Genomic DNA, 46,892 nt, shown 5'->3' on the forward strand with positions numbered 1-46,892 from the left:
ATGTGGGTCCGGTGGTCGGATCACCCGGTCAGCAGCAGAATCAAGCGGAGTTCGCGGTTCGCGTCGTCGAATCACGTGTTCCATCCTGCCTCACGGGCAAGTCGACCTCGACGGCTGCATGCGGCCTCGAACGCTCGATCAGCGGCAACGTCCGCAATTGGCGCTCGAGATGCCACTGCAGGTGTGCCGCGACCAGTCCGCTGGCTTGCGTCCGCAGCGTCGCGGGCGCCGAATCGGTACCCTCCCACTCCCCTCGGAGCAGGGCTTCCATCAAGTCGAGCACTCCGGGCGACGGCGTCGCAGCACCCGCCGGGCGGCAATAGGTACACACGGCTCCGCCTGCGGCGACATGAAAGGCCCGGTGCGGTCCAGGAGCACTGCAGCGGGCGCACTCTTCGAGGGCAGGCGCCCAACCCGCATAGCCCATGGCTCTCAACAAGAACGCGTCGAGCACGAACTCGACCGGTCGTGCCTGCTCGGCAATCGCACGCAGCGCTCCCACCGTCAATCGCTGAAGCTGCGGGGCCGGCGCGCGTTCCTCGCCGGCCAACCGCTCGGCAGTTTCGAGTACGGCGCAGGCCGTGGTGTACCGGCTGTAGTCGTCGACGATGTCGGTGGCGAATGCGTCGACCGTCTGCACCTGAGTGATGATGTCGAGATTCTTGCCCGGAAGTAGTTGCACGTCGATGTGAGCAAACGGTTCGAGTCTGGCACCGAATTTGGAGGTGGTTCGGCGGACACCTTTGGCCACGGCACGTACCAACCCGAACTGACGGGTGAGCAACGTGACGATGTGGTCGGCTTCGCCCAGTTTGTGCAGGCGCAGCACCACTGCCGTGTCTCGATACAACCTCACTCGACCAGTGTCCCACGTTGTACCGACGACCGATCCCGATGCCGCGCCCGATGACAAGTCGGAAACACGGCAGGTCCGTCCGGATAGACTGGCGCGATGCCGAGCGACGCAATTGCGCAACCTGTCACTGCAGAGTTGACCGGTCGCGAAGCGCGGTGGGAGCGACACAACTCCGAGCGTCAGAAACGGATACTCACCTCGGCGGTCGAACTGATCGAAGAGCGTGCGGCAGGTGCCGAGGTGTCCGTCCAGCAGATCGCCGATCGTGCCGGCCTCGCCAAGTCGGTGGTGTACCGCCAATTCAGCGGCCGAGACGACCTCGATCGACGAGTCCGAGCGTTTGTGCTCGGACAATTTGCGGCGGCCCTGGACGCGTCGATGAGCATTTCGGTAGGCACTCTCGACCAGATCCTGACCCGAACCATCAGCGCCGTCGCCGAGTGGATCACCGAGCATCCGCGGATTCACGAGTTCATGGGTACCGGCCCCACCGACTACGACGACGAGAGCATCGACGCGATCAGCAGTCTGAAGGCCACAATCGCCGACTCCGCCCGCACCACTATCACCGAAGTCGGTCGATCCGTGGGGATCGACTCCTCACCCTTCGATTCACTACCGTTCGCAGTGGTGACAATGGTCGAGGGCACGCTCACCCACTGGGTCCGAAGCACCGATCCGAAGCCGAGCCGCGAAGAGATCGTCGCCGACCTCGCGAAATACACCTGGTACATGTTCGACGGCGTTGCCCGCTCGAGCGGACTACAGATCGATCCCCATGTCGAATTGTCCACGCTCATAGCCGAGCTGGTGTCCTCCGACGGAGGAACTTCGCGGCCGGACTAGATCCGGGTCTTGTCGGAACGCTTCGGCTCGCCGCGGTAGCGGGCGTAGTCGCCGTCGATGCGCAGCTTTCGCCACGCACGCTTCGACACCGGATTCATCAATCCGAGTTCGTCTGCCAGGGCTCGCATTTCGCCGAAGTAGTTACCCAGGATGCGGCGTGAATGCGGGCTCCCCCAGAAGGCGCTCTTCATCACCTCGTCCGGGATTCCGAATTCTTCGGCGAATTCCTTTGGCGGTGACATGATTTCACCCGCAAGCCAACGCATCGCGCCGGGGAAGGCGACCGATGTGATGGCTCGACTCGTACGACTGAGTCTGGGGACGTGATTGCGCAGGAACTCGTGAGCAAACGAGATGTGTCTCGCTTCTTCGGCGATGTGAATCTCCATGGTGCGGAGCATCGCCGGCGGCGTGTCCTTACCCTCACGGATGAGATCCTTCTGGAAGTGGTCGATCGGTTCTTCACCAGCCAGAATGCCGATGAAGAAGATGACCGGGAACTTTGCTCCCAGCACTCCGATGATCGGCGACAGCCGCCGGAACATCGGACGCATACCCGGCACGTCGATATCCATGCGATTGACGAGTTCCTGGAACATCTGGATGTGATTGCACTCTTCGGTCATCTCGTGCAGGCAGTACCGGAACTCAGGCGACTGGTTGGGTAGCGCCATGATATATTGCAGCATTCCCCGGATCAAGATGCTCTCGAAGGCCGAACCCACCTTGGTCACGTTCGCCTGACGCCACATTCCCATGGCGATTCGACGCTCCAACGACTGATCCTGGTACCACTGCGTCGCCCCGAGGGGGTCCGACACGGACGAGAGCACCCATCTCGGATCATGCGGATCGATCGCGAACTCTGGTGAATCCCAGTCGATGTCGAGATAGGGATCGAAACTGCGGGCAACTGAGCCCTCGGACAAAGTCTGCAGTACCTGGTGGTACGGCTTTTCCACTTCGATCGACGCTGACCGAGCCATCGGTGTCTCCTCACGGCCAGTCCGTCGATTGCAGTCGACGGACTTGAATGAGGTCAAACATAATGGGACACCGCGTCCCACGCAACCCCCTCGGGGGCCTATTTCAGGCCCGACGCAGCGGGATGATCTCGCGAACCTTCTCGTCCCGGAGATACAGTCCCGCCCACATGACGATTCCGGTGTAGACGGCAAACAGGGTCGTGCTCAGCAGAGGCTGTTCAGCTCGAAGGTTGGTCAACACCGCTCCCCCCAGGTAACCGGTGAGCAGAATCGCGCCGAGTATCGACGTTCGCGGAATCACGTACAGCGCAAGGCAGATCAGTTGCACCACCCCAGCCGTCAATGCCAGCGAGTCCGGCAACCCAAGTTCAGCCGACGCATCCTTGACTGTCTGAAGGTTGAGAATGTGGATAATGCCGTCGAAGAGCATGAAAACGACGAACAGCCCACTCAGGACGTATCCGAGCTTGCGAGCCGTGGCCGAAGGTGTCGTCGTCGTGGCGCTACCGGAAACAGTTTCGTTGTGGACGGGCTGGGTGGTCATCGGAATCTCCTGGGGCGAAGGCGAGCGGCCGGTTGCCACTTCGCTTGCAATTACGACTCCCGAGCGATCGAAAACTCATCGCGCCGGCCGTTACAACGCACCCGGCGTTCAGGACGATTCACCTCACGTGGTCTGATGGACGGTGACACGGGGTGCCGAAAAAGTCGGCTGAGATCAGACCCGATGAACCTGACCAGTTAGCACTGGCGGAGGGATGTCGACATGACCGAACAGCAATTTCAGCGCGCACTCAGCCTGGACGAGCAGATCGTTCTGATCACCGGTGGCGCCCGCGGGCTCGGCGCCGCACTGAGCCGAGCATTCTCCCGCTCGGGGGCCCGGGTGATCGTGAACTACAACAAGAGCCGTGACGCCGCTGAGACCCTGGTCACCGAACTGGGTGAGGATCGTGCCTTCGCAGTCCAGGCGGACGTGACGGACCGCAGTTCCGTCGACCAGTTGTTCTCCGCTGCACGCGAGCGATTCGACGCACCGATATCGACCGTGGTCGACAATGCACTCGTCGACTTCTCGTTCAACGGCGACGCCCGGCCGAACGCGGACACGATCACCTGGGCCGACTTCGACTCTCAACTACGCGGAGCCGTAGCCGGAACACTCAATACCACCCAGGCAGCCCTCCCCGGCATGCGCGAACTCGGCTTCGGCCGAATCATCACTGTCGGAACCAATCTGGTCCAGAATCCGGTAGTTCCGTACCACGACTACACCGCTGCCAAGGCCGCACTGTTGGCACTGACACGGACACTGTCCGCCGACCTCGGTCCGGACGGGATCACAGTCAACATGGTCTCGGGCGGCTTGCTCCGCACCACCGATGCGAGCGCCGCAACACCGGAAGCCGTCTTCGACATGATCGCGGCAAGCACTCCCCTGCGCCGAGTCACCACGCCGGACGAATTTGCCGACGCTGCACTCTTTTTCGCCTCACCATGGTCACGGGCCGTGACCGGTCAGAACCTGGTTGTCGACGGCGGACTCGTCAAGAACTGATGGGCGCACAGCTGCGGATAGGTGCGTTCCTGCTCGGGTGCGGACATCACAGTGCGGCATGGCGTCATCGCGACTCACCGGTCGAAAGTCTCGGCGACATCACGTATTACGAGTCGCTCGCCCAGATCGCCGAACGCGGCAAGCTGGACGCCGTCTTCTTCGCTGACGGTCACAGTGTTCGCGAACCCGAGTCGGGTGCGTCGTGGTTTCTCGAGCCGATCACCGCATTGACTGCCATGGCACGAGCGACAGCGGACATCGGCCTGGTGACCACCATTTCCACCACTTTCTACACGCCATTCCACGCGGCACGACTGTTGGCCTCGCTCGACCACATCAGCGGCGGACGGGCCGGCTGGAACGTCGTGACCTCGATGTTCGACCAGGAGGCGCGCAACCACGGACTCGAGGCGATGCCCGATCACGCCTCCCGATATGAACGAGCCGACGAATTTGTCGAAGTGGCCCTCGCATTGTGGGATTCGTGGTCGGAAGACGCGCTGATCCTCGACCGGGCGGGACGTTTTGCCGACGCAGGCAAGATTTCTCGCATCGATCACGACGGCAAGCATTTTCGTGTCGACGGCCCGTTGACGGTTCCTCGATCCCCGCAGGGCAGACCGGTTTTGTTTCAGGCCGGGGCGTCCGAGCAGGGTCGCGATCTGGCGGCGCGTCGCGCCGAGGCAATCTATTCGGTTGCCTACGACTTACCCAGCGCACAGGCCTACTACGCGGACGTGAAATCGAGAATCGAGCGAGCCGGCCGGGATCCGAGTTCGGTCGCCGTGATGCCGGGACTGGTCACCTACGTCGGCAGCACCGTCGCCGAGGCCAGGGCGAAGAAGGCCGAACTCGATCTCCTGCTGCCCACCGAACAGTCGATACGCCAACTCTCGTTGTTCACCGGACAGGATTGCGAGAACTGGGATCTCGACGGGCCCGTGCCCCCGTTGCCTCCACTCGAAGCGTTCACCGGGCCGCAGGGCCGCTACGCCACTATTTTGCGGATCGTCGAGAAGGACGCACCGACTGTGCGGGAACTCCTCGGGACGCTCGCTGCGGGTGGTGGTCACGCAACGATGATCGGAACACCGGAGTCGATTGCCGACGAGATGGGATCCTGGTTGAACGGCCGCGGTGCCGACGGTTTCAATCTGATGCCGCCGACCTATCCGCAGGGCCTGGAAGATTTTGTCGATCACGTGATTCCAGTGCTGCAGGCGCGTGGGTTGTTCCGTCGCGAATACGAGGGAGCGACTCTGCGAGAAAACCTCACCTAGTCCGGCAGTAGCGGCACCGACAGATCCGGATCGCGTCCCAGGAGCACTCCCCTCGTGAGGGCCGCGGAGCCGAACTTCTTCCGGACACTGTCCATTGCCGAGTCGAGGGCGGCAGTGTCCGGACCCGCGAATCCTGGACCGTCGAAGGGCAATTCGAGTTGTTCGGCGCCGTCCCGATCCAGGTTGGAGACAGCGACACCGATCAACGTGATGCCCTTGTCCGCGATCATCGGTATCGCTTCGTCCAGCAGCACCATCGAGACGCTCAGCAATTCCGCTGTGTCGGCGGTGGACCGGCGCAGCGTGTGAGATCGAGTTGCCCGCGTGAAATCCGCGAAGCGGAGCCGGAGCGTGACCGTGCGCCCCGTCCGCTGCGCCGAACGCATGCGTCGACTGACACGGTCGACAAGGGACATCAACGACGCATCGAGTTCTGCGCGGGGATGGGATCCGCGACCCAGCGCATGCTGAGCACCCATCGAACTGCGGCCACGATAGGCGCGGACGGGGCGCGGATCTCGATTGTGTGAGAGTGCGTAGAGATGGCGACCGGCGCCGCCCCCGAGAATCGAGACGATCGAGGATTCGTCGTGCCGAGCGATGTCACCCACCGTCACGATGTCGAAGTTTCGCAGCTTCTGGGCCGTGATCTTGCCGACGCCCCACAGCTTCTCGACTGGCAAGGGATGCAGGAACTCGGTCTCGCCCTCCGGCGGCACTCGCAGCAATCCGTCGGGTTTCGCGAATGCACTGGCGACCTTGGCCAGGAACTTGGTGCGTGCGATTCCGACCGTGATCGGTAGTCCGACCTGCTCGGCCACATCGCGTCTGAGGTTGGCTCCGATCTGCAGCGGGTTTCCCACGATCTTGGCGAGCCCGCCGACCTCGAGAAAGGCCTCGTCTATGGAGATTCCTTCGACCAGCGGCGACGTGTCGTGAAAGACGTCGAACACGTCTTTGCTCGCCTGCGAGTACGCCGACATTCGCGGAGGGACAACTATCGCCTGAGGACACAGTGATCGAGCCTGACCACCGCTCATGGCTGTGCGAACCCCGAACGCCTTGGCCTCGTAGCTTGCCGCCAAAACCACCCCACCGCCGACGATGACCGGCCTGCCGGCCAGAGTCGGGTCGTCGCGTTGCTCGACTGATGCGTAGAACGAATCGAGGTCCGCATGCAGGATCGTTGCGTCACCCGTGGGCCGACTACCGCCAGAACAGTTCCCGCCAGAACGAGTATCGCCGGGGTGCTCACCTGGCGTTTCTTGGTCCAGCGGTTCATATGACACGAACATATGTTCCCATGCCCCACCGACACTGCGTAAGGTTCGGAAATAGATTCCATGGAATTAATCACGAATCGGGCGTACGGTGAGAAAATGATTCCACGGAATGCATATCGGTTCGGAGTCTGCTCGTGACCAGATCAGCCCTGAGCAGGCACTTCGACAACCTCATCCGCTTCGAAACCGAACTGTGGACGGCCGTCGACCAGCGACTCCGAATCGAGCACGACCTGCCACTGAGTCGATTCGAGCCGATGCAGATCATCGACAGGCTCGGCTCCTGCCGGGTCTTCGACATCGCCGAGGCCCTCGCGATCACCGTCGGTGGCACGAGCAAGCTGGTGGATCGAATCGAAGCGGCTGGGCACTGCCGTCGAAAATCCAATCCCACCGACAAACGATCCTCACTCATCGAGTTGACACCCGAGGGCAATGAGCTGTTGCGGCGGGCGAAGGCAACGTTCGACGACGAATTGGAGCGCCGTCTCGGTTCCGTGCTGACGCCCGACGCTCTCGATCGGTTCGGCGCCACACTGGCCACGCTGCGTGAAGCCAACCGAAGCCTGACACCGACCACGAAGGAAAAAGCATGACCGACACAATGCGCGCAATCGTGCTCGACGCCCCCGGCCCGCCAGAAGCATTGACTATCAAAGTGATTCCGATACCCGTGCCGATTGCGGGCTGGGTACTGGTCCGGGTGAAGGCTTTCGGCCTCAATCGATCCGAACTTCACACCCGCCTCGGCCTCGCCGAAGGCGTGACATTCCCGAGGGTGCTGGGCATCGAGGCCGTCGGCGAAGTGGTGAACTGCCCCGGCGGGGAGCTCACCGAAGGCCGCCAAGTCGCCGCCATGATGGGTGGGATGGGGAGGACGTTCGACGGCGGTTATGCCGAGTACACGTGCGTTCCCGTCAGTCAGGTCGTTCCCTTCTCGAGCGAACTGGACTGGTCGACAGTGGGAGCTGTTCCCGAGATGCTGCAGACGTCCTACGGCTCGCTGACGGTAGGACTGGACGCGAAATCCGGTCAATCCCTGTTGATCCGGGGAGGAACCTCCTCGGTCGGCATGGCAACCGCAGTCCTGGCGAAGCAGTGGGGACTCACTGTCCTTGCGACCACCCGCGATGCGAACAAAGCGTCGTCGTTGACCGCGATCGGGGTTGACCACGTTATCGTCGACGACGGTGCTGTGGCCGGCCAGGTTCGAGACATCCTCCCGGGCGGTGTTGATCTGGCCCTCGAATTGGTCGGAACACCAACACTTCCCGACACGTTGCGCGCGACCCGCGTTCACGGCACCGTGTGTTTCACGGGAATGCTGTCCAACGAGTGGACAGTCAAAGACTTTTATCCGATCGACTACATTCCACGCGGAGTGCGATTGACCTCGTACGGTGGGGACGCGTCCGACCTGCCTGCCGACGTACTGCAAGACTTCCTCTCCGCTGTGGCGTCAGGCGAGGCGGTGGTACCGATCGACGAGGTGTTCGCGTTCGAGGACATCGCGCGAGCACATGCCAAGATGGAAGCCGGTACGGCACGTGGCAAATTGGTAGTTGTGCTCTGACCTGGCTTCTCACACCACGAATCGATAACCCATTCCTGCCTCGGTGATCAGATGCTTGGGGTTCGCCGGGTCATCCTCGAGCTTCCGACGAAGTTGAGCCAGGTAGACACGTAGATAGTGGGTCTCGGTGTCGTACGCCGGTCCCCACACTTCCCGAAGCAACTCCTTCTGCCCGACCAGCTTTCCGCGGTTGCGCACAAGCATCTCGAGCATGCCCCACTCGGTCGGAGTCAGGTGCACCTGTTCACCGCGCCGACTCACTGTTTTCGCAGCCAAGTCCACCGTGAAGGACGCGGTCTCGACCGACGGTTCCGAAGTGTCCGCCGCGGAGGTTCCCCGCCTCGCCGCAGCGCGCACGCGGGCCAGAAACTCGTCCATCCCGAAGGGCTTGGTGACGTAGTCGTCCGCACCGGCGTCGAGAGCCTCGACCTTGTCCGCGGAATCCGTGCGCGCCGACAGCACGATGACCGGCGCCGTGCACCAGCCACGCAGGCCGGCAAGCACTTCGGTGCCGTCCATGTCGGGCAGTCCGAGATCGAGTACCACGACGTCCGGTGGACGCTCGGCAGCAGCCCGCAAGGCACCGGCGCCCGTCGACGCGGTCACCACCTCGTACCCGCGCACCGAAAGATTGATACGCAGAGCTCGCAGAATCTGCGGTTCGTCGTCCACTACCAGGATTCGACTCATGATCCATTCCCATTCGTACCGGCCGCAGCCAACTCCACGATCATCGTCAATCCCCCACCAGGTGTGTCTGTGGCGCTGACTGTTCCGCCCATCGCATCGACAAATCCGCGCACCACGGAAAGTCCGAGGCCCACTCCGCCGGTGTTGTCGCGATCTCCCATCCGTTGGAACGGCTGGAACATCGTTTCGGCCTCACCTCGCGGAACACCTGGGCCCGTATCGGCAACACTGATCACCACACGATCACCGAGTTGCGCCGCCCCGACGCGCACCGGGGTTTCTCCCCCGTAGCGCAGAGCGTTGTCGACGATGTTCGCAATCACCCGCTCTAGCAGACCTTGATCTGCTTGCACTGCAACGGTACCCACGTCGACGACTACACTTCGAGCCCGCGAATCCGAGCGTCCACCGATGCCGAGGCCCAGCAACGCGCGGTGAACCACCTCGTCCAGATACACCGGCCGCAGCGTGGGTTTCACCACCCCGGCGGCAAGTCGGGACGAGTCGAGCAAGTTCCCGACCAGCGCCGTCAACTGATCCGCCGACTCCTCGATGGTTGCCAACAATTCAGCGGTGTCTTCGGGCGAGAACTCGATGTCGTCGCTGCGCAGACTCGACACCGCCGCCTTCACTCCGGCGAGAGGCGTTCGCAGGTCATGGCTTACCGCTGACAGCAGGGCTCGACGCAGTTGATCAGCCTCGGTGAGCGCGGCAGCCTTGCTCGCCTCGACTGTCAGTTTCTCCTGGCGGATCATCCCAACTGCTTGGTGAGCCACCACCGTCAGCACTCGTCGATCCCGCGCACTCAGGTCGGGCCCAGCCAACAACAGCGCGTATTCCCCGTCGTTGACCTCACAGACCGTATCCGCTTCGTCGTCCGTGGTCGGCGGCTGCGTACCCACGGCGGCGATGACTCCGTCGTCGTGATGAATGACGGAAACCCCTCGCTGGCGATAGATTTCGAGTGCCTTCGCCAGAAGTGTCGACAGATCCGCTCCGCGGAGAACTGATCCCGCGAACAGTGTGAGCAGTTCGGCTTCCTCGGATGCGCGCTTCGCCTCGCGGGCGCGCTTTGCTGCGGCGTCGACCAGAACGGCAACTGCCACAGCCACGATCAACAGCACGACAGTGGTGATGAAGTTGTCAGGTTCGGCGATGGTGAAGCTGTACCGCGGATCGGTGAAGAAGTAATTGAGCAGCAGTCCCGAGATCAGGGCCGACAATATCGCCGGGCCGACGCCGCCGAGGAGGGCGACCAGAACGACCACGACGAAGAACAGCGCGTTCTCGCCGTTGACCCCGGAGATTCGGTCGACGAGACCCATGATCGCGGCCGCGAGCGAAGGCACGACGATCGCCGCAATCCACGACAGGACCCGGCGCTCCGAGCGCCCCAGCACCGAAATGCGTCGTCGCGCCGTCGCTTCCTCGTGCGTGACCATGTGAACGTCGATACCACCGGACTGCTGAACCACCGCAGCGCCGATCCCCTCGTCGAGGATGCGAGCCAGGCGGGAACGCCGCGACGTTCCCAGCACCAACTGTGTGGCGTTCTCCTCACGCGCGAACTCGAGGAGCGTCGACGGTACGTCGTCACCGACAACGGTGTGAAGCGTGGCGCCGACTCCGACAGCCAACGCGCGCACCTTGCCCATCTCTGGGGCCGAGACGCCGGTGAGTCCGTCACCGCGTACGACGTGGACCACCATCAGCTCGGCGCTCGACTTCGACGCGATTCGAGATGCGCGTCGTACCAGGGTTTCCGACTCCGGTCCCCCGGTCACGGCAACGACGACACGCTCGCGCGCTTCCCAGGTATCGGTGATCTTGTTCTCGGCCCGGTATTTCGCCAGTGCGGCGTCCACCTGATCGGCCACCCACAGCAGAGCCAGTTCGCGTAGCGCCGTGAGGTTTCCGCGTCTGAAGTAATTGCCCAAGGCCGCATCGACCCGTTCCGGTGAATACACGTTTCCATGAGAAAGTCTGCGGCGCAGCGCCTCCGGGGTGATGTCGACCAGCTCGACCTGCGCCGCACTACGCACTACCGCGTCCGGAACCGTCTCCTGCTGAACCACGCCGGTGATGTGCGCGACAACGTCGTTGAGGCTTTCGAGGTGTTGCACGTTGACCGTGGACAGAACGTCGATCCCGGCTTCGAGCAGTTCCTGTACGTCCTGCCAGCGCTTGTGATTCTTGCTCCCTGGCGTGTTGGTATGTGCCAACTCGTCCACCAGGACAAGGGCCGGACGCCGAGCCAACACGGCCTCGACGTCCAGTTCCGGCATCCGTGTTCCGCGATAATCCACCAGCTTGGGCGGCACTATTTCGAGGTCTCCGATCTGCGCCGCGGTGCGGGCGCGGCCGTGTGTCTCCACGACGGCCGCGACCACGTCACAGCCACGATCTCGACGCCGATGAGCCTCACCGAGCATCGCGAAGGTCTTTCCGACGCCAGGCGCAGCGCCGAGGTAGATACGCAATTCACCACGTTTGCGTGCCCTACCGAAAGATTGACCGACCTTCTCCGAAGAACTCACGTGACAATCATCCACCAGTCGTCGGTGCAGCACACGTAGGTGCCGTCAATCCGAGTGCCAGGTTCAATTCCAGTACGTTGACTCGCTCGGCTCCGAGAAATCCGAGTTGCCGACCGTCGGTGTGCTCGGCCACCAAGTCCCGCACCTGGTCTTCCGAGATGCCGTTGTTGGCCGCCACCCTCGCGACCTGCAGTTCGGCGTACGCCGGACTGATGTGGGGATCGATACCCGAGCCCGAACCGGTGACTGCGTCGACGGGAACCGATGCCGGGTCGACACCCTCACGTGCCGCGATGGCTGCCCGGCGCTCGATGACGAATCCGGCCAGAATCTCGCTGCTCGGCCCCTGGTTGGACGGCAGTGCCGCAGCGGGATCACCGGTGGCAAACGGATCCTCGTCCGAAACGGATCCGACAACACGATTGTGGAAGAACGGGTCCTGCTGCCCTTCGGCGACCTGCGGATCGACACCCACCCAGGCACTGCCGACCACGCAACCGGCGGCATCGGTGACCGGTGAGCCTTCGGCAGATCCGGAGCTGATCCGGCTGACACCCCACACCGCGGCGGGATAGACCACACCGAGAACGACGGTGAGCGCGAGCAATACGAGCAAACCCGCCCACACCTGTTTGGCAAAACCGATAGTGAAACGCATGTCAGGTCACCCAATTCCAGGAATCAAACGTACGACGAGATCGATCAACCAGATACCGACGAACGGTGTGATCACACCGCCGAGACCGTAGACGAGCAAGTTACGTCCGAGCAACTGCGATGCCGTCGACGGTCGGTATCGAACACCCTTGAGTGCCAACGGAATCAAACCGATGATCACCAAGGCGTTGAAGATCACGGCCGAGACGATCGCCGATTCGGGGGTGGCGAGACGCATGATGTTCAACGCGTCCAGCTGCGGGTAGATGCCGCTGAACAAGGCCGGCAGGATTGCGAAATACTTCGCCAGGTCGTTCGCCAACGAGAATGTGGTCAACGCGCCGCGGGTGATCAGCAATTGCTTGCCGATTTCCACCACCTCGATCAGCTTGGTGGGATCGGAGTCGAGATCGACCATGTTCCCGGCCTCTTTGGCTGCCGAGGTTCCCGTGTTCATCGCGACCCCGACATCGGCCTGGGCAAGGGCGGGAGCATCATTGGTCCCGTCACCGGTCATCGCGACGAGACGTCCGCCTTCCTGTTCCTTCCGGATCAGGGCCAGTTTGTCTTCCGGGGTGGCCTCCGCCATGAAGTCGTCGACGCCCGCCTCGTCGGCAATCGCCTTCGCGGTCAACGGATTGTCGCCGGTGATCATGATCGTGCGAATACCCATCGCCCGGAGTTCGGCGAACCTGTCAGCCATTCCCGGCTTGACGACGTCGGACAACGCGATCACGCCGAGGATCGAGGTACTCTCACCATGCTTGACGGCAACTACCAGCGGCGTTCCGCCCGCTTGGGCGATGTCGTTCACGGTGTCGGTCACCGCGCTCTCCGCGTGTCCACCGCCACTGACGACCCAGTTCATCACCGCATCTGCTGCACCCTTTCGGATTTGGCGTCCGGAGTGGTCGAGTCCGCTCATCCGGGTTTGTGCCGTGAACGGAACGAACTCGGCGCGTTCTTCGTCCAACGTCGGCTCGGCAGCGAGACCGAAATCCGCTGCGCACAGCTCGACGATGCTCCGTCCCTCGGGAGTTCCGTCGGCCAGGCTCGACAAGCGAGCTGCCGCAGCAAGATCGTCGGCGGATACACCGGGCGCCGGATGGAGTGCGGTGGCCCGGCGGTTACCGAAAGTGATGGTTCCGGTCTTGTCCATCAACAGGGTGTCGATGTCGCCCGCAGCTTCCACCGCGCGCCCCGACATCGCGAGAACGTTGCGCTGGACGAGGCGGTCCATGCCCGCGATACCGATCGCCGAGAGCAGCGCTCCGATGGTCGTCGGGATCAGGCAGACGAGAAGTGCGATCAGCTTGATCGGATCCTGCTCGTGCCCCGCGTACAAGCCCATCGGGCCGATGGCTACGACGGCGAGGAGGAAGATGACGGTCAACGACGCGAGCAGGATGTTGAGCGCAATCTCGTTGGGTGTCTTCTGACGTGAAGCACCCTCGACGAGCGCGATCATCCGGTCCACGAACGAACTGCCCGGTGCTGCGGTGATTTCCACGACGATGCGGTCCGAGAGAACCGTCGTACCACCGGTGACGGCGCACCGGTCACCACCGGATTCACGGACCACCGGCGCGGATTCACCGGTGATCGCCGATTCGTCTACGGAGGCAATACCTTCGACCACGTCGCCGTCGCCGGGGATGACCTCGCCGGCAACCACTATCACCCGATCGCCGACCACCAGTTCGGTGCCGGAAACCGATTCGATCGCACCGCTCATCGTGATCCGATGTGCTGTGGTGTCCTGCTTCACCTTTCGCAGGCTCGCCGCCTGCGCCTTGCCGCGCCCTTCGGCCACGGATTCGGCGAGGTTCGCGAAGATCACCGTGAACCAGAGCCACAGGGTGATCACCCAGGAGAACACCGAGGGATCGGCGATCGCCATGACAGTGGTGATGACGGAACCGACGAACACCACGAACATGACCGGGTTGCGGGCGAGGTGGCGTGGGTCGAGTTTGCGCACGGCCCCCGGCAACGCGGTGATCATCTGCCGCGGGTTGAAAACGCCTGCGTGTACTTGACGGGACTGCCCTGGATCAGCCTTGTCGGCGGCGTCTTGCGCTACCACGGGTTTCTCACTGATACGCACGGTCATTGAAGAGCCTCCGCTAGCGGGCCCAGCGCGAGGGCCGGGAAGAATGTAAGTGCAGCAACAAGAACGACGGTGCCGGTCAACAAACCGGTGAACATCGGTCCGGACGTCGGGAGGGTGCCGGCCGTCGGCGCCACCTTCTTCTGCGAGGCAAGAGCACCGGCCAAAGCGAGAACGAAGATGATCGGCAGGAATCGGCCGAGAAGCATGCAGATTCCGAGAGACGACTGGAACCAGTCGCTGGTGACCGTCAGACCGCCGAAGGCGCTGCCGTTGTTGTTGGAGGCGGAGGCGAAGGCGTAAAGCACCTCACTGAACCCGTGGATCGATCCCGGCGTGCCCGGATCTCCCCCATTGCCTTGATAACCGGTGGTCGAACCGAGGATGACGGTGATGGCGGTACCGATCAAGACCAGCGCGGGCATGACCAGAATCGACAGCGCCGCAAGGGTGATCTCGCGTCGACCCAACTTCTTGCCGAGATATTCGGGCGTGCGACCGACCAGCAGTCCGCCGACGAACACTGCGATCAATGCCAGCACAAGAATCCCGTAGAGGCCGGTTCCGACTCCACCTGGCGCAATTTCGCCGAGCAACATGTTGAGCAGGACCGCGCCGCCGCCGAGGGGTGACATGCTGTCGTGGGCCGAGTTCACCGCGCCCGTCGACGTTCCCGTGGTCGCCACCGCGAACAACGCCGATCCGGGGATTCCGAAGCGAACTTCCTTGCCCTCCATCATCGAACCAGCTGCTGTGGCGGCAACACCGCGTGCGCCGGATTCGGCAGCGAGCGTGACTGCGAGCAGCCCGCTCCACAGGATTCCCATCACTGCCAGCAGGGTGAGGCCTTGCCTACGATCCCCGACGAGAGTTCCGAACGTTCGGGTGAGGCAGACCGGAATCAACAGGATCGCCAGGATCTCGACGACATTGCTCAACGGGGTGGGGTTCTCGAACGGGTGCGCCGAGTTGGCAGCCAAGATCCCGCCACCGTTGGTGCCGAGTTCCTTGATCGCTTCCTGGGACGCGACGGGGGCCAGTGCATTGGTCACCGCATTGCCGTCGAGGCCGGTGGAGGCGAAACCGCTGTGGAACGACTGGATCACTCCCTGGCTCAACAGGATCAGGGCGATCACGAAGGAGAACGGGAGGAGGATGCGCAGAGAACCACGCGTCAGATCGACCCAGAAGTTGCCGATCTCGCCGCCCCTGGCCACCCGAATGAAGCCGCGAACCAATGCGATGGCCACCGCCATGCCGACCGCTGCCGAGACGAAGTTCTGCACCGCCAGACCGACGGGCTGAACGAAGTTGCTCATCGTCGTTTCCGGCGTGTACGACTGCCAGTTGGTGTTCGCCACAAACGAAATCGCGGTGTTGAACGCTACGGCAGGACTGACCCCGGACAGACCGTCACTCAGCGGCAGTACTCCCTGAATCCGTTGCAGGAAGTACAGGAACAATGCGCTGGCCAGCGAGAATCCGAGAACGCTTGCGGCGTAGCCGTACCACGTCTGCTCGGCCCTGGAGTCGATCCGACCGACGCGGTAGATCACACTCTCGACCCGAAGATCTCGCGTCGACGAGTAAACACGCGCCATGTAGTCGCCCACCGGAACGTAGGCGATTGCCAGAACGACGAGGACAAAAGCGATCTGCAGGCCGGCTGCAAGAGCGGGCGACATCAGAACCTCTCAGGATCTACGAGTGCAACGAGCAGGTAAATGACCAATGCCGCGGCGACGGCGATCAGAACCACGCTGACCACACCGGCAACCGTCATTTGGGAGCGCTCGCCTGTAGGGCGCGCAGTACCAGCGCGCACACGAGAAAACCGCCGAGAATCAGAGCAACGTAGGCCAGATCGGCCATGAGCTTCCCTCTTCGAAATCTTTTGCCGTGCTGCTGTGCATCGCAGCCATGACGCGCGGTCGCCCTCGACCGGATGCGCTCTCTCAGCTTCGACCTCCGGAAAGGCCGATTCCGCGTCTCTGACGATCCGCTTACGCACTGACCTGGCGTCTTGACGCGATCTTGACGCGAAACCGAAGTTCACTAATACTGAAACAAGTTACTGTTCGTTCGAACGAACAGTTTTGCGAAGGGAACCTGATGACTTCTCGAACCGACCACGATCTCGCCCCCGGTCTTGTCGACCAGGTTGCGAGTCTGGCCTCGGGCGCCACCTCGTCCGTCGCGGCCACGGAGGCAACGCTGAGCCGGATCGAGGCCACTCAGCCTCACCTCAATGCGTTCAAGATCGTGCGGCGCGAGAAGGCACTCGAGGAAGCTGCCGAGGCCGACAGGCGTCTCGCACTCGGCGAGCGCCTACCTCTTCTCGGCGTGCCGATCGCAGTGAAGGACGACGTCGACATCACCGGCGAACCCACCGCCTTCGGTTGCCCTGGCGATTTCCCGGCCAAGACCGAGGACTCGGAGATCGTTCGACGCCTCCGCGACGCCGGCGCAGTGATCGTGGGCAAGACCAACAGCCCGGAATTGGGCCAGTGGCCCCTTACGAGCGGTTCAGCCTTCGGTTACACGCGCAATCCGTGGTCGCGTCACCACACTCCAGGCGGATCGTCGGGCGGCACCGCCGCGGCCGTCGCCGCCGGATTGGTCAGCGCCGGAATCGGTTCCGACGGTGCCGGTTCCATCCGAATCCCTGCGGCCTGGACCAACCTCGTCGGAATCAAACCGCAGCGCGGGCGCATCTCCACCTGGCCCGACGCCGAAGCGTTCTACGGCCTGACGGTCAACGGCCCGCTCGCTCGCACCGTCGCCGACGCGGCACTGCTGCTCGACGTCGCTGCCGGCAACCATGACGGCGACCTCCACAAGCCGACACCGGTCACCGTCAGCGACGCGGTGGGACGCGACCCCGGAAAACTGAAAATCGCGCTTTCCCTTCGCAATCCGTTCACCGCCACTCCCGTGAAGCTGGACCCGGAAGTGCGCCTGGCCGTGCATTCGATCGCCGACACGCTGCGGGAACTCGGACACCACGTCGTCGTCGACGATCCCGCATACGGCCTGATCTTCGGCCTGAACTTTCTGCCCCGCTCACTCGTCGGGGTCCACGACTGGCTCGGACGCGTTCCCGACCCGACACTCGTCGATGCCAGAACACGTGGAAATGCCCAGAACGGCAAGCTACTTCGCGGCGCACCTCTGCGCGCGGCCCGCGCAGCCGAGCCGCGGATGCGAAAGCGGATCGGAGCGATCTTCGACACCTACGACGTCGTCCTGGCACCCACGACGGCAACTCCACCGATCATGGCGACCGCGATCGACGGCATCGGTGGCTGGGACACCGACAAGGTCATGACCGGCGCCTGCCCCTACGCGTGGCCGTGGAATGTCCTCGGCTGGCCCTCGGTCAACGTGCCGGCCGGATTCAGCAAGGCCGGCCTGCCCATCGGTGCGCAGTTGATGGGCAACGAGAACACCGAACCTCTGTTGGTCTCCCTCGCTTCGCAGTTGGAATCGGCCCTGCGTTGGGATCAGGTCCGACCCGAGCCGTGGTGGTGACCCGATGAGTAACCGGGACGTTCGCGAGCGAATACTCGACGCCGTTCTGCACGTCGTCGGTACCGACGGCATCCCAGGTGTGAGCAACCGGCGCATCGCCGCGCAGGCCGGCGTCTCACTCGGATCGATCACGTATCACTTCGCCAGCCAGTCGGACATGCTGCGGGCCGCGCTGTCTCGTTTCGTGACCGACGAGACGACGCGCCTGCGCGCCTTGGCCGAGGAGTACCGCGACAAAGGTCTGAGCGTCGAGGACGCCGCGGCAATAGCCGAAAAGGTGACGCGAGATCTTTCGTTCTCGGCCGAGCGGATCGCGCCGTTCGAGATGTACATCGCCGCCGGGCGCGACCACGAACTCCACGAAGTCGCCGTCGAATGCTTCGCCGCCTACGACGATTTGACCGTCACGATTCTGACGGCACTCGGTGTACCTGATCCGGAGTCGATTGCATCGACGCTCGTCGCCGTCATCACCGGCCTCCAACTCCGACGCCTGGCCACCGGCGTCGACGAGCAGGACATCGGCGCGGCGATCCTCAGGGTCCTCCGGCCCTAGAAGCCCAGCCGGCCGAGCTGCTTCGGGTCGCGCTGCCAGTCCTTGGCGACCTTGACGTGCAGCTCCAGGAAGATCCGCACACCGAGCAGCTTCTCGATCTGCAGGCGCGCACTGGTACCGACTTCCCGCAGACGCGCTCCGCCCTTACCGATGACGATGCCCTTCTGACTGGGCCGCTCGACGTAGAGCAGTGCATGCACGTCGAGCATCTCGCCCTGCTTCTCGGTGCGTCCCTCGCGCGGGATGACCTCCTCGATCACCACAGCCAGGGAGTGCGGCAATTCTTCGCCGAGCCCCTCGAGCGCAGCCTCACGGATCAGTTCGGCCATGAGCACCTCTTCGGGCTCGTCCGTCAGTTCCCCGTCCGGGTAGAAGGCCGGGCCCTCGTCCATCAGACCGGCGAGGACGTCGACCAGGATCTCGACCTGTTCACCCGACTTCGCGGACACCGGAACGACCTCGGATTCGGGACCGAGCAGGGTGGACAGCGCGAGCAACTGCTTTCCGACGGCGTCGCGGCTGACCTTGTCGATCTTGGTCACGATGCCGACCAGCTTGGTCTTGGGCGCCATCTGACGGACCTGCTGCACGATCCAGCGGTCTCCGGGCCCGATGGCCTCGTCGGCCGGGATGCACAGGCAGATGACGTCGACCTCGGAGTACGTGTCGCGAACCAGGTCATTGAGGCGCTGCCCGAGCAAAGTGCGGGGCTTGTGCAGTCCAGGGGTGTCCACCAGGATCAGCTGCGCATGCTCGCGGTGAACGATGCCGCGAATCGTGTGGCGCGTCGTCTGCGGGCGCGAGGACGTGATCGCGATCTTGCTGCCGACCAACGCGTTGGTCAGCGTGGACTTGCCCGTATTGGGTCGACCCACGAAACACACGAAGCCTGACCGGAATTCGTTCTTGCTCATAACTGCTCCTCGCTGAACTCTCGCTCAGTCATCGGTGTCTTCTGTCTCTTCGTCTTCCGACGGCGGGATGCGCTGCACGAACACCGTGCTGATGCGTACCCGGCCTCGGCCCGTATTGGTTCCCTCGCCGCGCAGGATCAAACCGTCGTACTCCACTTCGGAACCGGGAAGTGGCACTCGGCCGAGTACGTATCCGATCAGCCCGCCGACGGTCTCCACCTCGTCGAGTTCGAGTTCGAGATCGAACAATTCACCGAGGTCTTCGATGGGAAGTCTCGCGGATACGCGGAACATTCCGTCACCGAGATCCTCGATGGGCGGCGTCTCGTCCTCGTCGTACTCGTCGGCGATCTCACCGACGATCTCTTCGATGACGTCCTCGATCGTGACGAGCCCGGCGATTCCGCCGTACTCGTCGACGAGTATCGCCATGTGGTTGCGGTCGCGCTGCATCTCGGCCAGCAAGCTGTCGAGCGGCTTCGAGTCGGGAACGAAGACGGCGGGCCGCATGACGTCGCAGACGTTGACGTTCCGGCCGCCGTCGGGCAGGTGGTAGGTCTGCTTGACCAGATCCTTGAGGTAGACGACACCGAGCACGTCGTCGACGTTCTCCCCGATGACCGGCAGGCGCGAGTGACCACTGCGGACGGCCAACGACGTTGCCTGCCCGGCATTCTTGTCGTTCTCGATCCACACCATGTCGGTGCGGGGCACCATCACCTCGCGCGCCGACGTGTCTCCGAGTTCGAAGACGGACTGGATCATTCGGCGTTCTTCGTCGGCCACGACGCCGCGTTCCTGCGCCATGTCCACGAGTTCACGCAACTCGATTTCCGACGCGAACGGGCCGTTGCGGAAGCCCTTACCCGGGGTCAATGCGTTACCCACGAGGATCAGGACGCGACTGATCGGCCCGAGCAGAACCCCGATCCACAGCAGTGGCAGCGACGCGGCCATCGCGATGGAGTACGCATGTTGGCGCCCAAGCGTTCTCGGTCCGACGCCGATGACCACGTACGAGACGAGAACCATGATCACCGCGGTGACGGTCAGTGCCCAGCCCAGCGAGAGGACGTCGATCAGGCCGCCCACGAGTACGACGGTGGCCGTGATCTCGCACAAAATGCGAAGCAGGACCATCAGATTCACGTATCGCGGACGATCGGTCAGGATGCGTTGCACTCGCGCGGCGCCGGCTCGCTCTTCCTTTGCCATCTCGTCGATCCGCGCCGACGAAATGGTGTTGAGCGCCGAGTCGACGGCCGCGAACACACCACCGACCGGGACAAGAGCAATCGCCAGAACAAAGAGCGCTATGGCGCTACTCACTACAGAACCCCCGGATAACTGTTATCGGTCCACTCCGTCGACGAAACCGGTCTTACCGAGCAGCTTCTGGTCGCGTTCGGCCAGTGCTGCTTCGCGGTCGATACGGCGAAGGTCTTCGTACCACTCTTCGAGGAGGCTGTTCTGCAAGCCGAACATCTCCTTCTCCTCTTCCGGCTCCGCATGGTCGTAGCCGAGAAGGTGCAACACACCGTGGACGGTCAGGAGGGCAAGTTCGTGAGCCAGTGAATGCCCGGCCTTGTCAGCCTGATCCGCGGCAAAAGACGGACACAGCACGATGTCGCCGAGCATCGACGGCCCCGGCTCGGGGGAATCGGGACGGCCACCCGGCTCGAGTTCGTCCATCGGGAACGACATGACGTCGGTCGGACCCGGCAGGTCCATCCAGCGAACGTGCAGATCCGCCATCGTCGCGGAGTCGACGAGAACCATCGACAGCTCGGCCGCCGGATGGACATCCATCCGAGCGATCACGAAACGGGCAACGCTGATCAACTCCGGTTCGGAGATGTCCATGCCCGATTCGTTCGAGACCTCGATGCTCATGTGCGACGCTCTTTCCTGGGAAAAGTAGGGGTTGATGCGTCGCTCAGCCTACCGTCGCGGTGAATGAGCATGTGCAGCGCGGCGCTGCGCCCGGTTTCCGACCGCCAACTCGCCGGACCGATCCGATTCGTGACGCTCGTAAGCGTCGACGATGTGAGAGACCAGCCGATGACGTACGACGTCGCTGCTGTCGAGAGTGGCGAAATGAATATCGTCGATCCCGGTGAGGATTTCGGATGCCGCGCGCAGACCCGAACGGGCCCCGCCCGGCAGATCGACCTGGGTCACGTCTCCGGTGACCACGATTTTGGAACCGAACCCGAGGCGGGTCAGGAACATCTTCATCTGCTCGGCCGTGGTGTTCTGCGCTTCGTCCAAGATGATGAAGGCGTCGTTGAGCGTCCGGCCACGCATGTAGGCGAGCGGAGCGACCTCGATGACTCCGGCCTGCATCAACTTCGGAATCGCCTCGGGATCCATCATGTCGTGCAATGCGTCGTGCAGCGGGCGGAGATACGGATCGATCTTCTCGTGCAGCGTGCCGGGCAGAAAGCCCAGTCGCTCCCCGGCCTCGACTGCCGGCCTGGTCAAGATGATCCGAGAGACCTGCTTGGCCTGCAACGCCTGAACGGCCTTGGCCATGGCGAGGTAGGTCTTGCCGGTACCGGCCGGGCCGACTCCGAACACGATGGTGTTCTCGTCGATGGCGTCGACGTAGCGTTTCTGGTTGAGGGTCTTCGGCCGAATCGTCTTGCCCCGACGCGAAAGAATGTCGAGGGAGAGCACCTCGGCCGGAGACTCGCCGACCTCGTTGGTGAGCATGCCGATGGTTCGTCGAACAGCGTCCGGGGCAATGGGCTGCCCTCGACCGGCCAGCGACGCCAATTCACTGAACACACGTTCTGCCAGCGCCACGTCTGCAGCCGTCCCCGACAAGGAGATGGTTCCGCCACGTACATGAATGTCGGCACGAAGCTCACGTTCGATCGCGGTGAGATTCTCGTCCGTCGCCCCAAGGATTTGACGCACGGTCTCCGGCGCCAGATCCATACTCGAACGGACGGTGCGCTCTGCGGGCAGAGCGCGCTCGGTGATGGTGGTTACACGGTTCCCGTCGAGTTCACTGTGTTCACTCACGTGGTGAATATGGCCTGCTTTCTGGTCCGATCAGCCCACTCGACTCGTGAGCCTCGATACTTCGAAGTCTAGCGCCAGAGTCGGACACGGCCCACTTGTTAATCGTCCCGGCCTAATCCTCGCGGCGACCGGACGGCAGCGATTCGCGGATCCATTCCGACGCTTCGGCGACGATCTCGGAGCTTCTGTCCGGACTGATACCCGCGATGACCAGGCACACGGCGGCAAAGGATTCGCCCGAGTCCGTGATCAGCCCACTGTTGGCCTGATCGAACAAAGTGATCGTGATCGCCTCGGTCATCGCTACCAGAGTCTCCGCCGGCAGGTATTTCGAGAAGGTTCCGTCACGCTGACCGCGCTCGACGACGCTGATACTCACGGCTCGCGCGGGCTCCATCAGATCGAGAATCCGCTGCTCCCCCAACTCTTTGCGAGCAAAGCTGAGCAGCATCCGGAAGCGATCACCGACCGGCCATGACAGCAATGCCAGTACGGCAGTCGCCAGATCCGGGCGCTCGGGCGGCTCGCCGGCTTGGCTCAGCGCAGCTACGAGATCGGTCGACGCCTCGTCCACGATGCCGTTGATCAGCGCCTCTCGGCTGTCGAAATGCGCGTACACGGTTCGCCTGACCACACCGGCGGCCTTTGCGACATCGTCCATGCTCGCATCCGGATCAGCAGCGAACGCCGTGATCGCCGCCTCGATGATGCGATTGCGATTGGCCGCGGCCTGACTACGACGCTGCCGTCCGCCCGATTCGGCAGTTCCCGAAACGACTGTGCCCGAATGCGTCAACGCGCGTTCCACCTCTTTCGACTGCCCAACTGTGATCTAGGTCAATCATAGTTGCACATCGGTGTGCAAGTTATTAATTTACACATCAGTGTGCAAATAGATCGAGGAGTGTCTTCGATCATCAGGAACGGAGTCGCGTCATGACGACACTCATGAGCAAACCTGTCTCGGAGATGGACCAGCCGTACTCACGGCGGTGGGCCGCGCTCGGGGTGTTGTGCCTGAGTCTGCTGATCGTCGTGATGGCGAATACCGCGCTGATCGTCGCGGCGCCGGACATGACCAGAGACCTCGGCCTCACCAGCACGCAACTTCAATGGGTCATCGACGGCTACACCGTCCCCTACGCCGCATTGATGCTGCTGTTCGGCGTGATCGGTGACAAGTACAGCCGCCGCGGCGCACTTCTTGCCGGACTCGCCGTGTTCGCCGGCGGCGCCGTCTTCGGCAGCATCGCGGACACCACCAACGCCGTCATCGCGGCACGAATGATCATGGGCGTCGGCGCCGCGATCATCATGCCCGCGACGCTTTCGCTTCTGGTCGCTACCTTTCCCAAAGCGGAGCGATCACGCGCCATCGCGGCGTGGGCGGCGACATCGGGTCTCGCGATTGCACTCGGTCCGCTGTTGGCCGGATGGATTCTCGACAGTCATTCCTGGAGCATCACTTTCCTGATCAACGTCCCGATCGCCGCAGTCGCTGCCGTCGCCGCCGTAATTCTGGTGCCGCCGAGCAAGGCCGAGCACCTGGGCCGGATCGACTGGATCGGCGGCGCACTCTCGGTGGTCACCATTGGCTCGCTCGTGTACTCGATCATCAACGGATTCCACTTCGGGTGGACCGGCGGACCCATCGGTGCCGCCGTACTCGCTGCGATCGGCCTCGTCTCGTTCGTCGTCTGGGAACTGCGTCACCCGCAGCCACTGCTCGACGTCCGTAAGCTCGGCCAGCGCATGGTCGGCGGCGCGACGCTCGCCGTACTTCTGCTGTTCCTGGCCGCCTTCGGCGCCATCTACTTCATCTCACAGCAGTTCCAGTTCATCCTCGGCTACGGCGCACTCGAAACCGGTGTTCGTCTGCTGCCCTTGGCAATTGCCGTTTCGATCGGCGCCGTTGTCAGTGGGCGGATCACTCCGCTGATCGGCGTCCGGGCATCCATCGTCGGCGGCATGGTGGTCGCCGCGATCGGCGTTCTGATTCTCACGCAGGTCGACGGCGATTCGGGCTACTGGATGTTCGCAGTCCCACTGATCCTGCTCGGCCTGGGCATCGGTCTCAGCGAACCGCCGGCCACCGACGCCATCATGGACAACTTCTCCGAGGACGATCTCGGTGCTGCGGGTGGCCTCAACGACACCGCCATCGAACTCGGCGGCTCGCTGGGTATCGCGATCCTCGGCTCGATCCTCGCTGCGAGCTACAAGTATTCGATTGCCGGATTCATCGGTGGAATGCAGGTTCCGCAGTTGACGGGCGAACTTGCACAACAGGCCGCGTACGCGATGGAGGTGTCGGGCGAATCCGTCGGCGGCGCTTCGTTGGTCGCCGAAGAGATGGCAGGCAACCCGTTGGCTGCAGCTCAGGCAGGGCCGTTGCTCGACGCCGCAGGCAGTGCCTACGCCGACGCGATTTCGGCGGCCAGTTGGGCGGGCGGTCTTGCACTGTTCGTTGGGGCAGTTGTCGTGGCGTTCATCCTGCCGGGCAAGAAGGCCCCTGTGGAAGTCGACCCCGCGTCAGTCTGACGTGCTCGGAGCCAGCGGGTCTTCGGCGAGAACCAACTCGCGGGAGACCCGCCACGACTCGGTCGAGGGTGAGAGAAATGCGTCGTGTCCTTCGCCCTCGATCACACGCAGTGCCACAGGATCACCAGCCGCTTCCGCGGCTTTCGCGTACCGGGAGCTCACCTTGGCCGGCACCTGCAGATCCTCCGCACCCGTGACGCACACAACGGGGACGCCGATCGGCAATCGATGCTGCGGCGACGCACTGCGATACAGATCCGGGTCCGCGTCGAACGGAACGCCGAACAGATCCTCGATGAAGCTGATCCGTCGTCCACGCTCTCCTGCCGACGCCAGATCGAGTGCGGCCGCCTGTGCGATGACCCGTTCAGGCCGGGTGAACGTGTCCTTCTCCCCCGCCAGCCACACTGCAAGATGTCCTCCGGCCGAATGCCCGAGCAAGCGAATCTGATTCAGATCCAATTCGGCCGAGGACTTCCCGGCAACCAGTCCGGGGATTTCGTCGTACGCCGTTTTCACGTCGGCGGACATCTCCGGCCAACCACCGCCCGCCCCGAGACGGCGGTATTCGATGTTCCACACCGCGACGCCGTGCCGCGCGAGTTCGACGGCAAATGCGGTGCCCAGAGTCAATCCGTACTGCCCGCTCCAGAAGCCGCCGTGGATCTGCATGACGACCGTGATCGGGCCGTCAGCGACTCCGTCGGGAACGTAGAGATGCCCGAACTGCTGCTCGTGTCGGCCGTACGGAATCTTGAATCGAGGCACCGAGGAAATCTATCTCAGGCGAGGGCGCTGCCTGCGGCCCAGTCTGCCCAGGAAAGGGTCCAGTCGCCGTTCTGCCACACCTCCAGCGGAGCGCCGCCGGTGTTCTTGATCTCGACGACATCTCCCGGCTGCGAGAAATCGAAGAACCATTTGGCATTGGCCGCACTGAGATTGAGGCAACCGTGCGAGGTGTCGGTGTTTCCCTGCGCCCAGACGGTGCTCTCCAACTCGTGAAGATAGATACCGTCGGTGCTGATGCGGGTGGCCCAGTTGATGGATTCCTTGTAGCCGAGGCGCGAGTTGATCGGCAGACCGTAGGTCGACGAATCCATGATGACGGGATTTGCCTTGTCCATCACGGTGTACGTGCCGGGCTGGGTCCAGAACGAGAGCGTCGTGCCGCCGATCGTCTCGGTGCCGCCCATTCCCATCGAGGTCGGCATTTCCTTGATCACCTGACCGTTTTCGTAGACGGTCACCATCTTGGTGTTGTCGTCGGCGACCGAGACGTGGGAGTCGCCGATCTTGAAGGACACGGTGTCGTCCTGCTGGCCGTACAGGCCGTTGCCGAGCTGCTTGCCGTAGATGTTCGCGTTCACCGAGACCGTCGTGCCTGGTGCGTAGTAGTTCTGCGGTCGCCAGTGAACGTTCTGACCGTCGACCCAGTACCACGATCCCTGTACGGGCGGATTGGTTGTGACCAGCAGAGACTTCTCGGCCGCGGCCTTGTCACCGATCAACTCGTCGAAATGAACGGCGACGACGGTGCCGACACCGTACGTGCCACCGTCCGATATCGAGGCGCCACCGGTGGTGTTGATGTACGCCCGGGTCTGGTTACTCGGCGCGACGGTGGTCAGCGTCGTGTTCTTGGTCGTGGCAACACCATTCGCGTCGACGGCGTCGACGACCAGCTTGTAGGTCTTGCCGTATCCGAGTGGTTCGCTCGGTTTCCAGGACGTCTTGTCCGGCGTGGTGATACCGGCGACTTCCTTACCCTCGGGGTTGGTCAGCGCGACGGTCGTCAATGTTCCCTTCGCGACCTGGACCTCGATGGGGTCGAGTGGACTCACCGGAGTTCCGCCGTCCGCCGGGGTGACGGTGACGAGAGCCTCGCTGGTCGGGGTAGTGGTGACGGCGCTGCTGGAGGAACCCGTGTTGTCTCCGGTGGAGACCGTGCACCCCGCGACGAGCATCAACGCCGCCGCGGCACACACCGCTCCAACGATTCGCATATGCGCACGTGACAACATCTGGCCTCCTGAAATCCCCGAACCAACTCACGCCGAAGGCGACCCCCGACGTCCTTACGATAGTGCGCAAATCTGACACTTCGCTGAGCGCCGGATCCGATTCAGCTCGGGATCACAACAAGATCAGTGCAGTGGCCGTGGTCCCCAGCGATCGGTCAGCACTCCGATCGCGCCCAGAGCAACAGCCCCGGCGGTCGACGTGCGCAGGACCGTCGGGCCGAGAAGCACCGGAGTGGCCCCGGCCTCCGACAACGCGCTGATCTCCGAATCGTCCAGCCCACCTTCGGGACCGACAACCAGAAATACCTCGTCCGCGCTCGCCAGCGGCAAACCGGCCAACGGCGTCGTCGCCGATTCGTGAAGCACCGCAACCACAGCGCCACGGGCAACGGCGTCACGAACCAACGCGATCACCGCCGGCGTCTTGTGCAGTTCCGCAATTTCCGGGACGAACGCGCGTCTGGACTGCTTTGCCGCAGACACTGCCGCACTTCGCCAGCGTGCGACGCCCTTGGCGAGCTTGGGGCCCTCCCACTTGGCGACACAACGCAAGGACTGCCACGGGATCACCGCGTCGATCCCCGCCTCGGTCGCCAGTTCGACGGCCAACTCGGAACGCTCGGCCTTGGGAAGTGCCTGAACGAGGGTCACCAACGGCTTGGGCTGCTCGAGAACCTGAACGTCACTGACCAACAGTTCCAGGCGGTCCTTGCCGACGCTCGTCACCTCGGCGTCGGCCACCCGGCCTCGGCCGTCGGCCAACACCAATCGCTCACCGACGCCGATCCGGCGGACAGTGGCCGCGTGGCGACCCTCCTGTCCGTCCAGAACTGCGATTTCACCGACGCCGGGAACCGGGTCGAGAAAGAAGACCGTTGCGGCCACCGTCAGCGGCCGCTGAATGCTTCGCGAAGACGCGAGAACAATCCACCGCTGTTCTGCGAGGCCGTCGAGACAACCTCGGCCTCGTCACGATCGCGGAGCAGCTTGAATTCCTTGAGCAGCTTGGACTGCTTGTGATCGAGACGGCTCGGGATGACCACCTCGAGGTGAGCGTGCACGTCGCCGCGCACTCCCGACCGCAGTTTCGGCATGCCATGACCGCGAAGAACAGCAACGTGTCCGGGCTGGGTGCCTGGCTCGATGGTGATTTCCTTGGGGCCGTCGATGATGGTGTCGACGGTGACAGTCGTACCGAGCGCTGCGTCGACCATCGGAACGCGGATCGTGCAGTGCAGGTCTTCACCGTCTCGAACGAAGACATCGTGCTGCTGCTCGACGATCTCGACGTAGAGGTCGCCGGGGTGTCCGCCGCCCGGGCCCACTTCACCCTGCGCGGTCAAACGGATGCGCATGCCACCGGCGACGCCCGCGGGAACCTTCACGGTGATGTCACGCTTGGCCCGAACTCGGCCGTCGCCGCCACACTTGTGGCAGGGATCCGGGATGGTCTCACCGGCACCGCGGCACGTCGGGCAGGGACGCGAGGTCATGACCTGACCGAGGAACGAGCGCTGGATGGATTGAACTTCGCCGGCACCGTTGCAGGTCTCACAGCGGACAGGCTTGGAGTCGCCGTTGGTTCCGGCTCCGGTGCAGCTGTCGCACAGAATGGCCGTCTCGACGGTCACGTGCTTGCTGACTCCCGTCGCACATTCTGCGAGGGTCAGCTTGGTGCGAAGCAACGAGTCGGCTCCGGGCTGAACGCGACCGCGCGGCCCACGACCTGCGCCGCCACCGCCGCCGAAGAATGCTTCGAAGACGTCGCCGAGGCCGCCGCCACCGAATCCGCCGCCGAAGCCACCACCGCCGCCACCACCGGACTCGAGCGGGTCTCCGCCGAGATCGACGATGCGACGCTTCTCCGGGTCGGTCAGGACCTCGTAGGCTGTCGAGATCTCCTTGAACTTGGCCTGCGCCGCCTCGTCAGGGTTGACGTCCGGGTGCAGTTCGCGTGCCAGCTTGCGGTAAGCGCGCTTGAGCTCCTGGTCTGTCGCGTTCTTGTCGACGCCGAGCAATCCGTAGTAATCCCGTGCCACGTTGAGTCTCTCGTCCTTCTCTTACTTCTAGGTTTTCCTCAGTCCTCGCGAAGAGGCGTGCCGACGAATGTCGACGTCCTTCATCGCTCGGAGAGAACTTCGCCGATGTATCTGGCAACGGCGGCAACCGATGCAATTGTTCCCGGATAGTCCATCCGAGTGGGTCCGAGCACACCGACACCACCGAAAACGGTACCGGCCGCGCCGTAGCCAGTCGAAATCACAGAGGTTCCGCGCATCTGTTCGACCTGCGTCTCTTCACCGATCTGAACGGTGACCGTGCCGGAGTTCTGCGTCGCAGCGAGCAGTTTGAGGACCACTACCTGCTCTTCCAGTGCTTCGAGCACTGCGCGCAGCGAACCGGGGAAGCCGGCCAGACCGGAGAAATCGGCGGCGTTGCGCGTGAGATTCGAGGTTCCGCCCAGAACGAGACGATCTTCCGGATGTTCGACCAGGGTCTCGACCAGAACCGTTGCCGAGCGGATCACGGCGTCGCGAAGGTCGGCCGGAGACTCGTCAGCCAGTTCCGCCACGGCAATCGACGCGGCGGCCAGGCGCTTGCCTTCCAGTGCTCCGCCGAGAAGCGTGCGCAACCGGGAAAGGTCTTCGTCTTCGAGGACGTCTCCGAGTTCGACGATTCGCTGATCGACGCGGCCGGAATCGGTGATGAGAACGAGAAGCAGGCGCGCCGGCGTCAACGCGACCACCTCGAGGTGGCGAACCGACGACGCGGACAGCGACGGGTACTGGACAACCGCGACCTGACGGGTCAGTTGCGCGAGCAGCCGCACACCACGACGCAGAACGTCGTCGAGATCGACACCCGACTCCAAGAACTCGAGGATCGCTCGACGCTCGGGCCCGGACATGGGCTTGACGTCGGCGATGCGATCGACGAATTCGCGGTATCCCTTGTCGGTGGGGACGCGGCCGGAACTGGTGTGCGGTTGGGCGATGTAGCCCTCGGCCTCGAGGAATGCCATGTCGTTGCGCACAGTGGCGCTCGACACTCCGAGGTTGTGACGCTCGACCAGTGCCTTGGATCCCACCGGGTCCTGGGTGGAGACGTAATCGGCCACGATTGCACGTAAGACCTCGAAACGCCTGTCGTCGGTACTCGACATCGTTGCCACCTCCGTTTCCTGAAAAGAACGAACACCGACATTTACACATCGGTTTCCACTGGCAGTCTAATCGCCCGAGCGCCAGAGACGGCTGTTGCCCTTACTGTGGAGTGAGATCGGCGAAAGGTCGATCGCACAACCATGGACAAGGCGGCACATGATCTTCAAAGGCGTGATGGACGGCAAACCGTATCCCGATCACGGACTGTCTCTACGCGACTGGTCGAAGTTCCCTCCACGTCAGGTTCGACTCGACGAGATCGTGACCACCACGAAGGTCCTCGAACTCGATCGCCTGCTGTCGGAGGACTCGACCTTCTACGGCGATCTGTTCCCGCACGCAGTGCAGTGGCGCGGCACTCTCTACCTCGAGGACGGTCTGCACCGAGCGGTTCGTTCGGCCCTGCGAAACCGCGTCGTGCTGCACGCGCGTGTCTTCGACTTCGACGCGATGCCCGGTGTCATCGAGGGAGTCCGCTGACGCTCAGGCGATAGTCACGAGCAACGCAGGTGTCGTTTGCCCCGGCCAGGTTCCGGTGAGCGTCTCCGAGTCCGAGACTCGATCTGCGTCGATCACTCTCGCCACAGACAGTTCCAGATCTCCCGCGCTGATGATCGTGTCGGTGCCGACTGTCGAGCAGGTCACCGATTCGACTGCCGGTACGGAAGCGCGGGCCGTACCGCTGCCAACTACGTGAGCTGTCACGGGGATGCGATCGGCGGTGTCCGCGAAGACCAGTTCGACTCCGGCCCCACCGGTCAGAATCGCGGTCGCCACCGCGCTGACGTAGACCGGATCACAGCATGCGTCGTACACCCACCGCTCGCCCAGCACCGAATGATCCATGGTTGCGATCAGTGCGGCGTCCGCCCCGGCCAGCGGAGCACCTCGATAAGTGAGCGGGACCTGAAGAATTCGACCGTCGGCAGAGCGCATCAGGTGCGTCTCGATTCCGACCTCGCCGTCCGGGTCGTCGAAACGATAGGCGTCGACGCGTTCGAGCGTCGAACAGTCGACCGACCCGAGCCACGGCTGCTTGGGCACCCACGCTCGGAGCAGGTCGTTCTTGGACGGATTCAGCTGCGCACGATGAATGATGGCCACCACGGCCACATTACGCGGCGAAGGATGGTTGCGCGTCAGGTCAGGATCGTGCGAATCACCGCATCAGCGAGCAGGCGACCACGGTCGGTGAGAACCACGTGATCGTTCTCGATCACGGCCAACCCGTCGACTACCACCTGTTCGGCCGAAAGACGTTCGGATGCAGACAGTTCCGATAACGGAAGTCCCGTACGCAACCGCGCGGTCAACATGACGCGCTCCATGTGTTCGTCCTCGGCGGTCAGTTCTTCGCTGCCGCCGACGGGAAGTTCACCGAGCGCCAACTGTTCCGCGTACCGCGCCGGGTGCTTGACGTTCCACCACCGCACTCCGCCGACGTGACTGTGCGCGCCCGGACCGGCACCCCACCAGTCACCACCGTCCCAGTAGCCGAGGTTGTGACGACACCGGGTGTCACCGGAGTCCGCGGTTTCCGCCTTTGCCCAGTTGGAGACCTCGTACCACCGCAAGCCTGCCTCGGACAGGCGTGAATCGATTCGTTCGTACCGCGAGGCCAGCACATCGTCGTCCGGCGCGGGCAGCTCGCCGCGCCTGACCTTGCGAGCCATGGCGGTGCCGTCCTCGACGATCAACGCGTAGGCCGAGACGTGATCGACATCGGCGGAGAGAACCGCATCGAGAGAGGCGTCCAGATCTTGATCGCGCTCCCCTGGCGTTCCATAGATCAAATCCAAGTTCACGTGCGAAAAACCAGCTGCGCGAGCCTCTTTCGCGGCAGCGACGGCGCGACCGGGAGTGTGGGTGCGGTCGAGGATCTTCAGAACGTGCTGGGCGGCCGACTGCATGCCGAGGGAAATCCGGGTGAATCCCGCACTGCGGAGAGCACCGAAGAACTCCGGCGACGTCGATTCGGGGTTCGATTCCGTGGTCACTTCGGCGCCGGACGCCAAGCCGAAGCTGCTCCGCACCGCCGACAGCACGTCGGACAATCCGTCGCCACCGAGCAGCGACGGCGTTCCACCGCCCACGAACACCGTCTCCGCCGCCGGGGCGCCCGTCATCTCGGCCGCGAGATCGAGTTCGCGCCGCAGACCCTCCAGCCACGACTGCGGCGACGCCGAGGTTCCGAGCTCACCGGCCGTGTAGGTGTTGAAATCGCAGTACCCACACCTGGTGGCACAGAACGGGACGTGGATGTAGATCCCGAACGGCCGTTTCCCGACACCCTCGAGCGATCGCGCGGGCAAGGCGAAGGGCGTCGCCTCGCTCTGTCGAGTGGGAGTCGTGCTGGTGGCATTCACACCTCCAGTGTCCCAGCATCCGGAACGCACACCTATTCAGCCTGCGATGCAGGTCGGCGTATGGCTTGAACTCGATATTTCCCCCGTTTTTCGTGGAAATATGCGCCCGAGTCGGAATTATCGAGTTGACGTGGCACAATGGTCCGCATGACCGGACTCGGAGTGCGACTTGTGGCGCGTCGCCATGTCGACTTCAAGCGTGTGTGCAGCTCGTCGTGTCTGCACCTGTGTAGCTGTTGATCTTTCACTGATCTTCCAGCCTTTCCCGCTCATCTCCATCTGCTTCACCGAAACACTCTCTGCAGAGACATGCCTTTTCAGGGACGCAGCTTCTCCAGCTGTTCGTTTTCGTGAGCACACCTGCCGGCCGCGAGCTTTCCGAGACCGAGGACAGCCCCCTCGATTTCCGACACGGACCGGTGCGTCCCGATCAGACACCGCCACAGTTCATCGATAGTGCGTGCCGCGTGCCGATCAACCGCCCAGATCCAGGAGTTCATCGATGACGTCGACCACCGACGCCGCCACACCCGCCGATTCGGCAGCTGCCGAAGCCCGGCCTGCACGCGCTGCGCGTCCCGCCAAGCGTCGCGCCGAAGGTCAGTGGGCCCTCGGTTACCGCGAGCCTCTCAACGCCAACGAGCAGGCCAAGAAGGACGACAACCCGCTCAACGTTCGGGCCCGCATCGAGAACATCTACTCCAAGCAGGGCTTCGACAGCATCGACAAGGGCGACCTTCGCGGCCGCTTCCGCTGGTGGGGTCTCTACACCCAGCGCGAAGAAGGCTACGACGGCACCTTCACCGGCGACGAGAACATCGACCTGCTCGAGGCCAAGTACTTCATGATGCGCGTGCGTTGCGACGCCGGCGCTCTCAACGTCGAGCAGCTGCGCACCATCGCCGGCATCTCGAAGGAATTCGGCCGGAACACCGCCGACCTGTCCGACCGCGAAAACGTCCAGTTCCACTGGATCGAGGTCGAGAACGTTCCGGAGATCTGGAAGCGCCTCGAAGCCGTCGGACTCAAGACCACCGAAGCGTGCGGTGACTGCCCCCGCGTCGTCCTCGGTTCTCCCCTGGCCGGCGAATCGCTCGACGAGGTCCTCGATCCCACCCCGGCGATCGACGAGATCGTGCGCCGCTACATCGGCGACCCCAAGTACTCCAACCTGCCGCGCAAGTTCAAGACCGCCATCTCCGGCCAGCAGGACGTCGTTCACGAGATCAACGACATCGCCTTCATCGGCGTGAACCACCCCGAGCACGGCCCGGGCCTCGACCTCTGGGTCGGCGGCGGACTGTCCACCAACCCGATGCTGGCGCAGCGCGTCGGCGCCTGGATTCCGCTCGACGAGGTCCCCGATGTCTGGGAGGGCGTCGTCTCGATCTTCCGTGACTACGGCTACCGCCGTCTGCGCGCGAAGGCCAGGCTCAAGTTCCTCGTCAAGGACTGGGGTATCGAGAAGTTCCGCGAGGTTCTCGAGACCGAGTACCTGAAGCGTCCGCTCATCGACGGCCCCGCGCCCGAGAAGCCCAAGCGCCCGATCGATCACGTCGGTATCCAGAAGACCCGCAACGGCCACAACGCAGTCGGTTTCGCTCCGATCGCCGGCCGCGTCTCGGGAGACATCCTGGCTCAGGTCGCCGACGCCGCCGAGAAGGCCGGCAGCGACCGGATCCGCTTCACTCCGTACCAGAAGCTGATCATCCTCGACGTCGCCGACGAGACGCTCGAGCCGCTCATCGCCGATCTCGACGCGCTGGGTCTTCCCGCCCGTCCGTCGCACTGGCGCAAGAACCTGATGGCCTGCTCCGGCATCGAGTTCTGCAAGCTCTCGTTCGCCGAGACCCGCAAGCGTTCGCAGGTGCTCGTGCCCGAACTCGAACAGCGTCTTGCCGACATCAACAGCCAGCTCGACGTGCCGATCACCATCAACATCAACGGTTGCCCCAACTCCTGCGCTCGCTCGCAGATCGCCGACATCGGCTTCAAGGGCCAACTCGTCGACGACGGTGAGGGGAATCAAGTCGAGGGTTTCCAGGTTCATCTGGGAGGCAGCCTCGGATTCGACAGCGCCTTCGGACGCAAGCTGCGCCAGCACAAGGTCACCAGCGTCGAGATGGGTGACTACATCGACCGCGTCGTACGTCAGTTCGTCAAGAACCGCAACGAAGGTGAACGGTTCGCCGAATGGGCAGTGCGCGCAGACGAAGGAGATTTGCGATGACAGTGGACATTTCGCGAGCAACTGCCGACGAGCTTCGGGCCATCGCCGAGCGCGGTGCAGTAGAACTCGACGGAGCCACCGCGCAGGAACTGTTGCAGTGGACCGAGGACACGTTCGGCGACTCGTACATCGTGGCGTCGAACATGCAGGATGGAGTGCTGGTTCACCTTGCCGCACAAGTTCATCCGGGCGTCGACGTACTCTTCCTCGACACCGGCTATCACTTCCCCGAAACCATCGGCACGCGTGACGCGGTCGAGCAGGTGTACGGCGTCAACGTCATCAACGCTCGTGCGCTGGCAAGCGTCGCCGAGCAGGATGTCGCCGAGGGCAAGGATCTGTTCGCCCGTGATCCCAACCGCTGCTGCGCACTACGCAAAGTCGCGCCGCTCAAGCAGACACTGTCCGGGTACAGCGCGTGGGTGACCGGCATCCGCCGCGTCGAAGCGCCCACCCGCGCCAACGCTCCCCTGATCTCCTTCGACGAAGCCTTCGGACTCGTGAAGATCAACCCGATCGCTCCCTGGTCGGACGAGGAGATGCAGAACTACATCGACACCAATTCCATCCTCGTCAATCCCCTTGTCGACGAGGGATATCCGTCCATCGGCTGCGCACCCTGCACCAGCAAGCCAGCCCCCGGCAGCGATCCGCGTAGCGGTCGTTGGGCCGGTGCCTCCAAGACAGAATGCGGGTTGCACGCATCATGACAGTTGACTTGACACCTTCACGGCCTCAGCTCGACGGCACACAGTTCGATACTCTCGACGCCCTCGAGTCCGAAGCGATCCACATCTTCCGAGAGGTAGCCGGCGAATTCGAACGCCCGGTCATTCTCTTCTCGGGCGGTAAGGATTCCACGGTGCTGCTGCATCTGGCGATCAAGGCCTTCTGGCCTGCGCCGCTGCCGTTCACCCTGCTGCACGTCGACACCGGCCACAACCTGCAGGAAGTCCTCGACTTCCGCGACCACGTGGTAGCCAAGTACAACCTGCGCCTGCACGTGGCCAGCGTCGAGGAGTACATCGCGGACGGTCGCCTCACCGAGCGCCCCGACGGTATCCGCAACCCGCTGCAGACCGTGCCGTTGCTGGACGCGATCTCGGAGAACCGTTTCGACGCCGTCTTCGGCGGCGCTCGCCGCGACGAGGAGCGGGCCCGCGCCAAGGAGCGGATCTTCTCGCTGCGCAACGCTTTCGGACAGTGGGATCCCAAGAAGCAGCGCCCGGAGCTGTGGAACCTGTACAACGGTCGCCACTCCCCCGGCGAGCAGGTACGCGTCTTCCCGCTCAGCAACTTCACCGAGCTGGACATCTGGCGTTACATCGCCCGCGACAACGTCGAGCTCGCCAGCATCTACTACGCCCACCAGCGTCCGGTGTACCAGCGCGACGGCATGTGGATGACCCCCGGAGTCTGGGGTGGGCCGGCTGACGGCGAAGAGCTGCAGACCCTTTCGGTGCGATACCGCACCGTCGGCGACGGTTCGACCACCGGTGCTGTTCTCTCCGATGCGGCCGACAACGAAGCGATCCTCGCCGAGGTTGCGGCATCACGTTTGACCGAGCGCGGCGCGACCCGTGGCGACGACCGAGTTTCCGAAGCGGCCATGGAAGACCGCAAGCGAGAGGGCTACTTCTGATGAGCGATCTGCTCAGACTGGCAACTGCCGGCAGCGTCGACGACGGAAAGTCCACCCTCGTGGGCCGCCTGTTGTACGACACGAAATCCGTTCTCGCCGACCAGATCGACGCCGTGACCCGTGCGTCGGTGGACCGCGGTCTCGACACCCCTGACCTCTCGCTCCTGGTGGACGGACTGCGCGCCGAGCGTGAGCAGGGCATCACCATCGACGTGGCGTACCGCTACTTCGCGACCCCCAAGCGCACCTTCGTGCTCGCCGATACACCGGGCCACGTGCAGTACACCCGCAACACTGTCTCCGGTGCCTCGACGGCTCAGCTCGTGATCCTGCTGGTCGATGCTCGCAAGGGCGTCATCGCGCAGACTCGCAGGCACGCAGCGGTTCTCGCGTTGCTCGGTGTCCCGAAGCTCGTTCTCGCCGTGAACAAGATCGACCTCGTCGAGAACCCCGAAGAGGTCTTCACCTCGATCTCCGCCGAGTTCAACGAACTCACCAGCTCACTTGGCTGGGCAAGCGAAGACGTCGTCGAGATCCCGGTGTCGGCACTGCACGGTGACAACGTCGCCATCCGCTCCGACAAGACCCCGTACTACACCGGCCCCACGCTGATCGAGCACCTCGAGTCGATTCCGGTCGACGCCGAGCCACATCGCGTCGGTCTGCGTTTCCCGGTGCAGTACGTGATCCGCCCCCGCACCGCAGAGTTCCTCGACTACCGCGGCTACGCCGGTCAGGTCGCTGCAGGTTCCGTCGTGCCCGGCGACGAAGTGGTGATCCTGCCCTCGGGTACGCGCACCACCGTCACACGTATCGACACGGCCGACGGCGAACTGGACGTCGCCCACGCCGGACGCAGCGTCACGCTGATCCTGGCCGACGACGTCGACGTCTCTCGCGGCGACACCATCGCATCGCCGTCCGACGCACCCGAGCCGATCGGCGAATTCGACGCCACTGTCTGCTGGCTGGCCGAGAAGTCGCTGCGCCCCGGTGCACGTCTGCTGCTCAAGCACGGCACGCGAACGACGCAGGCCATCGTGGGCAGTTTGGTGGAACGCTTCAACGAGCAGGACCTCACCACGGATCAGGGCCCGGACACTCTCGAGCTCAACGAGATCGGCAAGATCTCCATCCGGGTGGCCGAGCCGATCGTGGCTGACGACTACGCCGTCAACCGCCACACCGGCAGCTTCCTGCTGATCGATCCCGCTGGTGGAAACACTCTCGCAGCCGGCCTGGTGGGCGACGTCATTTCCGCTGTCGAATTGGGCGAGCGCGTCTAAGTCGATGGTTCCGCTCATCGCTGTTGCGCACGGTAGCCGTGATCCCCGTTCTGCTCGGGTGATCGCGGCTGCTGTGGCAGCTCTTCGTGAAGTCCGGCCAGACCTCGATGTCCGGCTGGCGTTTCTCGACCTCAATGCACCGTCCATCGATCAGGTCCTGGACGGGGTTGCACACGACGGCCACACTCGCGCCGTTGTTGTTCCGATGCTGCTGGGCAATGCCTTCCACGCCCGGGTAGATCTGCCCGGACTCTTGGCCGCTGCCGCGACACGCCACCCCCAGTTGACCGTGTTCCAAGCAGACGTACTGGGTCGCGATGCTCGGCTGATCGAGGCAGTACGCGAGCGAATTCTCGAAGCGGGTGCCCGGCCGGACGATCCGTCGGTCGGTGTCGCTCTTGCGGCAGTCGGCTCGTTCGATGCGCGCGCCAATGCCGCGACCGCAGAATTGGCGTCCACTCTCCTCGGCGGAACCAACTGGTCGGGCGTTCGAATCTGTTTCGCGACATCCGCGGAACCGACAGTTGCCCAGGCGATCTCCGCACTCGAGCAGGACGGCGCCGAACGTGTTGTCGTCGCGCCGTGGTTCTTGGCTCCCGGCCTACTGACCGATCGACTCAGCGCTGCCGCAGCAACTGCATGTCCGCGCGCGCGTTTCGCCGACACGATCGGTGGGCACTCTCTACTGATCGAAACGATGATCGACCGTTACCGACAAGTCGCTGATGCACTACCCGGCCGTCTGGTCCGCTCCGCCTGATCCGGTTTCACAGGCCGTTATCAGATTGTTACCGTAGTGTTGGATCTGTCCAGCTCGCGAAGGTACCTCCTTCGCCTGCGAAACAGATCTTTGGGTGCAATCCCCTCAGAGCGCCGCGAGAGGGAACACCATCACTCACAATCTTCGCCTCGGCACAGCCGGCATCGCATGGGTCCTGTCGGTGCTCTACCTGCTTGTCGAAATCTTCACAGCCGGAGCATGGAAGACGCCGTACAGCTTCGCGCGCGACTCCATCAGTTCGCTGGGCGTGACGACATGCAGCGTGGATTCATGTTCGCCGATGCACGACGTGATGAACGCGGCCTTCATGATCCTCGGTGCGCTCACCATCCTCGGTGCGGCCTTGCTGCACAAGTACATTCCGGACGGTCGTGCGAAGAAGTGGATTCTCGGTCTTGCCGTCGTCGTTGCATTGAGCACCGCGGCCACCGGCCTCTTCCCGGCGAACGACGGGACCTTCGTTCATTGGACCGCCGTACTTCCCGGCTTCGTCGCACGTCATGCCGTTCTCGTCCTCATGGCAATTCAATTCTGGAAGCACAGCAAATGGATCGCAGTGTGGTCAGGGCTGTGCGCGGCTACCGGAATCGTCGGTGCCGTACTGCTTCTCGGACGAACCCTCACTTTCGGCCTTGGTGAACGCCTGACGCTGTACCCGCTGCCTATGTGGATGGCCGTCACCGGCGTCGCGGCCCTGCTCGCGTTGATGCGCCGAACCGTGTTGAAGAACGTGGAACTGACACTGTCCGGTAACGGATTCATCACCGCTCTGTTGTCGTTGCGCCCGCGTCGATCTCGCGCGGCAGTGCCTACCGACGTTCTCGCACCGCGGAAGCTGACGAGTTTGTAGCGAACCCGGGGTGACCAGGGACACACTGGTAGGGAGGCGACGCGAGGAGACTTCCATGACCAGTGCATCTGTTCGACACGGAATCGTGGCCGGTATCGACGGCTCGGCAAGCGCGGTCAACGCCGCGAGGTGGGCAGCTTCGGCTGCAAAGAGATTCGACGAACCACTTCGCCTGACCCACGTGCTGCCAGGACAACCCGAGTCCGGTGGCGGTACCAACGTCACCGACGAAGAGATGTTCGACCACCACCTTCGCGTCGAGGGTGCAAAATTGCTCGACGAGGCCGAGGACGCCATCCGCGATGATCACACCGACGTCACCGTCGAACGTGGCCTCGTGACCGGTACTCCCGCAACCACACTCGTCGAACTCTCGAAGTCGGCTCGCATCGTTGCACTGGGTCAGGCCGGCACCAGCGAAATGCAGTCCGTGTTTCTCGGATCCGACACCATTCGGGTGGTCAACCGCGCGCACTGTCCCGTGGCCGTATTCCGCGGTACGGGTGATCACGCGATGGCCGACACCAGGCCCATCGTCGTCGGCGTCGACGGGAGCAAGCTCAGCGAACTCGCCGTCGCGCATGCCTTCGAGTTTGCCGCGTTCCTCGGCGCACCTTTGGTTGCGGTCCACACGTGGAACGAGCACGCCTCGCTGGGCGGGTATTCCGAAGCCAGGCGCTTCGTCGACTGGGGACCGTACGAACAGCATGAGCATGCACTGCTGTCCGAGTGCCTCGCCGGCTGGACGGAGAAGTACCCCGATGTCGAGGTCACCCGCAGTGTCCAGCGCAGCGGACCGATGAAGGCACTGCTCGAGCACTCGGCGGAAGCCCAACTCGTAGTCGTCGGTAGCCACGGCCGCAGCCCGTTCATGGCGTCGATAGTCGGTTCGACCAGTCAGAGCCTCATCCACCACGCCCAATGCCCGGTCCTCGTCTGCCGAGAGGGCTGAACTCGTCTCGCTGTTGCCCGGCCCCCAACTCTGAGCGAACGGCACTTTCGGCGCCATCAGGAGTCCGAAAGTGCCGTTCGCTCAAACAGGAGTGGGGGTACAACAGGTCGAACAGGGCTAGCGGGTCATACCTGGCCGACGACGCTCACCGTCACCGGCTCCTGCTCCGGCGTCACCACCGGAGTCTCCGGCAGATCCGGCACCCGGGTAGCCCGGGCGTAGACCGTCTCCCCCGCCTCGAGGTGCAGCGCTGCACTGTCACCGCGGGTGACCTGAGCCGAGAACAACTCACCGGTTGCCTCGTTGCGCAGGTCGACTCGAACCTCGAAGCCGAGATACACGACGCGCTCGACGGTTGCGCGTGTGACGCCGAGGGACTCGGCCGTTCCGGACTCCTGAGCGAGAGCCATGCTCGGATCGCGGCCGAGACGGATGTCATGCGGACGGACCAACTGCCCGTTGAGCTTCGCGACGGATCCGAGGAAGGACATCACGAAGTCGTTGGACGGGCGGTCGTACAGGTCGGCAGGTTCACCGATCTGCTCGATCCGCCCCTTGTTCAGCACCGCGATGCGGTCGGCGACGTCGAGAGCCTCTTCCTGGTCGTGTGTGACCAGGACGGTGGTGACGTGCACCTCGTCATGCAGGCGACGCAACCACGTGCGCAGGTCGGCACGGACCTTCGCGTCGAGGGCGCCGAAGGGCTCGTCGAGCAGGAGCACCTGCGGATCCACCGCCAGAGCGCGCGCCAACGCCATGCGCTGGCGTTGACCACCGGACAGCTGCGCGGGGTACCGATGCTGAAAGCCGTCGAGGCCGACGATCCCCAGTAGTTCGTTGACCTTCTTCTCGATCTCCGGCTTCGGGCGCTTGCGGATCTTGAGCCCGAACGCCACGTTGTCTCGCACCGTCATGTGCTTGAACGCTGCGTAGTGCTGGAACACGAAACCGATGTCACGCTTCTGCGGCGACACGCCGGTGACGTCCTTGCCTGCGATAGTGATGGTTCCCGAATCGAGTTCTTCGAGCCCTGCGATCGAACGCAGCAACGTCGACTTTCCCGAGCCACTGGGCCCGAGCAATGCCGTCAACGAACCCGAGGGAATGTTGACCGTCACGTCGTCGAGCGCCGCGAAATCACCGTAGTTCTTGCGGGCCCCGGTCACTGTGATCATGTGGTGCTCCTCTTACGGTCCAGCAGCGTCATCAGCAACAGGACAATGATGGCGATGCCCATCAGCAGCGTTGCCGCCGAATACGCACCAAAGGTGTTGTGGTCGTCGATGTATCGCGAGTGCACCAGCAACGTCAGTGTCTGGGATACCCCCGGGAAGCCGGAAGAGACCATGATGACTGCGCCGAATTCACCGAGCGAACGCGCCACCGTCAACACGATTCCGTACGTCAGGCCCCAACGGATCGCGGGCAAGGTGATCCGCCAGAACGTCTGCCAGCCCGAGGCACCGAGCGTCGCGGCCGCTTGTTCCTGCTCGTCGCCGATCTCGTGAAGTACGGGTTCGACTTCCCGGACGACGAAGGGCAGCGTCACGAAAATCGTCGCGATCACCATGCCTGGCAACCCGAAGATGACCTTGAACCCCAACGATTCGATGCCTCCGAACCAACCGTTGGCACCCCACAGAAGAATCAAGGACACACCGACGACGACGGGCGAGACTGCGAAGGGCAGGTCGACCACCGACTGCAGAACTCCGCGGCCCGGGAACCGACCACGCACGAGTGCCAGAGCGGTGACCACACCGAACACGACGTTGATCGGGACTACGATCGCCACGATGATCAGCGAAAGATTCAACGCGGAGATCGCTGCCGGTGTCGTGATCGATTCGAGAAACGGGCCGATTCCGTTCTCGAACGTTCGCGTCAGGATCACACCGATCGGCACGACCAGCAACACGAACAGGTAGACGAGAGCGATGGTCCGCAGACCGATCTTCGATCCTCTGGACACGTTCATCGGGAACTCTCCTCACGTCGCTGTCCCCGCGATGCGAAGATTCGCAGGACGAACAGCGTCACGAATGCGATGGCCAGCAACGCTACCGAGACGGCAGCGGCGTTGGTCGGACGATCGATCTCGATCTGCTGCTGAATGTACTGCGACGTCATCTGTGTCACGCGTGGGATGTTGCCGCCGATCAGAACGACCGAGCCGTATTCACCGATCGCTCTGGCGAACGCGAGGCCCGCACCGGAGATGACGGCAGGCGCCAACGTCGGGAGAACAACCGAGCGAAAGATCGTCCAGTTGGAAGCTCCCAACGACGCAGCGGCTTCCTCGACTTCGCGGTCGACCTCCATCAGCACCGGCTGCACGGAACGGACGACGAACGGCAAGGTCACGAAGGCCAATGCCACGATCAGTCCGGGCTGAGTTGCATTGAGATGGATGTCGATCGGTGACTGCGGGCCGTAGAGGGACAGCAGCACGATCGATGCCACGATGGTCGGTAGCGCGAACGGCAGATCGATCATCGAGTTGACGATGCGCTTGCCCGGGAAGTCGTCCCGGACCAGCACCCACGCGATGATCGTGCCCATTACGACGTTGATCAATGCCACGATCACCGAGACCAACAACGTCACGCGCAACGACGCCAAGGCGACGGGTGCGGTGACGGCGTCCCAGAATCCGGAGATCCCCTCGTCGAACGCGGTGGCGGTCAACGCGGCGAGCGGAAGCAGAACGATGACGGAGAGCCACAGGGTGGCCACTCCGATTCCGAGCGGCCCCACACTCCCCGTGACCCGCGCGAGTTTTCGCCGACGAGCCACGGGGGTGGGGTCAATAGTGTCAGTCACGTCAGTCTTACTTGGTCGCGTTGTCGTAGATCACTGCGATCGAACCGGTGTCCTTGGTGAACAGAGCACTGTCCACGGCCTTCCAGCCGCCGAGGTCTGCAATGGTCCACAGCTTGGTCGGCTCGGGGAACTTGTCGGTGAACTTGGCAGCGACGGCGGGATCAACGGGACGGAATCCTGCTTCGGCCCAGAGCGTCTGACCCTCGGTCGTGTACAGGTAGTCCTTGAACGCGGTCGCCTTGTCGAGGACCTTGCTGTTCGAGATCACGGCAACGGGGTTCTCGATCTTGAAGGTCGTGGGCGGGGTGACGTGCTCGACCGGGTCGCCGTTGCCTTCGATGAACAGTGCTTCATTCTCGTAGCTGATCAGAACGTCACCGCTGCCCTGCAGGAAGGCTTCCGAAGCCTCGCGTCCCGACTTGGGCTGGATCTTGACGTGATCGTTGACCAAGGCGGTGACGTAGTCGAGCCCCGCCTGCGGGTTCTTGCCACCGTCGCTCTTGGCGGCGTACGGCGCCAAGAGGTTCCACTTGGCCGAGCCGGAGCTGAACGGGTTCGGCGTGACGACCTCGAGGCCGGGCTGAAGCAGGTCGTCCCAGTCCTTGATGCCCTTCGGGTTCCCCGGACGCGTCACGATGGTGACTACCGATCCGAACGGAATTCCGTTGTAGGCGTCCTGGTTCCAGTTCTGATCGACCAGACCGGCATCGACCAGGCGGGTGATGTCGGGCTCGACGGAGAAGTTGACGAAGTCTGCCTCGGCGCCGTCCTTCACCTTGCGCGACTGGTCGCCCGAGGCGCCGTAGGAAGGATTGAAGTTGACGTTCTTGCCCTCGTCGGTCGCCTGGAAGGCTGCGGTGAGCTTGTCGAAGCCAGGCTTCGGCACGGCGTAGGCGAACAGGTTGATCGTGCCGGCGCTACCGTCGCTGGCGGCGCTGTCACCACCCACGGTGTCGCTCGAGCCACCACTGCACGCTGTGAGTACCACGGCCCCCATGGTCGCGATAGCAGTGAGAAGTGTGCGGGAACGGCGTTTCATTGCAGATACCTTCCTGAAAGGACTGACAAACGAGGGTTGGTCAAACGACAAGTCCGAGACCTCTGGGGCTGATTCCATCGGGATGTTCAGACATGGAGAGCCGACGGGCGATGAGCCCTGAATCGGGGGCGCGAGTTACGCGCAGAGAAGTTCGAGTGGGGTGCGCAGCACCACCGGAGAGGTCGAACTCAGGAAATCAACAACAGGCGACGTCAGCGACGTCGAGCATGCCGACAGCAATCAACGCCAACTGGTGGCGGATTACGGGAGCTGTTGCTTCGGACACGCGGTGGACTTTAGCAGAGCACCGGCGCCCGCTCTAATCGGGAGAACTAACGGGTGAGAAGCCACGCGACGATCACGAGGAGAATCAGGGCTATCAGGGCGAGAGTGACCCGTGAGCGGGGCATCAGCTTTCCTCTACTTCTCGAGAATTCCTACGCAACCAGCCGAAGAGCGGCAGAGCGAGAACGGCGGCCAACGCGCGATCCAGACCGATGGCCACCAGGCGGCACAGCGGAACGACGACGATCAGGACCAACGCGACCTGCGGGATGAACGGGAGCCCGGCCATCCACAGCTCGAAGCTGTCCCACCAATCCGCAATCCGATCCACGCCAACACCCTATCCTTCGGACGATACGGTCCCGACAGCGTGTGGATTGGACGTGTGCCGATTCTGGCCGGATGATGGCCGAATGAGTGCTGACGACGAAGTGGTGCAGACGATTCCTCCCGCCTCCACGGGTCACCATCGAAGCAACTTTCCCCCGATCGACGACTATGCGTTTCTTTCCGATTGCGAAACCTCGTGCCTGATTGCCCGTAACGGATCTGTCGAGTGGATGTGCGTTCCCCGCCCGGACTCCCCCAGCGTGTTCGGTGCCATCCTCGACCGCAGCGCAGGCCATTTCCGTATCGGCCCCTACGGCCAGAACGTGCCGGCCGCTCGGCGCTATCTGCCGGGTGGACTCATTCTCGAGACCACCTGGCAGACCGAGACCGGCTGGCTCGTCGTCCGCGACGCCCTGGTTCTCGGCCCCTGGCACAACGTCGACAAGCGATCGAACACGCACAAGCGCACACCGACCGACTGGGATGCCGAACACACCCTTCTCCGTACGGTCAAATGCGTCAGCGGCACCGTCGAACTCGAGATGAGCTGTGAGCCCGCGTTCGACTATCACCGTGGCACGGCGAATTGGGAGTACACCGGCAAGGTCTACGAGGAAGCAACGGCAACGTGTCGCTCCGCCAAGCCCGGCGACCATCCCACTCTGCGCTTGACCACCGATCTCCGACTGGGTCTGGAAGGTCGTGAGGCACGGGCCCGGACGCGACTGGTCGAAGGCGACAACGTGTACGTCGCGCTCTCGTGGTCGGATCTTCCCGCGCCGCAGACGTTCGACGAGGCCGCCGACAAGATGTGGCAGACGTCCAAGTCCTGGCGTGAGTGGGTGACGATCGGCAAGTTCCCCGATCACCCGTGGCGCGGATACCTACAGCGCAGTGCGCTCACACTCAAGGGGCTCACCTACGCACCGACCGGAGCCCTGCTTGCGGCTTCGACGACCTCGCTACCGGAAACACCAGGCGGAGAACGCAACTGGGACTACCGCTACGCGTGGGTTCGCGACTCCACCTTCGCACTGTGGGGCCTTTACACGCTCGGGTTGGACCGTGAGGCCAACGACTTCTTCAACTTCATCTACGACGTGTCGAGTTCGGACAACGGTCAGCCGCATCCCTTGCAGGTGATGTACGGCATCGGCGGCGAGCGCACACTCGAGGAATCCGAACTCAACCATCTGTCCGGCTACGACGGCGCCCGTCCGGTGCGTATCGGCAACGGGGCGTTCGATCAACAGCAGCACGACATCTGGGGCACCATGCTCGACTCGGTGTACCTCCACATCCGTACCCGCGAGCGTGTCCCCGAAGCGCTGTGGCCGCTGCTCAAGAAGCAGGTCGAGGAAGCGATCAAGCACTGGCGTCAACCCGACCGCGGGATCTGGGAGGTGCGCGGTGAACCGCAGCATTTCACGTCGTCGAAGATCATGTGCTGGGTCGCACTCGATCGCGGCGCCAAGCTGGCAGAGATGCAGGGCGAGAAGAGCTTTGCACAGCAATGGACGGCCATCGCGGACGAGATCAAGGCCGACATCCTCGCGCACGGTGTCGACTCGCGCGGAGTTCTGACACAGCGGTACGGCCACGATTCACTCGACGCGTCGCTCTTGTTGGCACCGCTGCTGCGCTTCCTGCCGGCCGACGATCCGCGCATCCGGGCGACGGTGCTGGCGATCGCCGACGAGCTCACCGAAGAGGGGTTGGTCCTGCGCTATCGCGTCGACACCACCGACGACGGATTGAGCGGAGAAGAGGGCACGTTCACCATCTGCTCCTTCTGGCTCGTCTCCGCCCTCGTCGAGATCGGCGAACTGGATCGGGCAAAGCATCTCTGCGAGCGTCTGCTCGGGTTCGCGAGCCCGCTCAAGCTGTACGCGGAGGAGATCGACGCGCACACCGGTCGCCATCTGGGTAACTTCCCGCAGGCGTTCACACACCTGGCGCTGATCAACGCCGTGGTCCACGTGATCCGCGCCGAGGAAGCTGCCGAAGCCGGAGCTTTCCAGCCCGCGCACAACGCGACCTAGACCCCCTGCTGTGCGCCTTTATTAACCGCCCGCGGTTAATAAAGGCGCCAAGCACGTGGATGGCCCCCCCCCCGCGACCGGGCGCGGGGTGTGATGAGGCGGGGGAATAACCGGAACACCGCCCAGGGAGTTT

At 63.4% G+C, this 46,892-nt stretch carries 46 protein-coding genes and 1 riboswitch (1 of these 47 cut by a window edge); of the genes, 17 read left to right on the forward strand and 29 right to left on the reverse strand.

Features of this window, described 5'->3' with window-relative positions; translation table 11 throughout:
- Together ABH939_RS14790 and recO are read right to left on the reverse strand one after the other, a co-directional pair.
- Window positions 1-84 carry the 5' portion of an isoprenyl transferase gene (locus ABH939_RS14790; RefSeq protein WP_003944543.1) on the reverse strand. The gene continues 735 nt to the left of window position 1, outside the view, so the window shows 84 of its 819 coding nt (coding positions 1-84); its start codon is at window positions 82-84; the stop codon falls past the left edge of the window.
- Window positions 41-856, reverse strand: a complete 816-nt coding sequence (gene recO, locus ABH939_RS14795; protein ID WP_029255636.1) for a DNA repair protein RecO — start codon at window positions 854-856, stop codon at window positions 41-43. The genes ABH939_RS14790 and recO overlap by 44 nt, the downstream gene beginning before the upstream one ends.
- Before the next feature lie 96 nt (window positions 857-952).
- Between recO and ABH939_RS14800 the strand changes: the two genes are divergently transcribed.
- Entirely contained in the window at window positions 953-1,702 is a 750-nt protein-coding gene (locus tag ABH939_RS14800; RefSeq protein ID WP_007731095.1) for a TetR/AcrR family transcriptional regulator, read from the forward strand.
- Here the strand turns inward: ABH939_RS14800 and ABH939_RS14805 are convergent.
- Together ABH939_RS14805 and ABH939_RS14810 are read right to left on the reverse strand one after the other, a co-directional pair.
- Window positions 1,699-2,688 carry a diiron oxygenase gene (locus ABH939_RS14805; protein WP_003944493.1) on the reverse strand — a complete coding sequence of 330 codons (990 nt, stop codon included), beginning with the start codon at window positions 2,686-2,688 and terminating at the stop codon, window positions 1,699-1,701. The genes ABH939_RS14800 and ABH939_RS14805 overlap by 4 nt on opposite strands.
- A gap of 103 nt (window positions 2,689-2,791) precedes the next feature.
- On the reverse strand, window positions 2,792-3,232 hold the full coding sequence (locus ABH939_RS14810) for a DoxX family protein (RefSeq protein WP_165638846.1): 441 nt from the start codon (window positions 3,230-3,232) through the stop codon (window positions 2,792-2,794).
- Window positions 3,233-3,370: 138 nt separating this feature from the next.
- A riboswitch (TPP riboswitch) is annotated at window positions 3,371-3,464 on the forward strand.
- Between ABH939_RS14810 and ABH939_RS14815 the strand changes: the two genes are divergently transcribed.
- Window positions 3,455-4,246, forward strand: coding sequence for a 3-oxoacyl-ACP reductase (locus tag ABH939_RS14815; RefSeq protein WP_214514257.1), 792 nt, complete (start codon window positions 3,455-3,457; stop codon window positions 4,244-4,246). Its footprint overlaps the riboswitch before it by 10 nt.
- Complete coding sequence (locus tag ABH939_RS14820) at window positions 4,246-5,526, forward strand: LLM class flavin-dependent oxidoreductase (protein WP_064074764.1); 1,281 nt, start codon at window positions 4,246-4,248, stop codon at window positions 5,524-5,526. The genes ABH939_RS14815 and ABH939_RS14820 overlap by 1 nt, the downstream gene beginning before the upstream one ends.
- On the opposite strand, the gene dinB is transcribed toward ABH939_RS14820, so the two are convergent.
- Window positions 5,523-6,821, reverse strand: coding sequence for a DNA polymerase IV (gene dinB / locus ABH939_RS14825; RefSeq protein ID WP_404649745.1), 1,299 nt, complete (start codon window positions 6,819-6,821; stop codon window positions 5,523-5,525). The genes ABH939_RS14820 and dinB overlap by 4 nt on opposite strands.
- 122 nt (window positions 6,822-6,943) lie before the next feature.
- On the opposite strand from dinB, the gene ABH939_RS14830 reads away from it, so the two are divergent.
- The gene (locus ABH939_RS14830; protein WP_404649746.1) at window positions 6,944-7,405 is read left to right on the forward strand and encodes a MarR family winged helix-turn-helix transcriptional regulator; all 462 of its coding nucleotides are present in this window, start codon (window positions 6,944-6,946) and stop codon (window positions 7,403-7,405) included.
- Window positions 7,402-8,382, forward strand: a complete 981-nt coding sequence (locus ABH939_RS14835; RefSeq protein WP_030536604.1) for a zinc-binding alcohol dehydrogenase family protein — start codon at window positions 7,402-7,404, stop codon at window positions 8,380-8,382. Before ABH939_RS14830 ends, ABH939_RS14835 begins: the two co-directional genes overlap by 4 nt.
- Before the next feature lie 9 nt (window positions 8,383-8,391).
- Here the strand turns inward: ABH939_RS14835 and ABH939_RS14840 are convergent, their stop codons facing one another.
- From ABH939_RS14840 to kdpF, 6 genes are read right to left on the reverse strand one after another with little or no spacing between them, the layout of a single operon-like run.
- Window positions 8,392-9,072, reverse strand: a complete 681-nt coding sequence (locus ABH939_RS14840; protein ID WP_003944545.1) for a response regulator — start codon at window positions 9,070-9,072, stop codon at window positions 8,392-8,394.
- Window positions 9,069-11,609: a sensor histidine kinase KdpD gene (locus tag ABH939_RS14845; RefSeq protein ID WP_058039501.1), complete on the reverse strand. Its 2,541-nt coding sequence runs from the start codon at window positions 11,607-11,609 to the stop codon at window positions 9,069-9,071. The genes ABH939_RS14840 and ABH939_RS14845 overlap by 4 nt, the downstream gene beginning before the upstream one ends.
- Before the next feature lie 7 nt (window positions 11,610-11,616).
- On the reverse strand, window positions 11,617-12,267 hold the full coding sequence (locus ABH939_RS14850) for a potassium-transporting ATPase subunit C (protein ID WP_007731080.1): 651 nt from the start codon (window positions 12,265-12,267) through the stop codon (window positions 11,617-11,619).
- A 6-nt stretch (window positions 12,268-12,273) separates the two neighbouring features.
- Window positions 12,274-14,379 (reverse strand): potassium-transporting ATPase subunit KdpB, encoded by a 2,106-nt coding sequence (kdpB, locus tag ABH939_RS14855; protein ID WP_042924094.1) that lies wholly within the window; start codon window positions 14,377-14,379, stop codon window positions 12,274-12,276.
- Window positions 14,376-16,061, reverse strand: a complete 1,686-nt coding sequence (gene kdpA, locus ABH939_RS14860; protein WP_003944472.1) for a potassium-transporting ATPase subunit KdpA — start codon at window positions 16,059-16,061, stop codon at window positions 14,376-14,378. Before kdpA ends, kdpB begins: the two co-directional genes overlap by 4 nt.
- A complete protein-coding gene (gene kdpF, locus ABH939_RS14865) occupies window positions 16,061-16,159 on the reverse strand; it encodes a K(+)-transporting ATPase subunit F (RefSeq protein ID WP_007731078.1) in 99 nt (32 codons plus the stop codon). The genes kdpA and kdpF overlap by 1 nt, the downstream gene beginning before the upstream one ends.
- A 329-nt stretch (window positions 16,160-16,488) precedes the next feature.
- Here kdpF and ABH939_RS14870 point away from each other — a divergent pair, with 329 nt between their 5' ends.
- Together ABH939_RS14870 and ABH939_RS14875 are read left to right on the forward strand one after the other, a co-directional pair.
- Complete coding sequence (locus ABH939_RS14870; RefSeq protein ID WP_404649747.1) at window positions 16,489-17,907, forward strand: amidase; 1,419 nt, start codon at window positions 16,489-16,491, stop codon at window positions 17,905-17,907.
- A 4-nt stretch (window positions 17,908-17,911) separates the two neighbouring features.
- Window positions 17,912-18,463 carry a TetR/AcrR family transcriptional regulator gene (locus tag ABH939_RS14875; protein WP_030536607.1) on the forward strand — a complete coding sequence of 184 codons (552 nt, stop codon included), beginning with the start codon at window positions 17,912-17,914 and terminating at the stop codon, window positions 18,461-18,463.
- On the opposite strand, the gene era is transcribed toward ABH939_RS14875, so the two are convergent.
- The 5 genes from era to ABH939_RS14900 form a co-directional block, all read right to left on the reverse strand.
- Window positions 18,460-19,377, reverse strand: coding sequence for a GTPase Era (gene era / locus ABH939_RS14880; protein ID WP_003944451.1), 918 nt, complete (start codon window positions 19,375-19,377; stop codon window positions 18,460-18,462). The two genes, ABH939_RS14875 and era, sit on opposite strands and share 4 nt — an antisense overlap.
- Before the next feature lie 24 nt (window positions 19,378-19,401).
- The gene (locus ABH939_RS14885) at window positions 19,402-20,706 is read right to left on the reverse strand and encodes a hemolysin family protein (RefSeq protein ID WP_003944509.1); all 1,305 of its coding nucleotides are present in this window, start codon (window positions 20,704-20,706) and stop codon (window positions 19,402-19,404) included.
- A 21-nt stretch (window positions 20,707-20,727) separates the two neighbouring features.
- Window positions 20,728-21,270: an rRNA maturation RNase YbeY gene (gene ybeY, locus ABH939_RS14890; RefSeq protein WP_003944525.1), complete on the reverse strand. Its 543-nt coding sequence runs from the start codon at window positions 21,268-21,270 to the stop codon at window positions 20,728-20,730.
- A gap of 48 nt (window positions 21,271-21,318) precedes the next feature.
- Window positions 21,319-22,407, reverse strand: coding sequence for a PhoH family protein (locus ABH939_RS14895; RefSeq protein ID WP_003944580.1), 1,089 nt, complete (start codon window positions 22,405-22,407; stop codon window positions 21,319-21,321).
- 112 nt (window positions 22,408-22,519) lie between these two features.
- The gene (locus ABH939_RS14900) at window positions 22,520-23,215 is read right to left on the reverse strand and encodes a TetR/AcrR family transcriptional regulator (RefSeq protein ID WP_007731067.1); all 696 of its coding nucleotides are present in this window, start codon (window positions 23,213-23,215) and stop codon (window positions 22,520-22,522) included.
- A gap of 128 nt (window positions 23,216-23,343) precedes the next feature.
- Between ABH939_RS14900 and ABH939_RS14905 the strand changes: the two genes are divergently transcribed.
- Window positions 23,344-24,948, forward strand: coding sequence for an MFS transporter (locus ABH939_RS14905; protein ID WP_404649748.1), 1,605 nt, complete (start codon window positions 23,344-23,346; stop codon window positions 24,946-24,948).
- Here ABH939_RS14905 and ABH939_RS14910 read toward each other — a convergent pair.
- The 5 genes from ABH939_RS14910 to hrcA all read right to left on the reverse strand — a co-directional run bounded on the left by ABH939_RS14910 (window position 24,940) and on the right by hrcA (window position 30,132).
- Entirely contained in the window at window positions 24,940-25,716 is a 777-nt protein-coding gene (locus ABH939_RS14910; RefSeq protein ID WP_404649749.1) for an alpha/beta hydrolase family protein, read from the reverse strand. The two genes, ABH939_RS14905 and ABH939_RS14910, sit on opposite strands and share 9 nt — an antisense overlap.
- 14 nt (window positions 25,717-25,730) lie before the next feature.
- Window positions 25,731-26,969, reverse strand: coding sequence for an Ig-like domain-containing protein (locus ABH939_RS14915; protein WP_003944568.1), 1,239 nt, complete (start codon window positions 26,967-26,969; stop codon window positions 25,731-25,733).
- A 123-nt stretch (window positions 26,970-27,092) separates the two neighbouring features.
- On the reverse strand, window positions 27,093-27,854 hold the full coding sequence (locus ABH939_RS14920; protein ID WP_003944495.1) for a 16S rRNA (uracil(1498)-N(3))-methyltransferase: 762 nt from the start codon (window positions 27,852-27,854) through the stop codon (window positions 27,093-27,095).
- A 2-nt stretch (window positions 27,855-27,856) separates the two neighbouring features.
- Complete coding sequence (dnaJ, locus tag ABH939_RS14925; RefSeq protein WP_003944460.1) at window positions 27,857-29,008, reverse strand: molecular chaperone DnaJ; 1,152 nt, start codon at window positions 29,006-29,008, stop codon at window positions 27,857-27,859.
- 80 nt (window positions 29,009-29,088) lie between these two features.
- Window positions 29,089-30,132 carry a heat-inducible transcriptional repressor HrcA gene (hrcA, locus tag ABH939_RS14930; protein ID WP_003944583.1) on the reverse strand — a complete coding sequence of 348 codons (1,044 nt, stop codon included), beginning with the start codon at window positions 30,130-30,132 and terminating at the stop codon, window positions 29,089-29,091.
- A gap of 157 nt (window positions 30,133-30,289) precedes the next feature.
- On the opposite strand from hrcA, the gene ABH939_RS14935 reads away from it, so the two are divergent.
- Window positions 30,290-30,613 (forward strand): type II toxin-antitoxin system VapB family antitoxin, encoded by a 324-nt coding sequence (locus ABH939_RS14935; RefSeq protein WP_003944521.1) that lies wholly within the window; start codon window positions 30,290-30,292, stop codon window positions 30,611-30,613.
- 3 nt (window positions 30,614-30,616) lie between these two features.
- On the opposite strand, the gene ABH939_RS14940 is transcribed toward ABH939_RS14935, so the two are convergent.
- Together ABH939_RS14940 and hemW are read right to left on the reverse strand one after the other, a co-directional pair.
- Entirely contained in the window at window positions 30,617-31,237 is a 621-nt protein-coding gene (locus tag ABH939_RS14940; protein ID WP_404649750.1) for a hypothetical protein, read from the reverse strand.
- Window positions 31,238-31,272: 35 nt separating this feature from the next.
- Window positions 31,273-32,499: a radical SAM family heme chaperone HemW gene (gene hemW, locus ABH939_RS14945; protein WP_042450186.1), complete on the reverse strand. Its 1,227-nt coding sequence runs from the start codon at window positions 32,497-32,499 to the stop codon at window positions 31,273-31,275.
- Window positions 32,500-33,001: 502 nt separating this feature from the next.
- Between hemW and ABH939_RS14950 the strand changes: the two genes are divergently transcribed.
- The 7 genes from ABH939_RS14950 to ABH939_RS14980 all read left to right on the forward strand — a co-directional run bounded on the left by ABH939_RS14950 (window position 33,002) and on the right by ABH939_RS14980 (window position 40,240).
- Window positions 33,002-34,729, forward strand: a complete 1,728-nt coding sequence (locus ABH939_RS14950) for a nitrite/sulfite reductase (RefSeq protein ID WP_063316224.1) — start codon at window positions 33,002-33,004, stop codon at window positions 34,727-34,729.
- Window positions 34,726-35,439, forward strand: coding sequence for a phosphoadenylyl-sulfate reductase (locus tag ABH939_RS14955; protein WP_192712960.1), 714 nt, complete (start codon window positions 34,726-34,728; stop codon window positions 35,437-35,439). The genes ABH939_RS14950 and ABH939_RS14955 overlap by 4 nt, the downstream gene beginning before the upstream one ends.
- Window positions 35,436-36,371 carry a sulfate adenylyltransferase subunit CysD gene (cysD, locus tag ABH939_RS14960; RefSeq protein WP_007731054.1) on the forward strand — a complete coding sequence of 312 codons (936 nt, stop codon included), beginning with the start codon at window positions 35,436-35,438 and terminating at the stop codon, window positions 36,369-36,371. Before ABH939_RS14955 ends, cysD begins: the two co-directional genes overlap by 4 nt.
- Window positions 36,371-37,657 carry a sulfate adenylyltransferase subunit 1 gene (locus tag ABH939_RS14965; protein ID WP_020969973.1) on the forward strand — a complete coding sequence of 429 codons (1,287 nt, stop codon included), beginning with the start codon at window positions 36,371-36,373 and terminating at the stop codon, window positions 37,655-37,657. Before cysD ends, ABH939_RS14965 begins: the two co-directional genes overlap by 1 nt.
- Before the next feature lie 4 nt (window positions 37,658-37,661).
- A complete protein-coding gene (locus tag ABH939_RS14970; protein WP_404649751.1) occupies window positions 37,662-38,417 on the forward strand; it encodes a sirohydrochlorin chelatase in 756 nt (251 codons plus the stop codon).
- Window positions 38,418-38,511: 94 nt separating this feature from the next.
- On the forward strand, window positions 38,512-39,288 hold the full coding sequence (locus ABH939_RS14975; RefSeq protein ID WP_042450193.1) for a DUF998 domain-containing protein: 777 nt from the start codon (window positions 38,512-38,514) through the stop codon (window positions 39,286-39,288).
- Between the two features lie 55 nt (window positions 39,289-39,343).
- Entirely contained in the window at window positions 39,344-40,240 is an 897-nt protein-coding gene (locus ABH939_RS14980; RefSeq protein ID WP_003944544.1) for a universal stress protein, read from the forward strand.
- Window positions 40,241-40,365: 125 nt separating this feature from the next.
- Here the strand turns inward: ABH939_RS14980 and ABH939_RS14985 are convergent, their stop codons facing one another.
- The 6 genes from ABH939_RS14985 to ABH939_RS15010 form a co-directional block, all read right to left on the reverse strand.
- Window positions 40,366-41,415 carry a sulfate/molybdate ABC transporter ATP-binding protein gene (locus ABH939_RS14985; RefSeq protein WP_030536616.1) on the reverse strand — a complete coding sequence of 350 codons (1,050 nt, stop codon included), beginning with the start codon at window positions 41,413-41,415 and terminating at the stop codon, window positions 40,366-40,368.
- Window positions 41,412-42,218: a sulfate ABC transporter permease subunit CysW gene (gene cysW, locus ABH939_RS14990; protein ID WP_003944503.1), complete on the reverse strand. Its 807-nt coding sequence runs from the start codon at window positions 42,216-42,218 to the stop codon at window positions 41,412-41,414. Before cysW ends, ABH939_RS14985 begins: the two co-directional genes overlap by 4 nt.
- On the reverse strand, window positions 42,215-43,063 hold the full coding sequence (cysT, locus tag ABH939_RS14995; protein ID WP_030536617.1) for a sulfate ABC transporter permease subunit CysT: 849 nt from the start codon (window positions 43,061-43,063) through the stop codon (window positions 42,215-42,217). Before cysT ends, cysW begins: the two co-directional genes overlap by 4 nt.
- Window positions 43,064-43,070: 7 nt before the next feature.
- The gene (locus ABH939_RS15000) at window positions 43,071-44,102 is read right to left on the reverse strand and encodes a sulfate ABC transporter substrate-binding protein (RefSeq protein ID WP_003944569.1); all 1,032 of its coding nucleotides are present in this window, start codon (window positions 44,100-44,102) and stop codon (window positions 43,071-43,073) included.
- 196 nt (window positions 44,103-44,298) lie between these two features.
- The gene (locus ABH939_RS15005; RefSeq protein ID WP_309599318.1) at window positions 44,299-44,388 is read right to left on the reverse strand and encodes an Ms4533A family Cys-rich leader peptide; all 90 of its coding nucleotides are present in this window, start codon (window positions 44,386-44,388) and stop codon (window positions 44,299-44,301) included.
- A 123-nt stretch (window positions 44,389-44,511) separates the two neighbouring features.
- Window positions 44,512-44,718, reverse strand: a complete 207-nt coding sequence (locus tag ABH939_RS15010; protein ID WP_003944489.1) for a hypothetical protein — start codon at window positions 44,716-44,718, stop codon at window positions 44,512-44,514.
- An 82-nt stretch (window positions 44,719-44,800) separates the two neighbouring features.
- Here ABH939_RS15010 and ABH939_RS15015 point away from each other — a divergent pair, with 82 nt between their 5' ends.
- On the forward strand, window positions 44,801-46,759 hold the full coding sequence (locus ABH939_RS15015) for a glycoside hydrolase family 15 protein (protein WP_003944557.1): 1,959 nt from the start codon (window positions 44,801-44,803) through the stop codon (window positions 46,757-46,759).
- Window positions 46,760-46,892: the final 133 nt, after the last annotated feature.

The sequence above is a fragment of the Rhodococcus sp. 27YEA6 genome (assembly GCF_044908235.1).
Lineage (GTDB): Bacteria > Actinomycetota > Actinomycetes > Mycobacteriales > Mycobacteriaceae > Rhodococcus_F > Rhodococcus_F qingshengii.

Coding starts and splice junctions, on each gene's coding strand:
- ABH939_RS14800 (WP_007731095.1), top strand. CDS start 953: ATGCCGAGCGACGCAATTGCGCAACCTGTCACTGCAGAGTTGACCGGT.
- ABH939_RS14805 (WP_003944493.1), bottom strand. CDS start 2,688: ATGGCTCGGTCAGCGTCGATCGAAGTGGAAAAGCCGTACCACCAGGTA.
- ABH939_RS14810 (WP_165638846.1), bottom strand. CDS start 3,232: ATGACCACCCAGCCCGTCCACAACGAAACTGTTTCCGGTAGCGCCACG.
- ABH939_RS14815 (WP_214514257.1), top strand. CDS start 3,455: ATGACCGAACAGCAATTTCAGCGCGCACTCAGCCTGGACGAGCAGATC.
- ABH939_RS14820 (WP_064074764.1), top strand. CDS start 4,246: ATGGGCGCACAGCTGCGGATAGGTGCGTTCCTGCTCGGGTGCGGACAT.
- dinB (WP_404649745.1), bottom strand. CDS start 6,821: ATGTTCGTGTCATATGAACCGCTGGACCAAGAAACGCCAGGTGAGCAC.
- ABH939_RS14835 (WP_030536604.1), top strand. CDS start 7,402: ATGACCGACACAATGCGCGCAATCGTGCTCGACGCCCCCGGCCCGCCA.
- ABH939_RS14840 (WP_003944545.1), bottom strand. CDS start 9,072: ATGAGTCGAATCCTGGTAGTGGACGACGAACCGCAGATTCTGCGAGCT.
- ABH939_RS14850 (WP_007731080.1), bottom strand. CDS start 12,267: ATGCGTTTCACTATCGGTTTTGCCAAACAGGTGTGGGCGGGTTTGCTC.
- kdpB (WP_042924094.1), bottom strand. CDS start 14,379: ATGACCGTGCGTATCAGTGAGAAACCCGTGGTAGCGCAAGACGCCGCC.
- kdpA (WP_003944472.1), bottom strand. CDS start 16,061: ATGTCGCCCGCTCTTGCAGCCGGCCTGCAGATCGCTTTTGTCCTCGTC.
- kdpF (WP_007731078.1), bottom strand. CDS start 16,159: ATGACGGTTGCCGGTGTGGTCAGCGTGGTTCTGATCGCCGTCGCCGCG.
- ABH939_RS14870 (WP_404649747.1), top strand. CDS start 16,489: ATGACTTCTCGAACCGACCACGATCTCGCCCCCGGTCTTGTCGACCAG.
- ABH939_RS14875 (WP_030536607.1), top strand. CDS start 17,912: ATGAGTAACCGGGACGTTCGCGAGCGAATACTCGACGCCGTTCTGCAC.
- era (WP_003944451.1), bottom strand. CDS start 19,377: ATGAGCAAGAACGAATTCCGGTCAGGCTTCGTGTGTTTCGTGGGTCGA.
- ybeY (WP_003944525.1), bottom strand. CDS start 21,270: ATGAGCATCGAGGTCTCGAACGAATCGGGCATGGACATCTCCGAACCG.
- ABH939_RS14905 (WP_404649748.1), top strand. CDS start 23,344: ATGACGACACTCATGAGCAAACCTGTCTCGGAGATGGACCAGCCGTAC.
- ABH939_RS14915 (WP_003944568.1), bottom strand. CDS start 26,969: ATGTTGTCACGTGCGCATATGCGAATCGTTGGAGCGGTGTGTGCCGCG.
- hrcA (WP_003944583.1), bottom strand. CDS start 30,132: ATGTCGAGTACCGACGACAGGCGTTTCGAGGTCTTACGTGCAATCGTG.
- ABH939_RS14935 (WP_003944521.1), top strand. CDS start 30,290: ATGATCTTCAAAGGCGTGATGGACGGCAAACCGTATCCCGATCACGGA.
- ABH939_RS14950 (WP_063316224.1), top strand. CDS start 33,002: ATGACGTCGACCACCGACGCCGCCACACCCGCCGATTCGGCAGCTGCC.
- ABH939_RS14955 (WP_192712960.1), top strand. CDS start 34,726: ATGACAGTGGACATTTCGCGAGCAACTGCCGACGAGCTTCGGGCCATC.
- cysD (WP_007731054.1), top strand. CDS start 35,436: ATGACAGTTGACTTGACACCTTCACGGCCTCAGCTCGACGGCACACAG.
- ABH939_RS14965 (WP_020969973.1), top strand. CDS start 36,371: ATGAGCGATCTGCTCAGACTGGCAACTGCCGGCAGCGTCGACGACGGA.
- ABH939_RS14970 (WP_404649751.1), top strand. CDS start 37,662: ATGGTTCCGCTCATCGCTGTTGCGCACGGTAGCCGTGATCCCCGTTCT.
- ABH939_RS14980 (WP_003944544.1), top strand. CDS start 39,344: ATGACCAGTGCATCTGTTCGACACGGAATCGTGGCCGGTATCGACGGC.
- ABH939_RS14985 (WP_030536616.1), bottom strand. CDS start 41,415: ATGATCACAGTGACCGGGGCCCGCAAGAACTACGGTGATTTCGCGGCG.
- cysW (WP_003944503.1), bottom strand. CDS start 42,218: ATGAACGTGTCCAGAGGATCGAAGATCGGTCTGCGGACCATCGCTCTC.
- ABH939_RS15000 (WP_003944569.1), bottom strand. CDS start 44,102: ATGAAACGCCGTTCCCGCACACTTCTCACTGCTATCGCGACCATGGGG.
- ABH939_RS15015 (WP_003944557.1), top strand. CDS start 44,801: ATGAGTGCTGACGACGAAGTGGTGCAGACGATTCCTCCCGCCTCCACG.